General features: G+C 45.3%; 53 protein-coding genes and 5 tRNA genes (2 of these 58 running past the window's edge). 39 read left to right on the forward strand and 19 right to left on the reverse strand.

The window, feature by feature from the left end; genetic code table 11:
• Positions 1-244: the 3' portion of a DNA polymerase III subunit psi gene (locus ICN20_RS09200; protein WP_216239767.1), read on the forward strand. The gene continues 281 nt to the left of window position 1, outside the view; 244 of the gene's 525 nt are visible here — the last part of the coding sequence; the start codon falls outside the window, past its left edge; the stop codon is at positions 242-244.
• Positions 245-275: 31 nt separating this feature from the next.
• On the opposite strand, the gene lplT is transcribed toward ICN20_RS09200, so the two are convergent.
• On the reverse strand, positions 276-1595 hold the full coding sequence (lplT, locus tag ICN20_RS09205; RefSeq protein WP_216239769.1) for a lysophospholipid transporter LplT: 1320 nt from the start codon (positions 1593-1595) through the stop codon (positions 276-278).
• Positions 1596-1669: 74 nt separating this feature from the next.
• Here lplT and alr point away from each other — a divergent pair, with 74 nt between their 5' ends.
• Positions 1670-2761 carry an alanine racemase gene (gene alr / locus ICN20_RS09210; protein ID WP_216240409.1) on the forward strand — a complete coding sequence of 364 codons (1092 nt, stop codon included), beginning with the start codon at positions 1670-1672 and terminating at the stop codon, positions 2759-2761.
• Positions 2762-2842: 81 nt separating this feature from the next.
• On the opposite strand, the gene ICN20_RS09215 is transcribed toward alr, so the two are convergent.
• Positions 2843-3730, reverse strand: coding sequence for an outer membrane protein assembly factor BamD (locus tag ICN20_RS09215; protein WP_216239771.1), 888 nt, complete (start codon positions 3728-3730; stop codon positions 2843-2845).
• 20 nt (positions 3731-3750) lie between these two features.
• Here ICN20_RS09215 and ICN20_RS09220 point away from each other — a divergent pair, with 20 nt between their 5' ends.
• From ICN20_RS09220 to ICN20_RS09250, 7 genes are all read left to right on the forward strand, one after another.
• Complete coding sequence (locus ICN20_RS09220) at positions 3751-4791, forward strand: RluA family pseudouridine synthase (protein ID WP_216239773.1); 1041 nt, start codon at positions 3751-3753, stop codon at positions 4789-4791.
• Positions 4788-5549: a peptidoglycan editing factor PgeF gene (pgeF, locus tag ICN20_RS09225; RefSeq protein ID WP_216239775.1), complete on the forward strand. Its 762-nt coding sequence runs from the start codon at positions 4788-4790 to the stop codon at positions 5547-5549. Before ICN20_RS09220 ends, pgeF begins: the two co-directional genes overlap by 4 nt.
• Positions 5550-5664: 115 nt before the next feature.
• Positions 5665-7299, forward strand: a complete 1635-nt coding sequence (phaC, locus tag ICN20_RS09230) for a class I poly(R)-hydroxyalkanoic acid synthase (RefSeq protein WP_216239777.1) — start codon at positions 5665-5667, stop codon at positions 7297-7299.
• Between the two features lie 32 nt (positions 7300-7331).
• On the forward strand, positions 7332-8072 hold the full coding sequence (locus tag ICN20_RS09235) for a 3-ketoacyl-ACP reductase (protein WP_215360233.1): 741 nt from the start codon (positions 7332-7334) through the stop codon (positions 8070-8072).
• Between the two features lie 119 nt (positions 8073-8191).
• On the forward strand, positions 8192-8752 hold the full coding sequence (gene phaR / locus ICN20_RS09240) for a polyhydroxyalkanoate synthesis repressor PhaR (RefSeq protein WP_216239784.1): 561 nt from the start codon (positions 8192-8194) through the stop codon (positions 8750-8752).
• Positions 8753-8754: 2 nt separating this feature from the next.
• Positions 8755-10113 (forward strand): 30S ribosomal protein S12 methylthiotransferase RimO, encoded by a 1359-nt coding sequence (rimO, locus tag ICN20_RS09245; protein WP_216239785.1) that lies wholly within the window; start codon positions 8755-8757, stop codon positions 10111-10113.
• A 103-nt stretch (positions 10114-10216) separates the two neighbouring features.
• Positions 10217-11401: an acetyl-CoA C-acyltransferase family protein gene (locus tag ICN20_RS09250; RefSeq protein ID WP_216239787.1), complete on the forward strand. Its 1185-nt coding sequence runs from the start codon at positions 10217-10219 to the stop codon at positions 11399-11401.
• 48 nt (positions 11402-11449) lie between these two features.
• Here the strand turns inward: ICN20_RS09250 and serB are convergent, their stop codons facing one another.
• Both serB and mfd read right to left on the reverse strand, forming a co-directional pair.
• A complete protein-coding gene (serB, locus tag ICN20_RS09255) occupies positions 11450-12340 on the reverse strand; it encodes a phosphoserine phosphatase SerB (RefSeq protein WP_216239789.1) in 891 nt (296 codons plus the stop codon).
• Between the two features lie 21 nt (positions 12341-12361).
• Positions 12362-15904, reverse strand: a complete 3543-nt coding sequence (mfd, locus tag ICN20_RS09260; RefSeq protein ID WP_216239791.1) for a transcription-repair coupling factor — start codon at positions 15902-15904, stop codon at positions 12362-12364.
• A 23-nt stretch (positions 15905-15927) separates the two neighbouring features.
• Here mfd and ispD point away from each other — a divergent pair, with 23 nt between their 5' ends.
• The 9 genes from ispD (at position 15928) to ICN20_RS09305 (ending at position 25187) form a co-directional block, all read left to right on the forward strand.
• Positions 15928-16677: a 2-C-methyl-D-erythritol 4-phosphate cytidylyltransferase gene (gene ispD / locus ICN20_RS09265; RefSeq protein ID WP_216239800.1), complete on the forward strand. Its 750-nt coding sequence runs from the start codon at positions 15928-15930 to the stop codon at positions 16675-16677.
• 13 nt (positions 16678-16690) lie between these two features.
• Positions 16691-17194, forward strand: a complete 504-nt coding sequence (gene ispF, locus ICN20_RS09270) for a 2-C-methyl-D-erythritol 2,4-cyclodiphosphate synthase (protein ID WP_216152799.1) — start codon at positions 16691-16693, stop codon at positions 17192-17194.
• A 78-nt stretch (positions 17195-17272) separates the two neighbouring features.
• Positions 17273-17359 (forward strand) — tRNA-Leu (locus ICN20_RS09275).
• A gap of 57 nt (positions 17360-17416) precedes the next feature.
• Positions 17417-18754 carry a trigger factor gene (gene tig, locus ICN20_RS09280; protein ID WP_216239802.1) on the forward strand — a complete coding sequence of 446 codons (1338 nt, stop codon included), beginning with the start codon at positions 17417-17419 and terminating at the stop codon, positions 18752-18754.
• 42 nt (positions 18755-18796) lie between these two features.
• A complete protein-coding gene (gene clpP / locus ICN20_RS09285) occupies positions 18797-19426 on the forward strand; it encodes an ATP-dependent Clp endopeptidase proteolytic subunit ClpP (RefSeq protein WP_068322825.1) in 630 nt (209 codons plus the stop codon).
• Positions 19427-19454: 28 nt separating this feature from the next.
• Positions 19455-20816: an ATP-dependent Clp protease ATP-binding subunit ClpX gene (clpX, locus tag ICN20_RS09290; RefSeq protein WP_216239803.1), complete on the forward strand. Its 1362-nt coding sequence runs from the start codon at positions 19455-19457 to the stop codon at positions 20814-20816.
• 189 nt (positions 20817-21005) lie between these two features.
• Positions 21006-23438: an endopeptidase La gene (gene lon, locus ICN20_RS09295; RefSeq protein WP_216239805.1), complete on the forward strand. Its 2433-nt coding sequence runs from the start codon at positions 21006-21008 to the stop codon at positions 23436-23438.
• A gap of 106 nt (positions 23439-23544) precedes the next feature.
• Positions 23545-23620: transfer RNA gene (locus ICN20_RS09300), tRNA-Val, on the forward strand.
• A gap of 103 nt (positions 23621-23723) precedes the next feature.
• Positions 23724-25187 (forward strand): peptidylprolyl isomerase, encoded by a 1464-nt coding sequence (locus ICN20_RS09305; RefSeq protein ID WP_216239807.1) that lies wholly within the window; start codon positions 23724-23726, stop codon positions 25185-25187.
• A 9-nt stretch (positions 25188-25196) separates the two neighbouring features.
• Here the strand turns inward: ICN20_RS09305 and ICN20_RS09310 are convergent, their stop codons facing one another.
• On the reverse strand, positions 25197-25868 hold the full coding sequence (locus ICN20_RS09310) for an arylesterase (RefSeq protein WP_255534701.1): 672 nt from the start codon (positions 25866-25868) through the stop codon (positions 25197-25199).
• Positions 25869-25870: 2 nt separating this feature from the next.
• On the opposite strand from ICN20_RS09310, the gene ICN20_RS09315 reads away from it, so the two are divergent.
• The 3 genes from ICN20_RS09315 to ICN20_RS09325 are packed head-to-tail and all read left to right on the forward strand — an operon-like array spanning position 25871 to position 31379.
• Positions 25871-26545, forward strand: coding sequence for an ABC transporter ATP-binding protein (locus ICN20_RS09315; RefSeq protein WP_216239809.1), 675 nt, complete (start codon positions 25871-25873; stop codon positions 26543-26545).
• Between the two features lie 21 nt (positions 26546-26566).
• On the forward strand, positions 26567-30604 hold the full coding sequence (purL, locus tag ICN20_RS09320; protein WP_216239812.1) for a phosphoribosylformylglycinamidine synthase: 4038 nt from the start codon (positions 26567-26569) through the stop codon (positions 30602-30604).
• A 1-nt stretch (position 30605) separates the two neighbouring features.
• Positions 30606-31379, forward strand: a complete 774-nt coding sequence (locus tag ICN20_RS09325) for a spermidine synthase (RefSeq protein WP_255534702.1) — start codon at positions 30606-30608, stop codon at positions 31377-31379.
• Between the two features lie 90 nt (positions 31380-31469).
• Here the strand turns inward: ICN20_RS09325 and ICN20_RS09330 are convergent, their stop codons facing one another.
• Both ICN20_RS09330 and ICN20_RS09335 read right to left on the reverse strand, forming a co-directional pair.
• Positions 31470-34055, reverse strand: a complete 2586-nt coding sequence (locus ICN20_RS09330) for a bifunctional aconitate hydratase 2/2-methylisocitrate dehydratase (protein WP_216239814.1) — start codon at positions 34053-34055, stop codon at positions 31470-31472.
• Positions 34056-34249: 194 nt separating this feature from the next.
• On the reverse strand, positions 34250-34438 hold the full coding sequence (locus ICN20_RS09335; protein WP_216239815.1) for a superinfection immunity protein: 189 nt from the start codon (positions 34436-34438) through the stop codon (positions 34250-34252).
• Positions 34439-34550: 112 nt separating this feature from the next.
• Between ICN20_RS09335 and ICN20_RS09340 the strand changes: the two genes are divergently transcribed.
• From ICN20_RS09340 to ftsB, 4 genes are read left to right on the forward strand one after another with little or no spacing between them, the layout of a single operon-like run.
• On the forward strand, positions 34551-36212 hold the full coding sequence (locus tag ICN20_RS09340) for a CTP synthase (RefSeq protein ID WP_216239817.1): 1662 nt from the start codon (positions 34551-34553) through the stop codon (positions 36210-36212).
• 9 nt (positions 36213-36221) lie between these two features.
• Entirely contained in the window at positions 36222-37085 is an 864-nt protein-coding gene (gene kdsA / locus ICN20_RS09345; RefSeq protein WP_216239819.1) for a 3-deoxy-8-phosphooctulonate synthase, read from the forward strand.
• Between the two features lie 51 nt (positions 37086-37136).
• A complete protein-coding gene (gene eno / locus ICN20_RS09350; protein WP_216239821.1) occupies positions 37137-38423 on the forward strand; it encodes a phosphopyruvate hydratase in 1287 nt (428 codons plus the stop codon).
• Between the two features lie 34 nt (positions 38424-38457).
• Positions 38458-38763, forward strand: a complete 306-nt coding sequence (gene ftsB, locus ICN20_RS09355; protein WP_216239823.1) for a cell division protein FtsB — start codon at positions 38458-38460, stop codon at positions 38761-38763.
• A gap of 4 nt (positions 38764-38767) precedes the next feature.
• Here ftsB and ICN20_RS09360 read toward each other — a convergent pair whose 3' ends face one another.
• Complete coding sequence (locus tag ICN20_RS09360) at positions 38768-39733, reverse strand: Hsp33 family molecular chaperone HslO (protein ID WP_216239824.1); 966 nt, start codon at positions 39731-39733, stop codon at positions 38768-38770.
• Between the two features lie 56 nt (positions 39734-39789).
• Between ICN20_RS09360 and gltX the strand changes: the two genes are divergently transcribed.
• From gltX to ICN20_RS09380, 4 genes are all read left to right on the forward strand, one after another.
• Complete coding sequence (gltX, locus tag ICN20_RS09365; RefSeq protein WP_216239826.1) at positions 39790-41196, forward strand: glutamate--tRNA ligase; 1407 nt, start codon at positions 39790-39792, stop codon at positions 41194-41196.
• A gap of 78 nt (positions 41197-41274) precedes the next feature.
• Positions 41275-41350: transfer RNA gene (locus tag ICN20_RS09370), tRNA-Ala, on the forward strand.
• A gap of 31 nt (positions 41351-41381) precedes the next feature.
• Positions 41382-41457: transfer RNA gene (locus tag ICN20_RS09375), tRNA-Glu, on the forward strand.
• A 52-nt stretch (positions 41458-41509) separates the two neighbouring features.
• Positions 41510-41586 (forward strand) — tRNA-Asp (locus ICN20_RS09380).
• Between the two features lie 87 nt (positions 41587-41673).
• Here the strand turns inward: ICN20_RS09380 and ICN20_RS09385 are convergent.
• From ICN20_RS09385 to ICN20_RS09395, 3 genes are read right to left on the reverse strand one after another with little or no spacing between them, the layout of a single operon-like run.
• Positions 41674-42204 carry a hypothetical protein gene (locus ICN20_RS09385; protein ID WP_216239827.1) on the reverse strand — a complete coding sequence of 177 codons (531 nt, stop codon included), beginning with the start codon at positions 42202-42204 and terminating at the stop codon, positions 41674-41676.
• Between the two features lie 7 nt (positions 42205-42211).
• Positions 42212-43441, reverse strand: coding sequence for a TolC family protein (locus tag ICN20_RS09390; RefSeq protein ID WP_216239829.1), 1230 nt, complete (start codon positions 43439-43441; stop codon positions 42212-42214).
• 3 nt (positions 43442-43444) lie between these two features.
• Positions 43445-44323: a carboxylesterase gene (locus ICN20_RS09395; protein WP_216239831.1), complete on the reverse strand. Its 879-nt coding sequence runs from the start codon at positions 44321-44323 to the stop codon at positions 43445-43447.
• Between the two features lie 44 nt (positions 44324-44367).
• On the opposite strand from ICN20_RS09395, the gene ICN20_RS09400 reads away from it, so the two are divergent.
• Together ICN20_RS09400 and ICN20_RS09405 are read left to right on the forward strand one after the other, a co-directional pair.
• The gene (locus ICN20_RS09400) at positions 44368-44829 is read left to right on the forward strand and encodes a DUF4118 domain-containing protein (RefSeq protein WP_216239833.1); all 462 of its coding nucleotides are present in this window, start codon (positions 44368-44370) and stop codon (positions 44827-44829) included.
• A gap of 69 nt (positions 44830-44898) precedes the next feature.
• Positions 44899-45129, forward strand: a complete 231-nt coding sequence (locus ICN20_RS09405; protein ID WP_216239835.1) for a hypothetical protein — start codon at positions 44899-44901, stop codon at positions 45127-45129.
• A 58-nt stretch (positions 45130-45187) separates the two neighbouring features.
• Here the strand turns inward: ICN20_RS09405 and ICN20_RS09410 are convergent, their stop codons facing one another.
• The gene (locus ICN20_RS09410) at positions 45188-45796 is read right to left on the reverse strand and encodes a hypothetical protein (protein WP_216239837.1); all 609 of its coding nucleotides are present in this window, start codon (positions 45794-45796) and stop codon (positions 45188-45190) included.
• A 161-nt stretch (positions 45797-45957) separates the two neighbouring features.
• Between ICN20_RS09410 and hyi the strand changes: the two genes are divergently transcribed.
• From hyi to ICN20_RS09435, 5 genes are all read left to right on the forward strand, one after another.
• On the forward strand, positions 45958-46734 hold the full coding sequence (gene hyi / locus ICN20_RS09415; protein ID WP_216240416.1) for a hydroxypyruvate isomerase: 777 nt from the start codon (positions 45958-45960) through the stop codon (positions 46732-46734).
• 20 nt (positions 46735-46754) lie between these two features.
• The gene (gene glxR / locus ICN20_RS09420) at positions 46755-47654 is read left to right on the forward strand and encodes a 2-hydroxy-3-oxopropionate reductase (protein ID WP_216860205.1); all 900 of its coding nucleotides are present in this window, start codon (positions 46755-46757) and stop codon (positions 47652-47654) included.
• 9 nt (positions 47655-47663) lie between these two features.
• Positions 47664-48251, forward strand: a complete 588-nt coding sequence (locus ICN20_RS09425; protein ID WP_216239839.1) for a YqiA/YcfP family alpha/beta fold hydrolase — start codon at positions 47664-47666, stop codon at positions 48249-48251.
• A 79-nt stretch (positions 48252-48330) separates the two neighbouring features.
• Positions 48331-48900 carry an HNH endonuclease gene (locus ICN20_RS09430; RefSeq protein ID WP_216239840.1) on the forward strand — a complete coding sequence of 190 codons (570 nt, stop codon included), beginning with the start codon at positions 48331-48333 and terminating at the stop codon, positions 48898-48900.
• A gap of 95 nt (positions 48901-48995) precedes the next feature.
• Positions 48996-49901, forward strand: coding sequence for a DUF3108 domain-containing protein (locus tag ICN20_RS09435; RefSeq protein WP_255534703.1), 906 nt, complete (start codon positions 48996-48998; stop codon positions 49899-49901).
• Between the two features lie 2 nt (positions 49902-49903).
• On the opposite strand, the gene ICN20_RS09440 is transcribed toward ICN20_RS09435, so the two are convergent.
• The 6 genes from ICN20_RS09440 to mltG form a co-directional block, all read right to left on the reverse strand.
• Complete coding sequence (locus tag ICN20_RS09440; RefSeq protein WP_216239842.1) at positions 49904-50431, reverse strand: ion channel; 528 nt, start codon at positions 50429-50431, stop codon at positions 49904-49906.
• A gap of 73 nt (positions 50432-50504) precedes the next feature.
• A complete protein-coding gene (locus tag ICN20_RS09445; RefSeq protein WP_216239844.1) occupies positions 50505-51212 on the reverse strand; it encodes an ankyrin repeat domain-containing protein in 708 nt (235 codons plus the stop codon).
• Positions 51209-52000 carry a TatD family hydrolase gene (locus ICN20_RS09450; RefSeq protein ID WP_216239846.1) on the reverse strand — a complete coding sequence of 264 codons (792 nt, stop codon included), beginning with the start codon at positions 51998-52000 and terminating at the stop codon, positions 51209-51211. Before ICN20_RS09450 ends, ICN20_RS09445 begins: the two co-directional genes overlap by 4 nt.
• A gap of 31 nt (positions 52001-52031) precedes the next feature.
• On the reverse strand, positions 52032-53153 hold the full coding sequence (locus ICN20_RS09455) for a DNA polymerase III subunit delta' (protein ID WP_216239848.1): 1122 nt from the start codon (positions 53151-53153) through the stop codon (positions 52032-52034).
• On the reverse strand, positions 53154-53792 hold the full coding sequence (gene tmk, locus ICN20_RS09460; protein WP_216239850.1) for a dTMP kinase: 639 nt from the start codon (positions 53790-53792) through the stop codon (positions 53154-53156).
• Positions 53793-53804: 12 nt separating this feature from the next.
• Complete coding sequence (gene mltG / locus ICN20_RS09465; protein WP_216239852.1) at positions 53805-54878, reverse strand: endolytic transglycosylase MltG; 1074 nt, start codon at positions 54876-54878, stop codon at positions 53805-53807.
• Positions 54879-54898: 20 nt separating this feature from the next.
• Here mltG and ICN20_RS09470 point away from each other — a divergent pair, with 20 nt between their 5' ends.
• Positions 54899-55906, forward strand: coding sequence for a folate-binding protein YgfZ (locus ICN20_RS09470; RefSeq protein WP_216239854.1), 1008 nt, complete (start codon positions 54899-54901; stop codon positions 55904-55906).
• Between the two features lie 9 nt (positions 55907-55915).
• A complete protein-coding gene (locus ICN20_RS09475; protein WP_216239861.1) occupies positions 55916-56773 on the forward strand; it encodes an NRDE family protein in 858 nt (285 codons plus the stop codon).
• Positions 56774-56775: 2 nt separating this feature from the next.
• Here the strand turns inward: ICN20_RS09475 and ICN20_RS09480 are convergent, their stop codons facing one another.
• Complete coding sequence (locus ICN20_RS09480; protein WP_216239863.1) at positions 56776-57258, reverse strand: PaaI family thioesterase; 483 nt, start codon at positions 57256-57258, stop codon at positions 56776-56778.
• 55 nt (positions 57259-57313) lie between these two features.
• Here ICN20_RS09480 and ICN20_RS09485 point away from each other — a divergent pair, with 55 nt between their 5' ends.
• Positions 57314-57671, forward strand: the 5' portion of a protein-coding gene (locus ICN20_RS09485; RefSeq protein WP_216239865.1) for a YdiU family protein. It continues 1109 nt past the right edge of the window; 358 of the gene's 1467 nt are visible here — the first part of the coding sequence; it begins with the start codon at positions 57314-57316; its stop codon lies off the right edge, out of view.

The raw sequence follows: 57671 nt of genomic DNA on the forward strand, positions 1-57671 counted from the left end.
ATCCAGCCCTGAATCACCAGTGGTGGTAGTTGCTTTTGGTGGACCTACTGCCCAGAAAATTACTGGTGAAAGAGATCCATTACCCCAGCTTCGCGAAACAGTACTGGCCTTGAATACGGGCAATGAAGAAGAGATTCCAGTAATTGCTTCATTTGAGCTAAATCAAGTGCTCGTCAATCCAAAAGAGAAGGCCTTACTCTGGCAGGATTTGTTGCTTGCTAAATCCGTCCTGCAAAATAGCTAAAGACTAGGTCTTGATTTAGTGGTGACCAAGCTTAGTGCTTGTGTTCACCAATCAAATGCATGGAGTCATATTCTGCTTGGTTTCTAGCGTGACGCTTAATCACTAGCCACATGATGAGACTCACGGCCACACCAAAACCAATAATGACAATTTGAACTGGTATATCTAACCAGATCAGCAGCGAATAGATTAGTAGCATCATCAAAACAGAAATATTTTCATTAAAGTTCTGAACGGCAATGGAATGGCCTGCAGACATCAGTACGTGACCACGATGTTGTAGCAAGGCATTCATTGGCACTACAAAATAACCAGCCAACCATCCCACTAAGATTAATAAGAAATAAGCGGGCAATAAATTTAGAGTGACCTGCAATTTTCCGATAGAGAAAATGCTGGTATTCGGGAGCATGTCAGAGTTGTAGACCGCCATGACGCAGACAACCAGACCCATGGCAATGCCATAGGGTAGAACGTTCAAAGATTTACGAAGTGGAATCCGCCAAGCGGCATAGACTGCGCCACCGGCAACGCCAACTGCTGAGATTGCCTGCAGAATTGCGCCTTGCGATAGATTCATGTGCAGAGCTACTTGCGCCCACTTAATCACAATAAATTGAAGGGTGGCGCCAGCACCCCAAAACAAAGTAGTTACTGCCAAGGAGATCTGACCAAGGCGATCATTCCAAAGCGTCTTAAAGCAAATGGCAAAGTCTTTAACCAACTCTATTGGATTGGTTTTTTGAGAAACGTAACGAGCACCGGTATCTGGAATCTTGAGATTAATCAGTGCGGCAACAACGTAAATCATCATGATGATGAGGATGGCCGATTCTGCTGGAGTATCAATGCCAGTCTCAAATGTCGGCATATCCAATGCCAAAAGACTTTGAGATACGGTGCTGCTGATGAGAACGCCGCCCAAGACTGTGCCCAGAATGATCGAGCCAACTGTAAGGCCTTCAATCCAACCATTTGCGGCTACTAATTTTTCAGGAGGAAGCAGTTCAGTCAGAATGCCGTACTTTGCGGGAGAGTAGGCTGCAGCGCCAAGACCAACGATGGCATAAGACATCAATGGATGGCTACCGAATAACATGGCCACGCACCCAACAAACTTAATGGTATTGGTAATAAACATGACATTGCCCTTGGGCCGGGAGTCTGCAAAGGCCCCCACAAAGGCTGCTAAGAGAACATAGGACAATACAAAGAACAATTTGAGCAAAGGCGTCATCCAGGCCGGCGCGTGGAGCTGGGCCAAGAGGGCAATAGCTGCAATTAGGAGAGCATTATCAGCAAGCGACGAAAAAAATTGCGCCGCCATAATGATGTAAAAGCTACGGTTCATTCGTACAATCTAGTCATTAATACAATTAAAACATGAAAGGAGGGGTAAATATGGGTGAATCAGCTAATGACCTGATTAATAGGCCAATTTTGGCATCTATTCATACAGCTGCCTTTCAGCATAATTTAAACCGAGTTCGAGAATTGGCGCCAGAGTCCAAGATTTGGGCGGTGATCAAAGCCCGTGCTTACGGCCACTGTTTTGGTGCAGCACTCAAAGGATTGGCCTCCACTGATGGATTTGCCTTGCTGGATATTCAGGAGGCCGCCTGGTTAAGAGAACACGGCTGGCAAGGGCGTATCCTGCTTTTAGAGGGGTTTTTTCATGAAAATGAGCTAGCCAGGGCGGATGATTTGGCCTGCGACCTAGTGGTTCACTGTGATGCCCAGGTGGAGTGGCTGGAGCGCTTTAAGAGCAGTAACCATAAACCTTTTAATGTCTTTCTCAAAATGAATACCGGCATGAACCGTCTCGGATTTAAGCCAGAGGCTTATCGACTTGCCTTTCATCGCTTACATGCTGCTGGCTATCACATGCATCACATGACCCATTTTGCAAATGCTGATCAAGTTGATCGCTTACCGTCGGTTGGGTCGCAACAGGAATTATTTAACGAGACCATCAATGGTCTAGAGGGCCCTACATCCTTAGCAAACTCAGCTGCCATCTTATGGCATCGCAATGCCTTGGGTGATTGGGTGCGCCCTGGAATCATGCTGTATGGAGCTTCACCGACCGGGCAGCATGCCGATATAGAGCACGCCAACCTTCGGGCGGTCATGCATCTTCATAGTGAAATTATCGATATTCAGGAACTGCAAAAGGGTGATCGCATTGGTTATGGCGGACGCTTTGAAGCGCCTCATGCAATGCGCATCGGTATTGTTGCTTGTGGGTATGCTGACGGATATCCTCGTCACGCAAAAGATGGCACTCCAGTTTGGGTAAGCTCTGGTGACCATGGTGTTATTTGTCCATTGGTAGGCAGAGTTTCTATGGATATGTTGGCAATTGATTTGCATAACGCCCCTAACGCAGGGGTTGGTAGTGTTGTGCAGCTCTGGGGCGATAAGGTGCCAGTTGATGTTGTGGCACAAATGAGCGATACGATTGGTTATGAATTGCTTTGTGCTGTGGCGCCTAGGGTGCCGGTAGAAATCAAATAAAACATCCACACTGCGTATCGATACAAAAAATCCTCCAGTTCGGAGGATTTTTTATTGGATTGGATTTGAAGCTAAATCAGATTACTTATTCCAGAACTGCCACCATTTGCGTTCTTTTTTAACCCGCTCACCAGTAAGCAACATTTCGCTATCAGGGAAGTTCAATTTAAAGACACGCGCAGAATCATTGCTTAATTGAACCATGCCCAGCTTTTCATAAGACTTGGTCAGAATATAGAGCGCCTCTTCGACAGCAGGTGCACGGTCATAGTCGCGGATTACGAGCTGCGCACGATTGGCTGCTGCCAAGTAGGCACCACGCTGATAATAAAAGCGTGCAACGATGACATCAGCCTCTGCAAGGGAGTTCACGATATAGCGCATACGATCTAAAGCATCAGGAGCGTATTTACTATTTGGGAAGCGCTCTACAACTACCTTGAAGGATTCAAAAGCTTCTTTAGCAGCTTTAGGGTCACGTTCACTCAAATCTTGGCCGGTAAATTTACCCAACCAACCCAAGTCATCATTAAAAGTAATGAGGCCTTTTAAGTAGTAGGCGTAATCTAAGCTTGGACTTCCTTGGTGCAATTTAATAAAGCGATCAATGGCAACGAGAGCTTGAGTTTGTTCTTGGGCTTTCCAATAACAATAGGCAGCATTGATTTGAGCTTGTTGCGAGTAAGGGCTAAACGGAAAGCGCGCCTCTAACTTCTCAAAGTATTTGCCGCATTTAGCAAAATCAGCATCATTGAGTTTGTCAGTCGCCTCTGAGTAGAGTTTTGCCTCAGACCAAATATCGGTGTCATCTTTGCTGCCGTCACTACCTGCGCATCCACTTAAAAGCATTAATGCAAAGATCAGTGCAAAAAGTAGGGCGAACGGAGCGCTATAAAAGCGGCTGCTCTTTTTTTGTGGGGAAGAATTCCCAGCAAGCCTTAAACTGGCGTCTGATATTACGTCGGACATAACTGAAAGGCTCTCTAAGCGTGGCATTGCCGCAAACTCCTGAATCGAATCCCATTGATTATATCGATGATGAGGATTTCATCTCTTTGGATATCCCTTTGGAGATGGCTGGCGAGCGCTTGGACAAGGTGCTGGCAGGGTCTTTGCCTGATTATTCACGCAATCGCCTGAAGGCTTGGGTTGAGGCGGGGGCGGTTATGGTCGATGGAAAAGTAACGAAAGCCCGTTATTTGCTGCATGGCGGCGAGAGTATCAAGGTATTTCCGCAAGAAATGCCCGAACAATTTGCCTTTAGTCCTGAGGATATCCCCCTAGATGTGGTTTATGAGGATGATGACATCATCGTCATCAATAAGCCGCCTGGCTTAGTGGTTCACCCTGCTGCTGGCAATTGGTCGGGAACCCTATTAAATGGACTCTTATTTCGCTATCCCGAGCTCAAACTACTTCCCAGGGCTGGAATTGTTCATAGGCTAGATAAAGATACGTCCGGATTAATGGTTGTGGCAAGAACATCTCAGGCTCAGACCTCTTTGGTTCGCCAGCTTCAAGAACGAACGGTAGGGCGTCGTTACCTTGCATGGGTATGGGGCGATGCCCCAAGTCAGGGCAAAGTGATTGCATCAGTCGGGCGAGATCAACGAGATCGTCTGAAGATGGCAGCTGGTAGCCCCCAAGGAAAACCTGCCGCCACCTTGTTCCGTCGTCTAGGCAAAGGTTTGGTTGGGGAAGCGGCCGTTGCCCTTTTGGAATGTCGCCTGGAGACAGGGCGCACCCATCAAATCCGCGTTCATTTAGAGTCACTTGGCTTTCCCTTGGTTGGCGATCCGGTTTATCGCAAAAAAGCACCGGGTGCCGCCAAAAATCTTTCTTTTAACCGCCAAGCCTTACATGCTTTTGCTCTGAGTCTTCAGCATCCAGTGAAACAGGAGTTGATGACTTGGTTCCGTTTACCTCCACAAGACTTATTGGATTTATTGCCGCAGCTTGGCATGGATGAATCCATTCTTCCTAAAGAAGCGGTGGTACTAGCTTCAATTGAAAACGAATTGCGTGCATGAGTTTTATTACCCCTCAATGGCCGGCACCAAGATCCGTTCATGGGTTGGTAAGCACGCGTTCGGGAGGCGTCAGTAGGGCCCCCTTTGATTCTCTCAATCTAGGGGATCATGTTGGTGATGAAGACAAAGATGTTTCGCAGAACAGAGCCATCTTTTCTAAAGCGCTGCCATCAGAGCCCATTTGGCTGAAACAAATCCATGGCACTGTAGTTAGCACCCCGCAAAACCGACTCACAAATCCAAATGACTATATTGAGGCAGATGCTTCGGTGACCAATGTTCCAGGAGAGGTATTGGCCATCATGACGGCCGACTGTTTGCCAGTGCTATTCGCCAATACCGGTGGTACTGCAGTTGGCGCTGCTCATGCTGGATGGAGAGGGCTTTGCGCTGGTGTTTTAGAAAATACGATTGCAGAAATGCTGCAAATTTCTGAGGATAAAGATCCGAGTCACTTGATTGCTTGGTTTGGTCCGGCAATTGGCCCTGATTCATTTGAGGTTGGGGAGGATGTAGTCATCGCTTTTAAGGATTCTGGCTTACCTATTCCTTTGAATGCATTTAAGACTATGCCCCATAAGCCTGGAAAGTTTCTTGCGGATATCTACCAGTTGGCCAGAGCGCGTTTAAAGGCCTCCGGTTTGCAGATGATTTTTGGTGGTCAATATTGCACCGTCAAAGACCAAGATCAGTTTTTTTCTTATCGCCGCGATGGTGAAACCGGAAGATTTGCATCAGCCATCTGGATTGAAAAATAGATTTGTTAAGAAATATACGGGTTAGTACTAGCTTATCCTTTGGGCTAGGGTATTTGCGTATAACTCTATAGTGCTTAAGGGCGGAGAATGTCCTTAACCAATTGAAGAGACTAATATGTTTGCAGGCATGAATACCGGTGCAACGCCATCTTTGGCAGCGCACCATATGGCACTAATTCCGCCAGAGCGTTTATCTGAAATTCAAAAAGAATATTTCACAGAATTAGCGCATATTGCCACCAATCCTGAAGCGATTGAGGTTAAAGACCGACGTTTCGCAGGCCAAGCATGGCACTCTTCCTGGAGCAAAGTCATTGCCGCCACCTATCTACTCAATTCCAAGCATTTAATGGAATTGGCAAAAGCAGTTGAGACGGATGAAAAGTCAAAGCAAAAGATTTTATTTACAACCGAGCAGATGATTGATGCGCTTTCGCCATCAAACTTTATTGCCACCAATCCAGAAGTACTAGAAAGCATTATTAGCTCCCAAGGGCAATCCATTCAAAAGGGGATTGTGAATTTGTTGGGGGACATGAAAAAAGGCAAGGTCTCGCAAACAGATGAGTCCGCCTTTGAGGTCGGTAAAAATATTGCCACTACTGAAGGTCATGTCGTATTTCGTAACGAATTGTTTGAATTAATTCAATACACACCACTAACTGAGCAAGTGTTTGAGCGCCCCTATTTGATGGTGCCACCTTGCATCAATAAATATTACATTCTGGATTTACAGCCCGACAACTCAGTAGTGCGCCACATGGTAAGCCAGGGTCATACTGTGTTTTTAGTTTCCTGGAAAAACCCAGATACTTCTATGGCTCAAGTGAGTTGGGATGATTATGTAGGCAAGGGCGTAATCAAAGCGATTGATGTCGTTAAAGAGATCGGGGATACCAAGCAAATCAATATCTTGGGATTCTGCGTTGGCGGTACCTTAACCAGTTCAGCGTTGGCGGTACTGGCAGCAAGAGATGAACATCCTGCCGCAAGCTTGACGCTGTTGACGACACTGTTGGACTTTACTGATACCGGTATTTTGGACGTGTTTATCGACGAAGGTATGGTCGAGATGCGCGAGAGCTCTATTGGCGGCAAGGGTGGCAAGTACGGCATGATGTCGGGCTTGGATTTAGGGAATACCTTTTCATTCCTTCGTCCCAATGACTTAGTCTGGAACTACGTTGTGGAGAACTACCTTAAAGGTAATTCACCACCTCCATTTGATTTGTTGTATTGGAATGGTGATTCCACCAATCTGCCTGGAGCAATGTACTGCTGGTATCTGCGTCACACCTATCTGCAAAATGATTTAGTCAAGCCTGGCAAAGTCAAAATTTGTGGCGAGAAGATTGATCTCGGGAAAATTAAATGCCCCACCTATTTATATGCTTCCCAGGAGGACCATATCGTTCCTTGGAAGTCTGCCTACGAATCCACTCATCTTCTCAAAGGAAAAAATCGCTTTGTTCTGGGGGCATCTGGTCATATTGCAGGTGTTATTAATCCACCCGCTAAAAATAAGCGCTATTACTTTGAAAACAACAAGATTGCACCAACAGCTCAAGAGTGGCTAGATGATGCAAAACAAATTCAAGGTAGCTGGTGGCCTGACTACACCAAGTGGCTAGAGCAATTTGGTGGTGAGAAGAGGCAGGCAAGCGCTACCTTTGGTAATGCTAAGTACAAAAAAATGGAAGCCGCACCTGGTGTCTACGTAAAAGAAAAAGCAACGCCGGAAATTAAATAACAATTAACGAAGGTTTTTAAAAGGGGAATTCAATGTCTCAAAAAGTCGCATATGTAACTGGTGGTATGGGTGGTATTGGTACCGCTATTTGTCAACGTCTTGCTAAGGACGGTTTTAAGGTGATCGCTGGTTGCGGCCCGAATTCACCACGAAAAGATCGCTGGATCGGCGAGCAAAAAGCACTCGGCTATGACTTTATTGCTTCTGAGGGTAATGTTTCAGATTGGGATAGCACTGTGGCCGCCTTTGAAAAGGTGAAGGCAGAGGTAGGGCGTGTTGATGTTTTGGTAAACAATGCAGGTATTACCCGTGACAGCGTTTTCCGCAAAATGACGCCAGATGCCTGGAAGGCTGTGATTGATACCAACCTGAACTCCTTATTTAACGTTACCAAACAAGTAATTGATGGCATGGTTGAAAACAACTGGGGTCGAATCATCAATATCTCTTCTGTAAATGGTCAAAAGGGTCAGTTTGGCCAAGCTAACTATTCCACCGCTAAGGCAGGCTTACACGGGTTTACGATGGCTCTAGCCCAAGAAGTTGCCACCAAGGGCGTCACGGTAAATACGGTGTCTCCAGGCTATATCGGTACTGATATGGTTAAAGCGATCCGAGAGGATGTCCTGGAGAAGATTGTTTCTGGTATTCCAGTTAAACGCTTAGGTACCCCTGAAGAGATTGCTTCAATCTGCTGCTGGATTGCATCCGATGATGGTGGTTATGCCACTGGTGCAGACTTCTCATTAAACGGTGGTATTCACACTGGTTAATATTGCGCTGCAGCATTTATTGCAGTTCTTGTATCACGCAACTCGGCGTATTTACCTTTTGGTCAACTTAAGGCTAAACTACGCTGATGTTGCGATGCAGTAAAGAGTAAGGAAAATAAATGGTTACCCGCGCTAAACGAGCTGGCGAAGATCGGCTCATTAAGAAGTACCCTAATCGTCGTCTATACGATACGCAGACAAGTACGTATGTCACTTTGTCAGATATCAAGAACTTGGTCATGGCCAGCGAAGTCTTTAAGGTTGTTGATGCTAAAACCGAAGAAGATTTAACGCGCAATATCTTGCTGCAAATTATTCTTGAAGAAGAGGCTGGTGGCGCTCCAGTGTTCTCTACACAAATGCTCTCGCAAATCATTCGCTTCTATGGCAACTCCATGCAAGGTTTGATGGGCAACTATCTTGAGAAGACCATGCAGTCTTTTGTGGACATCCACAACAAGCTTGGTGATCAAACCAAAGGGTTGGGTGCGGGCAGCACTCCAGAAGCCTGGTCTCAGATGATGAATCTGCAAAATCCCCTCATGCAAGGTTTGATGGGTAATTACATGGAACAGAGCAAAGATCTTTTCATTAAAATGCAAGAGCAAGTACAAGGCTCGCAAAATATCTTTGGGAACTTTCCATTTTCACCACAGCCCAATAAAACTGAAAAAGAATAGTTGTGGCTGGAAAAATTGGATTTGTATCCTTAGGTTGCCCTAAGGCGCTTGTAGACTCTGAGCTAATCCTGACGCAACTGAGTGCAGAGGGATACGAGACAGCCAAAGATTATTCTGGCGCTGATCTTGTAGTAGTCAATACTTGTGGTTTTATCGATTCAGCAGTTGAGGAAAGTCTCTCGGCTATTGGTGAAGCCTTGTCTGAAAACGGCAAGGTGATTGTGACTGGCTGCCTAGGTGCCAGAAAAAATGCGGATGGCAGCGATCTCATTACTAGCATCCACCCTAAGGTGCTTGCTGTTACAGGTCCGCATGCCACCGCCGAGGTGATGCAAGCAATTCATTTGCATCTTCCTAAGCCGCATGATCCATTCATAGATTTAGTTCCTCCAGCTGGAGTGAAGCTCACACCAAAACATTACGCTTATCTCAAAATTAGTGAGGGATGCAATCATCGCTGTACTTTTTGCATCATCCCCAATATGCGTGGTGATTTAGTTTCGCGACCGATTGGTGAAGTGCTGCTTGAGGCCAAGCGCTTATTTGAATCGGGTGTAAAAGAGTTGCTAGTAGTTTCGCAGGACACGAGTGCCTATGGGGTTGATATTCAATACCGCACCGGTTTTTGGGATGGCAAACCAGTCAAAACCAAAATGTTTGATTTGGTAAATGCTTTAAATCAAATTGCGCGTGAACACCAGGCCTGGGTGAGACTTCACTATGTCTATCCTTATCCGCATGTGGATGATGTCTTGCCCTTAATGGCTGAGTTCTCAGAACATGGCTATGGTGTCCTGCCGTATTTGGATATTCCACTGCAACATGCTCATCCAGATGTTCTAAAGCGGATGAAGCGACCGGCTAGTGGCGAAAAGAATTTAGAGCGCATCTTGGCTTGGCGTGAAGCTTGTCCTGATCTAGTGATTCGCAGCACCTTTATTGCAGGCTTCCCTGGAGAGACTGAGGAAGAGTTTGAGTATCTCCTGAACTTCCTGGATGAGGCTCAAATCGATAGGGCCGGTTGCTTTGCCTACTCGCCTGTCGAGGGGGCTACCGCCAATCAATTAGATAATCCAGTGCCAAGTGAGCTGCGAGAAGATCGCCGCGCCAGATTTATGGCTAAGGCGGAAGATATTTCCATTAATCGACTTGCTAAAAAAATAGGCAAACGAATTCAGGTCATTATTGATCGAGTAGACGATTCTGGTGGAATTGGCAGAACCATTGGGGATGCCCCAGAAATTGATGGTCTGGTAAGGGTTCTGCCCGCAAGTAAGCCTTCTAAACGCTATCGCGCCGGCGATATCATCAAGGCCACTGTCATTAGCTCCCAAGGGCATGACCTAATAGCCGAAACTTGACGAATCGAATAAAACTGATAGTTGGAATATTCATTTAGTACTTATCTAGTGCTTATTTAGTGCAGTGTCAGCCCAATATTAGGGCTAAGTAAAGGGGATTGATATGAGTCGTGATGTCGTTGTCTTAAGTGCAGTTCGTTCCGCAATTGGCACCTTTAATGGCGCTCTCAGTAGCTTTGAACCATCTGAGCTCGGCGGTATCGTGATGAAAGAGGCGGTTGCACGTTCAGGTGTAGATCCTGCGCTCATTAATTACATTACTGTAGGCAACACTATTCCTACAGATAGTCGCTATGGTTATGTTGCACGTGTGGCATCAATCCAAGCTGGTTTGCCAATGGAATCAGTGGCCATGGCATTAAATCGTTTGTGCAGCTCGGGCTTACAAGCGATCGTAACAACAGCGCAGCAAATTATGTTGGGCGATTGTGATTACGGTATCGGCGGTGGCGTGGAAGTCATGTCTCGCGGCATGTATGGTTCCCCAGCGATGCGCAGTGGTGCTCGTATGGGCGATACCAAAATGATTGACTTGATGGTTGGTATTTTGACTGACCCGTTTGGTGTTGGCCACATGGGTGTTACAGCTGAAAATCTCGTTGAAAAATGGAAGCTAACACGCGATGAACAAGATGCCCTAGCGGTGGAATCTCATCGCCGTGCAGCACACGCCATTAAAGAAGGCCGTTTTAAATCTCAGATCGTGCCAATCACTATTAAAACTCGCAAGGGTGATGTAGTGTTTGATACCGATGAGCATGTCAAGCCTGAAACCACTATGGAAACACTTGCCAAGATGAAGGCTGTGTTCAAAAAAGAGGGCGGATCTGTGACTGCTGGTAATGCTTCTGGCATTAATGATGGCGCCGCGTTCTTTGTATTGGCTGATGCTGAAACTGCCAAGAAAGCTGGCCATAAGCCGATCGCTCGTTTGGTGTCTTATGCAGTAGCTGGTGTGCCAAACCACATTATGGGTGAAGGTCCAATTCCTGCAACCAAGATTGCTCTTGAGCGTGCCGGCCTCAAATTAGATCAAATGGATGTGATCGAATCTAACGAGGCTTTTGCTGCGCAAGCGTTAGCCGTTACTAAAGGTTTGGGATTAGATCCAGCCAAAACCAACGTGAATGGTGGTGCAATTGCCTTGGGACACCCAATTGGTTGTTCAGGTGCGGCGATTGCAACTAAAGCCATTCATGAATTACACCGCGTTCAAGGTAAATATGCTTTGGTAACGATGTGTATTGGTGGTGGCCAAGGTATTGCGACTATTTTTGAGCGTCTATAAGTCTTTATATAAACGCGTAATGATTACCTCGAACTCTTGGGTAAAAACTTAAGAGATCAGTAGTAAGGCAGCATCTAAGCCGACTCGGTCAAAAGCCGCGTCGGCTTTTTCTTTGACAACGGGTTTGGCTTGATAAGCAACGCTAATGCCTGAGCCGTTCATCATGATGAGGTCGTTTGCACCATCACCCATTGTGATCGCATTGGCCTTAGTGCATCCAAGGCGGGCACAAGCCTCATCTAGGTGAGCAGCTTTCGCTGCGCCATCGACAATATCGCCCAGCACTTGGCCAGTGAGCTTCCCATCAATGATTTCTAAGGTATTGGCTTGAGTTTGCTTAAAGCCCAATTGATGACGTAGTTTTTCGGTAAAGAAAGTAAATCCACCAGAGACAAGAAGCGTATAAATCCCTCGCTCATTAGCCCCAGCTAAAAGCTCTGCTGCACCAGGATTGAGGCGAAGGCGTTCGCGATAAACCGATTCCAAAGCGTCGGCATGAACGCCTTCAAGAAGGGCGACACGTCTTCTTAAGCTCTCTTTAAAGTCTTTAATCTCGCCGCGCATAGTGGCTTCGGTAATTTCTGCTACGGCGGATTTCTTTCCTGTGAAATCAGCGATCTCATCTATGCATTCGATATTAATGAGTGTGGAATCCATGTCCATGGCCAATACACGAATATCTTGCGGCAACAGATCGGGCTTTAGAAAGCAAAGGTCTGCATTGGCGCTAGCGGCTATAACTCGCAATTGTTCACGTTGGTTGATGTCTAAGTGAGAGTTAGATTCAAAGCGCTCGGCATAATAACTTCCATTGCTAGTTTGCCCGCCGACAGAATGCAAGGAGGTGCCAAATTTCAGGGCATGATCTTTTAATGAAAAGACTAGCTTCTCCACGATCGGTTCTCTAGATATTGCTACAAGGACTTGGTGTTTGGCCATGACTTAATCATAATCGGATTATTAACTTACTTTTGCAGTGCTTAGCACTGCAGAATCATTGAGTCGACGCAAGATATTTCGGATAGCGTCAAGACGTTGCTCTAGTTTCTCGAATTCACGGTCTTTCTGGGGCAATACTTTGAGCTTATCTTGACCATTGAGTTGGATAAATTTTGATGACTGAATAAGCTGAATGATCTTCATGGGATCAATTGGCGGATTTGGGATAAATTGAATTTGTATCGAAGCAGGAGTTGCGTCAATTTTCTTAATGCCAAACCCAGTCATTTCCAATCTCAGGCGATGAGTCTCATAAAAAGACTTGGCTTGATCAGGTAGATCACCAAAACGATCTACCAGCTCTTCGCGTAATCCCATGAGCTCTGAGAAATCATTTGTTCCAGCAAAGCGTTTATAAAGAGATAAGCGCTCATGAACATCAGGGCAATAATCCTCAGGAAATAAAGCGGGTACTCCCAGGTTAACGTCAGTGGTTGCTTGGAGTGGAGAAAGTAAATCTGGCTCTTTGCCGCTACGAAGCGATTTGACTGCGCGATTGAGCATCTCGGTATAAAGTTGAAAACCAATCTCATGGATTTCACCAGATTGTTTATCACCTAGCACTTCACCAGCGCCACGGATCTCTAAATCATGCATGGCCAAATAGAAGCCGGAACCAAGCTCTTCCATGGCTTGAATGGCATTAAGACGCAGCTGCGCTTGCTTGCTGAGCGCCTCAGGATCGGGAACCATTAAATAGGCATACGCCTGATGATGTGAACGACCAACTCGACCACGCAATTGATGTAGTTGGGCTAAACCAAATTTATCGGCGCGATGCATGATGATGGTGTTAGCTGTTGGTACGTCAATACCAGTTTCAATAATGGTGGTGCAGAGCAAAATATTAGTGCGTTGAGTAACAAACTCACGCATGACAGATTCCAGCTCGCGCTCATGCATTTGCCCGTGGGCAACGCTAATTCGAGCCTCAGGAATGAGTTCTTGTAGAGCGTGTTTACGATTTTGAATAGTTTCTACTTCGTTGTGTAAAAAGTAGACCTGACCGCCACGTTTAATCTCACGTAAGACGGCTTCACGAATAACCCCATCACCTTCTCGACGTACAAAGGTCTTAATGGCCAATCGTTTCTGTGGTGCGGTAGCAATGATCGATAGCTCCCGAAGGCCCTCCATGGCCATACCTAGTGTTCTTGGGATAGGGGTGGCTGTTAGCGTCAGGATATCGACTTCTGCACGCAATGCTTTCAGAGCATCTTTTTGTCTAACACCAAAGCGATGCTCTTCATCAACAATCACCAGGCCAAGATTGGCAAACTGAGTTTCTTTGGAAAGTAATTTATGCGTACCAATAATAATGTCTGCATCGCCTTTGGCAATGGCCTCTAGCGCGATATTAATTTCTTTGGTAGTTTTGAAACGCGAGAGTTCAACAATCCGTACTGGCCAATCTGCAAAGCGATCTTTCCAGGTGGCTACGTGCTGTTCTGCAAGCAGGGTGGTCGGAGCCAAAATAGCAACTTGCTTACCGCCCATTACTGCAACAAAACTTGCGCGCAATGCCACCTCTGTTTTTCCAAAACCAACATCACCACAAACCAGGCGATCCATCGGCGTGCCGCTAGTCATATCGCCAATGACAGCTGCAATCGCGTTGGCTTGATCTGGGGTTTCTTCGAAGCCAAAGCTTTCGGCAAAAGCAGCATAGTCATGAGCTGAAAATTCAAAAGCATGGCCCTTACGAATAGCTCTAGCCGCATACAGGCTCAATAGTTCTGCAGCCGTATCGCGAATTTGCTGGGCTGCTTTACGTTTCGCTTTATCCCACTGACCTGAGCCGAGTTGATGCAATGGCGCTGAATCAGGGTCAGAGCCTGCATAGCGGGTGACCATCTGTAGCTGTTGAACAGGAACATATAAGGTTGCTTCACCCGCATATTGCAGATGAAGAAACTCTTCAAAAATAGGAGCCTCTTTTGGAGGGGCTAGATTTAGTAGCACCAAGCCTTGGTATCGTCCAATACCATGTTCTGCATGTACTACAGGGTCACCGATCTTAAGTTCAGAAAGATCCTTAAACAACATGTCAGGATCAGCACTTTCATTGGCTTTACCTTTGCGCCTCTGCCTTGCTGTTGTGGTGAACAGCTCAGCTTCCGTGATGACGAGCAGATTTTCTGCTGTCCATGAAAATCCATTGAAGAGCGGGGCGGTTACTAAGCCAAATAAAGAATCGCTCTTTATAAACTCCGCAATACTTTCAAAGCCTTCTGGTTTGAGGGGGTAGAGTGGTTTGCCATCCTGCCCAGCAACCGAATTACTCTCATCAAAGAGTTGACGAATCGATTCTTTACGTCCGGCGCTATCACTGCAAACTAATATGCGAATCTTTTCAGAAGCGACTACTTTGCGAAGGAGGCTGATTGGGTCGGCATCTCGACGATGAACTGCAATATCGGGAACTGCATGAAACTGACTCTTCTCTGCGGCATCTTTTTCAAGGGTTAGTCGCGCATATGATTTAGAGGTAGTAAAAAATTCATCAACGTCTAGGAATAGTTCTTTTGGCGGAAGAATGGGTCGATCAAGATCGTGCTTGAGAAATTCATAACGAGAGAGCGTGTCTTTCCAGAAGCCTTTGATGGTTTCTTCTACATCGCCAATAGATACTAGCCAAACAGGGTCACCTGAGCGAGGAAAGTAATCAAAGAGATTGGATTGCTCTTCAAAAAAGAGGGGTAGGTAGGATTCAATACCTGCACTAGGTATTCCTAAATTAGCGTCTTTATAAATTGAGCATCGAGTGGGATCTCCCTCAAAGACCTCTCGCCATCGACCCCTAAAGGCAGTGCGCGATGCATCATCAAAAGGAAACTCATGTCCCGGGAGTAGACGCACTTCCTTTACAGGGTAGAGGCTGCGCTGGGTATCAGGATCAAATGCCCGAATTTGTTCAATTTCATCGCCAAACAAATCAAGGCGGTAAGGCAGGCTGGATCCCATAGGAAATAAATCAAACAGGCCACCACGAATACTGTATTCACCTGGGCGCATCACGGCACTCACAGGGTCATAGCCTGCTTGTTGGAGCTGCAGCTTTAATGCAGCCTCGTTCAGCTTGTCACCTTGTCTAAAGAAAAAGGTATGCCCGGATAAAAAGTTTGGAGGCCCTAATCTTTGCAAGGCAGTAGTAACTGGCACTAAAACAATGTCGCAACTGCCATTGAGTAACTCATAAAGTGTCGCAAGTCGCTCCGAGACTAAATCCTGATGAGGTGAAAAATGGTCATAAGGGAGAATCTCCCAATCAGGGAGTAATCTTGTTTTGAGTTGCGGGGCAAAAGCGGGAATTTCTTCTAGTAATCGCTGGGCTTCCTGGGCTTGAGCGCAGAAAATGACCATGACCGAAAACTGATTGCGGTAGCGTAAGGCGGTTTGGGCGATTAAAGCGGCATCTGCTGAGCCGATTAGCCCTGAAAAGGTAAAGCGCTGCCCAGCCCGGGGTGCGGGTATGGGGGGTACTAGATTTAATGCGTCAGACATCTTCGCTCATTATAGAATCAGGCATGGGTTCTGGAAAACATTCGAATAGAAAATGTCACACGCTTTTGCCAACGGCTGGCACAGGTTCACGCCTTGGCGGGGACTTGCCTAAGCAGTTTCAGCAACTAGCTGGAATGCCCATGGTTTCTTATGCGCTTGAAGCCTTTAAGGCGTCTGCCCAGATTCAATCTATTTGGATAGGCGTGAGCCCTAGTTTTATTGAAAACCCAATTTTACGAAGCATCGCTAATATCGGTGCAGATATCCATGTTGTACCAACTGGCGGCCCAACCCGACAGGAGACGGTCCGAAATACCTTAGCTGCAATGATGCAGTCCGGCATTCCTGAGGATGATTGGATATTGGTTCATGATGCAGCTCGGCCAGGAATCACGCCCACATTAATTAATAAGTTAATCGATGCAGTAAAAGAATCTCATGTTGGTGGGATATTGGCTGTGCCTTTAGCTGACACCCTAAAGCAGGCGGATCTAGACTCAGTTGTTGCCGGAAATATTCCGCACTCAGAGAGAACCATTCCACGCGAACATCTCTGGCAAGCACAAACACCGCAAATGTTTGGATTAAAGCAATTGCATGATGCGCTTGAAAATGCAATTCGTCTTGAGGCGGATGTGACGGATGAGGCTAGTGCCATAGAGTTGACCGGTGCTAAGCCTTTATTGATTGAAGGGGCTGCGCGCAATTTCAAGGTGACCCATCCTGCAGATTGGGAATTAATGCAGTTGCTTTTAACTTCAAGCGTTAATTAATCAGAGATCCAAAATGACTCAAAGCAATCCTCATATTCCACAGTTTCGTATTGGCCAGGGCTACGATGTTCACGCTTTAGTCGCCGATAGAAAACTTATTTTGGGCGGTGTTCATGTGCCTTTTGATAAAGGCCTTTTAGGGCATTCAGATGCTGATGCTCTCCTGCATGCCTTAACCGATGCCTTGCTTGGCGCTGCTGGATTGAATGATATTGGGCAGTTATTTCCGGATACAGACCCCCAATTTAAGGGTATGGATAGTCGAATTTTGCTCAGAGCTGCCCTACAGAAGGTCCAGGCGGCAGGTTTTCAGATCGGCAATGTGGATGCCACCATTATTTGTCAGAAGCCTAAATTGGCGGATTTTTTGCCGGAAATGGTCCGCAATATTGCCGCTGATTTGGCTGTAACCCCCAGCCACGTCAATCTCAAGGCTAAGACCAATGAATCCTTGGGTCATTTAGGTAGAGGCGAGGGCATTGCCGTCCATGCGGTAGCTTTGCTCTACAAGGCCTAAAAGATTCTCTAAAACCCTAGGCATTGTAGAATTACGGTCTTTAGAGTGAAGTCTAGGCTTGGCAGTTTGCGGAAATTCGCGAGGATGGCGAAATTGGTAGACGCACCAGGTTTAGGTCCTGACGCCAGAAATGGTGTGGGGGTTCGAGTCCCCCTCCTCGCACCACAAGATTGCTACTTGGCTTGGACTTCACATTTCCAGATCTTCAATTAAGAGACGAGAATGGCTGTGCAGATAGAAAATTTAGGTTCACTAGACCGCAAAATGACTTTGGAATTCGCTCGTGCCGATTTGGCAAAAGCGCGTGAAGCCCGTTTGGCTAAAGTTGGTAAGACCATGAAAATGGCTGGCTTCCGCCCAGGCAAGGTACCAAAGAACCTCGTTGAAAAACAACATGGCATGCAAGTGGACTTTGAACTCCAATTTGATAAGGCTGCCGAACTCTTTTATGAGCAAGCTCAAAAAGAAGGTGTTGCATTGGCTGGACAACCGCGTCTTGAGCCAAAGAGTGAAATTGATGCAGACAAAATCGTATTTGATGCTTTCTTTGAAGTATTGCCAGAAGTAAAGATTGGCGACTTTAGCAAAGCTGAAGTAACTAAGTACGCAACTGATATCGGCGAAGCAGAAATTGATCGCGCCTTAGATGTGTTGCGTAAGCAGCAGGTTCATTACCACCCACGTGGTGAGGCTGGCGCCCATGGCGATGGCGGCTCTAATACTGCAGCGCAAAACGGCGATCAAGTGGTTATTGATTTTGTTGGCAAGATTGATGGCGTTGAATTTGCTGGTGGCAAGGCAGAAAACTTTGAATATGTATTGGGTGAAGGTCGTATGCTTCCTGAGTTCGAGGCGGCCACTTTAGGTCTCAAAGCAGGTGAGAGCAAATCATTCCCATTAAGCTTCCCAGCGGATTACCACGGTAAAGATGTTGCAGGCAAAACAGCTGAGTTCACTATCACAGTGAAGTCTGTAAATTGGGCGCATTTGCCAGTAGTAGATGATGCATTTGCTTTATCTTTGGGTGTAGCTGAAGGTGGCGTTGCCAAAATGCGCGCTGAAGTGAAAGAGAATTTAGATCGCGAAGTGAAGCGTCGCATCACATCATTGATGAAAAATGAAGTGATGGATAAGCTCAATGATTTATGTGAACTGGATGTTCCTAAATCACTGGTTGCTTCAGAGCAAGAGCGTTTGGTTGAAACTGCTCGTCAAGATTTGATGCAGCGCGGTGTTCCAAACGCTAAAGATGCGCCAATTCCTGCTGAAATTTTTGTAGAACAAGCTACTAAGCGCGTACGCCTTGGTCTAATCTTGAGCGAGTTAGTAAAGAAGCAGAATTTGGCTGCTACTGCCGATCAAATCAAAGCTGAAATCGATGAGCAGGCTGCTACTTACGAAGATCCAAAAGAAGTAGTGCGCTGGTTCTACAGCAACCCAAGCCGCTTGAAAGACATCGAAAATGTTGTACTTGAAGACAATGTGATTAAGTATTTCACGTCACAGGCTAAGGTGAGCGATAAGGCGGTTACCTTCGAAGAGCTCAGCAAGCTAAACTAAGTTAATAACTAAGTCATCCATTTACCCATAAAAGGTTTCAAAATGATCCACAACCATTCTCAGTCTGAAAATTTAGAACCAAAAGGCTTGGGCTTAGTACCAATGGTGATTGAAACCTCTGGTAGAGGTGAGCGCGCTTACGATATCTACTCAAGATTGTTGCGTGAGCGCGTTGTGTTCTTGGTTGGCGAAGTAAATGATCAAACTGCTAACTTGGTTATTGCACAATTGCTATTTCTTGAGAGCGAGAATCCAGATAAAGAAATTTCTCTGTATATCAACTCACCAGGCGGTTCTGTTTCAGCTGGCCTAGCTATTTACGACACCATGCAATTTATCAAACCACATGTCAGCACATTGTGTATGGGTATGGCGGCAAGCATGGGTGCATTTTTATTATGTGCAGGCGAGAAAGGTAAGCGTTATGCCTTGCCAAACTCACGGGTGATGATTCATCAACCATTGGGTGGTGCTCGCGGTCAAGCATCTGATATTGAGATACAAGCTCGCGAGATTCTGTACTTGCGTGAACGCCTCAACAAAATTTTGGCTGATCGTACTGGTCAATCAATTGAAACCATTGCTAAAGATACCGATCGCGACAATTTCATGTCTGCAGATCAGGCGCGCGATTATGGCTTAATCGACAAGGTTATTGAGAAGCGTCCTTAAATCGTCATAGACATATATTGAGCATATTTTGAGCGATACCAATACTTCTAATTCAACAGATAAAGTTCTGCATTGCTCCTTTTGTGGCAAGAGCCAGCATGAAGTTAAAAAACTCATTGCTGGACCATCTGTATTTATTTGTGATGAGTGTATTGATCTCTGTACTGACATTATTCAAGAAGAAATTGCTAAGCTTCCTAAGGAAGAGGGCGATGACTCCTTGCCAACACCCCATCAAATTCGTGAGAACCTTGACCAATATGTGATTGGTCAGGATCACGCTAAGAAAACTCTAGCAGTTGCTGTTTATAACCATTACAAGCGCTTGCAGTATCTGCCTAAGCCTAAAAAAGAGAAGTTAGATAAAGAGGGCAAGCCAGTTGAGGCGGCGGATAAGAAAGAATCTAAGCTTCCGGCCAAGGCTATGGTTGATGGCGTAGAGCTTGCAAAGAGCAATATTCTATTAATCGGACCTACGGGTTCGGGTAAAACTTTGCTGGCTCAAACATTGGCTCGTATGTTGGATGTGCCATTTGTAATGGCTGACGCAACTACTCTCACTGAAGCTGGTTACGTCGGTGAGGATGTTGAAAATATTATTCAAAAGTTATTGCAAGCATGCGACTACAACGTAGAAAAAGCGCAACGCGGTATCGTTTATATTGATGAAATCGATAAGATTTCACGTAAGTCTGATAACCCATCCATTACTCGTGATGTATCGGGTGAGGGCGTTCAGCAAGCATTGCTAAAGCTGGTTGAAGGTACGATGGCTTCTGTGCCTCCACAAGGCGGTCGCAAGCATCCCAATCAAGATTTCTTGCAAGTGGATACAACTAATATTTTATTTATCTGTGGTGGAGCATTTGATGGCCTAGAAAAAGTCATTCAACAGCGCACTGCTAAAACAGGCATTGGTTTTAATGCAACCGTTCCTGGTAAAGATGATCGCGGTGTAAGTGACCTATTAATTGAAGTAGAGCCAGAGGACTTAATCAAGTTTGGTTTGATTCCGGAGTTGATAGGCCGCTTGCCAGTTGTGGCTACTTTGGCCCAACTGGATGAAGAGGCTTTAATACAGATTCTGACAGAGCCAAAAAATGCTCTAGTTAAACAGTATCAAGCACTGCTAAAGATGGAGGGCTCTGAGCTCGAAGTCCGCCGTGAAGCACTTTCAGCCATAGCTAAAAAAGCGATTGCCCGTAAAACCGGTGCTCGCGGACTCAGATCTATTCTTGAAGGTTCGCTGATGGACGTGATGTATGACTTGCCATCGCTTCAGAATGTCCAAAAAGTCGTTATCGACGAGACCAGCATTGCTGAGGGTGGAAAACCACTTTTGGTCTACAAGCAAGACGCCGAACAGGCTGATTTGAGCAAAAAAGCCTAAATTCCTAAGGTTTTTGCTGTTTTAGGGGCTTTTTTGCCCCTTTTTTGTCTTTATACCCCTTGTTTTTCTCTAATGCCTACCCATATAGGTAGTATGCTACTCATGAATAATGTCTGTATTTAGTGGCTAAAGATTTGATTGCCACTAAAAAGGATTTTTGAGGTTTGATTACTTTGGAGGATTTGCCCCATGCCTGGCCACTTATTACTACCCTCTGAACCCATTCAACTACCTTTGCTCCCATTGCGGGACGTAGTTGTATTTCCTCATATGGTGATCCCGTTGTTCGTGGGTCGCCCAAAATCGATTAAAGCCCTAGAGGCTGCTATGGAAACTGGCAAGAACGTCCTTTTGGTGGCCCAAAAAACAGCCGCTAAGGATGAGCCTGTCATAGAGGACCTCTATGAGGTCGGATGTATCGCCAATATCTTGCAGATGCTCAAATTGCCAGATGGTACTGTCAAAGTGCTTGTTGAAGGTGTGCAGCGCGCAGAAGTCAGTCAAATTGAAGATAGTCTTGGTTACTTCAATTGTGAAGCAACACCGACAGCTATCAATGCAATTGATGCACATGAAACTGAAGCCTTACGTCGCGCGATCATGGCCCAGTTTGATCAATACGTAAAGCTCAATAAAAAAGTTCCGCAGGAAATCTTGTCTTCCCTGGGTGGTATTGATGACCCAAGCCGCTTAGCCGATACTATTTGCGCACACTTGCCTGTGAAGCTTGAACAGAAACAACGTTTACTCGAAATGATGGACGTGGTTCAGCGCTTGGAGAGTTTGCTTGCCGACCTCGAAAGTGAGATCGATATTCTGCAAGTGGAGAAGCGTATTCGTGGACGTGTTAAGCGTCAAATGGAAAAGAGTCAACGTGAGTACTATCTGAACGAACAGGTAAAAGCAATTCAGAAAGAATTGGGTGAGGGCGAAGAGGGTGCGGATCTAGAAGAGCTAGAGAAGCGCATCAAAGCTGCACGCATGCCTAAAGAGGCTTTAAAGAAAGCCGAATCTGAGCTCAAGAAACTGAAATTGATGTCGCCTATGTCTGCAGAGGCTACGGTTATCCGAAACTTTATAGATACATTGGTGAATCTTCCTTGGAAGAAGAAAACCAAGATTAACAACGACCTTACCAACGCAGAAAAAGTATTGGATGAGGATCACTATGGCTTAGACAAAGTCAAAGAACGCATCTTGGAGTACCTCGCTGTTCAACAACGTGTTGATCGTGTAAAAGCTCCAATCCTTTGTTTAGTTGGCCCTCCCGGTGTTGGTAAGACCTCTTTAGGTCAATCCATTGCCCGCGCTACGAACAGAAAGTTTGTGCGCATGGCCTTAGGTGGTGTGCGAGATGAGTCTGAGATTCGCGGTCACCGTCGTACCTATATCGGTTCTATGCCTGGAAAGATTTTGAGCAGCCTCACTAAAGTGGGTGTCCGCAATCCTTTATTCCTCTTGGACGAAGTAGACAAGATGGGTATGGATTTCCGTGGAGATCCAGCTAGTGCCTTGTTGGAAGTTTTAGATCCAGAACAAAACCATACTTTCCAAGATCACTATGTTGAAGTGGACTTCGATCTTTCAGATGTGATGTTTGTGGCCACCTCGAATTCCTTGAATATTCCTGGCCCACTACTAGATCGTCTTGAGATTATTCGCTTGGCTGGTTACACAGAAGATGAAAAGACCAGTATTGCTGTGAATTATTTGATTCCAAAACAAATCAAAAATAATGGTCTGAAAAAAGACGAGCTCAAGATTGAAGACAGTGCTGTGCGAAATATGATTCGTTATTACACGCGTGAGGCTGGTGTCCGTTCTTTAGAGCGTGAAATTAGCAAGATCTGCCGTAAGGTAGTCAAGCTTTTGCTCTTGAAGAAAGAGGCTGCCCCTGTAGTTGTAAATGCAGATAACTTGGAGAAATTCCTTTCAGTGCGCATGTACGATTTTGGTTTGGCTGGTAAGGAAAACCAAGTTGGCCAAGTAACTGGTTTAGCGTGGACAGAGGTAGGCGGAGATCTGCTTACTATTGAAGCGGCAGTGATGCCAGGTAAGGGTGTGATAACTCGCACAGGCTCTATTGGTGATGTGATGAAGGAGTCGGTAGAGGCTGCGCGCACTGTTGTTCGCTCAAGATCCAAGCGACTTGGAATTACCGATGAAGCTTTTGAGAAGAAGGATATTCATATTCACTTCCCTGATGGTGCAACCCCTAAAGATGGCCCATCAGCTGGCATTGCAATCACAACAGCCCTGGTATCTGTTTTCACAGGCATACCAATTCGCTCAGATGTTGCTATGACTGGTGAAATTACTTTGCGTGGGGAAGTTCTTCCAATCGGGGGATTAAAAGAAAAGCTTTTAGCGGCCCATCGCGGCGGCATTAAGTTGGCCTTGATTCCGGAAGAGAACGTCAAGGATTTGATCGATATTCCAGATAACGTCAAAAATGCTATTGAGATCATCCCGGTTCGCTGGATTGATAAAGTTCTTGAATTGGCATTAGAGCGCATGCCGGAAGCATTGCCTGATCCAACCCCTGAAGAGCTTGCTAAAAAGGCCGCAGAAGCCAGCAAGGCAAACGAAAAGGGCGCAGCAGCAGACGTTCTTAAGCACTGAAAATAGGGTGATTTTCCGCTAAATGAGCCTCGTCTATTGAGCTCGGTTTAGCGGAAAATCCACCTGATATCCATGCTTAGGTTACAATCTCACCTGTAATAATTTGGGGCGCTTAGCTCAGTTGGTAGAGCGTCTGCCTTACACGCAGAATGTCGGGAGTTCGAGCCTCTCAGCGCCCACCAAACTATTACTCACCTTCCTAAGCCTACTCAGGCATTTCAATACCTTTTCGCTTCAGCCCTAGTAAACTCCTGGTATTGCCATTTTTTACTAGCGACCTTTTACATGTTTGATACCGTCCGTAAGCACCAACGAATTTTGCAGCTTGCACTAATGCTGTTGATTGTTCCGTCTTTTGCATTTTTTGGAATCTCAAGCTATTCCAGCTTTTTAGATAAAGAGACTGATCTCGTCAAAATTAATGGGAAACCTATTACCGCTCAAGAAGTTGACTCTGCTGCGAAACGTCAAGCAGAGCGTGTTGGTGGAAATGCTCAGATTGCGCAAAGTCTTCAATTTAGACAGGCCATCCTGAATGAGTTATTACAACAACGCATCCTAGGATTTGCTGTAAGCAATCTCCGATTGCAGGTTGGCAAAGAAGCTCTGATTAAAAGCTTGCAAAATATTCCGCAAATTCGTGCTCTGTATAAACAAGATGGCAGTTTTGATGACGCACGATTTAAACAGTTGTTAGCTAGCAATGGACTGAATGAAGAGCAGTTTTATGCAAGTCAGGCATTTGATTTAAAGATAGGTCAGCTTGTTAACTCTGTTGCTCGTACCGAAATTGGCAGTCCAAAATTATCCGAAATCGTATCAACCCTTTATGAAACTGAGCGTCAGGTTCAGGCGCTATCATTTGATGCGAAAGATTACTTAGCTAAGGTAAACCCATCACAAGAAGAGCTTCAAGCCTTTTATAACGCTAATGCCAAACTCTTCGAAAGTCCTGAGTACGTTGACGTTGAGTACATCGTTCTCAAAGCCGATCCAAAGGATGACGCTAAGGTATTTGGTGAAAAAGCCGATCAATTTGCCAATATGACATATGACCAGTCAGACAGTCTGAAGCCGGCTGCAGATAAATTAAAGCTCAATGTCCAAACCCAGAAGGGTGTTACTCGCTCTGGCGCAACAGGCGTTACAAAAGATCATCCATTAGCTAATCCTAAGGTGGTCCAGTCTTTATTTGGTGATGAAGCTGTTAAGAACAAACGTAATATTGAAGCAGTGCAAACATCCCCTGGTGTTTTTGTTTCAGCACGTGTTATCACTTTCCACCCAGCGCAAACTTTGCCATATAAAGATGTAGCAGCAGAAGTTAAACGTCAAGTGAGTCAGCGGATGGCCGAAAAGCTTGCTGTAAGCGCTGCTGCCGATCGTTATGCTGCATTAGGGAAGGATCCAAAAAGCGCATCTGGATTTGCTAGTCCAATTTGGGTTTCTCGCAATAAGCCTGGAAATTTAGTAGGCCCGGCACTGGATGATGTGATGTCTATTAACCCCGATAAGTTACCTGCACTTGTTTCTGTGCAAAACCCTGGTGTTGGTGCGATCTTGTATCGGGTTGATCAAGTACGCCAACCTAGTGGTGTTGATGCAAAGGTGCATAAAGCTCAAGCTCAACAGATTCAAGCCTTAGCTGCTCAGTCCGAATTTGCTGGTTTTATGGCTTATTGGCGTGATGTAGCAGGCGTTAAAGTGATTAATCCCCTGAAGCCACCATCTACTGGTGCAGGTAGTTAACTTAGATACCTAGTTATTCTTCAGCAGCATTTGATATGGGGCCATAGCGCCCCATACGTTTTTATAGAGAATCATTTGCGCCTTTTCATTAGGATGCATACGATCCGCTTGAAACAGTTTTGGGTCAGAGGCTATGCCCTCAAGAAAGAATGGTAGTAGCTGAATCTGCTCCTGACGAGCAAGCTTTGGAAATAAATCCTGAAATTGTTTGGTGTAATCCTGCCCATAGTTTGGTGGTATCTGCATACCAAACAAGAGTACTTTTGCCCCAGATTTTTTACTCAACTGAATCATCTTACGTAAATTATTCTCTGACTCTTGAATAGATAGTCCGCGCAATGCATCATTTGCGCCAAGCTCCAAAAGAACAATGCCCGGCCTCTTTTGATCTAACAATTTTGGCAATCTAGATAGTCCGCCTGAACTTGTTTCACCGCTAATGCTGGCATTAAAAATGACCCAAGGACTAGCTTCTTTACGTAGCTGATCCTCCAAAAGCCTTACCCAGCCGGTCCCACGTGTTAAGCCATACTCTGCCGACAGACTATCACCCATCACCAAAATGGTGTTGTTTGTCTGAGCCTGTGTGGCAATAGGAATAAACAGGCAAAATAGGGTGAATGCCATAAATATGGCCGACATTTTTTTACTCAAGAAGTTCAACCAAATCATTTGATTCATTTATGAGTATTCCAGCAAAGCTTCTTAGTGCGATTAACCTAGGTAAACAAGTTTTATCCAGTGATGGATCTTTAACCATTTTGCACGACATTAGCTTTGATGTCTGCGAAGGCGAAAGTGTTGCCATAACTGGTGCATCTGGATCAGGGAAAAGCACCTTGCTAGGACTCTTGGCAGGATTGGATACTCCGTCTAGTGGGCATGTTGAATTAGCAGGCCAAAATCTGAACCAGCTTGATGAGGATGGCCGTGCCAAGTTAAGAGGTCAAAAAGTAGGGTTTGTTTTTCAATCCTTTCAATTGCTTCCCCATCTAACAGCGCTTGAAAATATCATGCTTCCAGCCGAGCTAAATGGTCTAAAGTTGGCCAAAGAAAACGCCCTAACTTGCCTTGATCAAGTGGGCCTGAGCGCACGGGCCAATCATTTCCCCAAAACCCTATCTGGTGGGGAGCAACAACGAGTGGCGCTGGCCAGGGCTTTCATCATGAAACCAGCCGTGCTATTTGCGGATGAGCCTACTGGCAGCCTAGATGAGGTAAGCGGAAATCGCGTTATTGAGCTCCTTTTTGAGCTAAATCGGGCTAATCATTCGACCCTGGTTTTGGTGACCCATGACCAAGCCTTGGCTGATCGATGTCAGAGGCAGTTACATCTGCAAGGCGGTAGATTGCTGTAGGCAAAACCTTATAATCTAGGGATGTCTTTTTTCCACTTTTTGCCTGGCGCAGATGCGCTTTCCCCCTTCCGCCAACAGCGACTTTTAGCTACTTTGGCAGCCCAAGGGGTTGATCTCGAGTCTATTGAGGCTCAATACCTTCATTTCATTTGGTCCGAAAAAGAGCTTAGCTCTCAAAACCAAGAAATATTGGCTAGCCTATTAACTTATGGGCAAGCTTTTAGCTCCAAAATCAACCCAGGTAAATCTTGGTTTGGAAAAGATAAATCAGAAGGTCAGGGCGCTATTGTTATTCCCCGACTGGGAACGGTTTCTCCATGGGCAAGTAAGGCAACAGATATTGCCCGTCAATGCGGTTTAGATATTTTGCGACTTGAGCGCGGCGTTCAATTTGCTTGGAAGAGTAAAAAGGTGCTCACTACCGAGCAAAAGCAACTGGTTATCGCAGCGGTGCATGATCGAATGACTGAGGCCGTAATTGAATCAATCGATGCTGCAAATGCTCTGTATCAAACATTAGATGACAGACCATTGGCGCGCATTCCGGTAATGACAGAGGGCAGAGCTGCGCTAGACAAGGCTAATCAAGAATTAGGACTGGCTTTGTCTGATGATGAAGTGGCTTATCTTGCAGAAAACTTTACACGCCTGCAGCGCAATCCATCCGATGTTGAACTGATTATGTTTGCCCAGGCTAATAGCGAACATTGCCGCCACAAGATTTTTAATTCAAGCTGGACCATTGATGGCGACGACCAAGAACGTTCTTTGTTCGCCATGATTCGCAATACTCACCAATTGCAGCCGGCTGGCACGATTGTTGCTTACTCTGATAATTCAGCCGTGATGGTTGGCTGGGAAGCAGAAACTTGGGTACCCCAGGGCAGTAATCATCGCTATGAAAAAGATACTCGCTTAGTTCACACCTTGATGAAGGTGGAAACCCATAATCACCCAACTGCGATTGCTCCGTTTCCTGGCGCATCTACGGGCGCTGGTGGCGAGATTCGTGATGAGGGTGCAACTGGTATAGGTGGACGCCCTAAGGCAGGTCTTACTGGTTTCTCTGTGTCCAATCTCAATATTCCGGGCACTGATCTTCCTTGGGAGAGTGAGAGATACGGTAAGCCTGATCGCATAGCTACTCCGTTGCAGATCATGATTGATGGTCCGCTGGGAGGAGCTGCATTTAATAATGAATTTGGCCGTCCGATCTTGGGTGGATATTTCCGGGTCTTTGAGCAAACCTTGGATGGTACGCGCCGTGGTTATCACAAGCCGATCATGATTGCTGGTGGTATCGGGAGTATTGATGCGATCCACACTGAGAAAAAAGCCATTCAAGATGGGCATCTATTGATTCAACTTGGCGGCCCTGGAATGCGTATTGGAATGGGTGGTGCCACTGGTAGCTCCGTTGCTACCGGTACAAATACCGCCGACCTTGATTTTGACTCTGTTCAACGCGGCAATCCAGAAATGGAAAGACGCGCACAAGAAGTGATTAATGCCTGTCGCGCCTTAGGTGAAAACAACCCAATCGTCTCTATTCATGATGTCGGAGCAGGTGGTTTATCAAACGCATTCCCGGAGCTAGCTGATGGGGCAGGTTTAGGTGCTGCTTTTAAATTACGTAGCGTACCGCTTGAAGAAAGTGGTATGAGTCCTGCAGAAATTTGGTGCAATGAATCTCAAGAGCGCTATGTATTGGCAATCGATAAAAAAGATTTGGATCTCTTTAAATCCTTCTGCGAGCGTGAACGTTGCCCTTATGCTGTAGTGGGTGAAGCTACTGCAGAACGTCAATTGCAATTAAGCGATTCCAAGCAAGCTCCTAATGCTGATGCAGCATTACCAATCAATATGCCTATGGAAGTATTGTTAGGCAAACCTCCGAAGATGCACCGTAATGTCACCAGAGTGGCTCAAGAGTTTAAAGAGCTAGATGTTACCGATGCTGATCTTGCGCAATCCGTTGCTTGGGTATTACAGCAGCCAACCGTGGCAAGCAAATCATTCCTAATTACGATTGGTGATAGAACTGTTGGGGGGCTTAATGCTCGGGATCAGTTTGTTGGCCCATGGCAGGTGCCTGTAGCAGACTGTGCTGTCACCATGATGGATTACAAGGGTTATTGCGGTGAAGCGATGTCTATGGGCGAAAGAACCCCATTAGCCGTAATAGATGCGCCTGCGGCTGCACGAATGGCTGTTGGTGAAGCCATTACCAATCTTTTGGCTGCAGATATTTTGAGCCTGGAAAGCGTAAAACTTTCTGCAAACTGGATGGCAGCCTGTGGAGCCCCCGGTGAAGATGCAAAATTGTATGACTCTGTAAAAGCTATCGGCATGGAACTATGCCCAGCACTAGGCATCTCAATTCCGGTTGGAAAAGATTCATTATCGATGTCTACTTCTTGGCAAGATGGCTCTGAATCGAAGAAAGTGGTTGCGCCAGTTTCTTTAATTATTTCAGCTTTTGCAGCAATTCAAGATGCTCGAAAAACGCTGACACCTCTGCTTCAGCTAAAAGATAAGAATGGATCCACACAAGAGACTGAGCTAATCTTGATTGACTTAGGTCGTGGTAAGAACCGCATGGCTGGCAGTATTTTGGCTCAAGTGCTTGACCAATCTGGCAAAGAAGCGCCGGATGTCGATCACCCTGAAGATCTTAAATCTTTAGCTGCTGCAATTATTGAGTTGCGTAATGCAAATAAATTATTGGCATACCATGATCGTTCAGATGGTGGCTTGTTGGCCTGTGTAGCTGAAATGGCCTTTGCTTCTCATTGCGGCATTTCCCTGAATGTCGATATGATCGCTATGGATGCCGGTCAGGAACCAGATTACGGCGATGCGAAAAATTGGGCACAACAAATCTCCGGCCGTCGCCATGAGCAAACTATGCGCGCACTCTTCAATGAAGAGCTTGGAGCTGTTGTCCAAGTTCGCAAAGAAGATCGTGACGCTGTATTTGCCGTATTAAGAAAGCTAGGATTAAGTGCTTATAGCCATGTGATTGGCAAACCCAATACAAATGGTCGTATTGAAATATGGCGTGATGCAAAAAATATCTTTGCTGAGCCACGCGAAGTACTGCAGAAGATATGGACCAATACAAGTTATCAGATTGCTCGTCTACGCGATAATCCAGCTTGTGCCGATAGCGAGTTCGGACTCCTGGATAACATCTCTGATGCAGGTATGAGCCCCAAGCTCACCTTTGATGCTTCTGATGATATTGCTGCCCCTTTCATTTCAAAAAATATAAGACCCAAAGTGGCTATTTTGCGAGAGCAGGGCGTTAACTCACATGTTGAAATGGCCTATTCTGTAAATTGGGCAGGCTTTGACAGTTATGACGTTCATATGTCTGATTTACTTAGCGGTAAAGCTAAGCTTGAAGACTTTAGGGGTTTAATTGCCTGTGGTGGATTTAGTTACGGTGACGTTTTGGGTGCTGGAGAAGGTTGGGCTAAGACAATCTTGTTTAACCAACAATTGCGTGACCAGTTCTCAACATTTTTTAATCGTCAAGATAGCTTTGCATTAGGTGTCTGCAATGGTTGCCAAATGATGAGCAATCTTTCTGGGATTATTCCGGGTGCGGAAGCTTGGCCTAAATTTACACGTAATCAATCAGAGCAATACGAAGCTCGCTTGGTAATGGCCGAGGTAATGGCTTCACCATCCATATTCACACAAGGCATGGAAGGGAGTCAGATTCCGATTGCCATTGCCCACGGCGAAGGATTTGCCAACTTTAGTCAACAAGGTAATTTAGAGCAGATTCAAAAGCAGGGCTTAGCTTCGTTCCGATTTGTCGATCACCAAGGTAACCCCACCGAAACTTATCCCATGAATCCAAATGGATCACCTGACGGTTTGACTGGCGTTACAACGACAGATGGTCGCTTTATGGTCATGATGCCCCATCCAGAACGGGTATTCAGGGCTGCACAGATGAGCTGGTGTCCACCAGAATGGTTGGAAACTCCGGATGGTGCTAGCCCATGGTTAAGACTCTTCCGAAACGCGCGTCGTTGGGCGAACTAAGTTGTCATCTGAACACCTAATGGAGCCAGTCACTTTTTCAGAAAGTGGTGGTGTGCGCTACTTGCATTTTGGAACTGAATCTATTCAGGGGGCAATGCGCTTACGCGACCCCGATGAGATTTATCTTGAGTACAACCAGCAAATGATGGCTTGGTTACTTTTTCTCGAGACAAAGCCTGGTATGCGTATTGCGCAGCTAGGGTTAGGAACTGGTGCACTAACCAAATTTCAGCACCGCTATTGTCCAGCGGTTAAAACCACGGTTGTAGAGTTCAATCCCGCGGTAATTGTTTCTGCAAGATCGATGTTTTTTACGCCCAATGATGATCGCAGGCTTGAGACCTTACAAGCTGATGCCAAACTTTTTGTTCAAGACAAAAAAAATATGGGTCGGTTTGATGCAGTGCAGGTGGATTTGTATGATGCAATCTGTGACGGCCCCTCTGTAAGCTCCTTGGATTTCTACAAAGGGTGCCACAGTATCCTCAAGGGCCCAGGAGTGATGACGGTCAATCTTTTTTCAAGACATAAAAGTTTTGATATAAATCTTAAGAATATCTGCGAGGCTTTTGACAATAGAGTGCTCTTATTCCCGGAATCTCACGATTGCAATGTTGTGGCGATTGCATTTAAGGGCCCCAAGCTCGAGGCCGAATGGAGTGATGTAACAAAGCGTGCGAAGCTTATTCTTGAGAAGACCGGCCTGCCAACCAACAAGTGGGCATCAGGCATCAGTCGGGAGAATGCTAGGCAAGAGAGCAAGCTTTCAATCTAAGTTAAGTTGAAGGTTAGATAAAGAAAAAGGCGATCAATTGATCGCCTTTTTAATTTCCCAGTCCTGAAAAGGGCTGGGGTTAATGGTCAATTAAACCGTTACGGTGTCTGCAACATCACTAAATGACTTGAGCTTATCAAAACTCATGTATTTATAAACGTCACCAGCTTTAGCATCGAGCGCCTTTACTTGCTCTAAATACTCAGCAGGCGTAGGCAGTCGACCTAGAAGGGCTGCTACAGAAGCCAATTCAGCGGAAGCCAAATAAACGCGAGTATCAATACCAAGACGGTTAGGGAAGTTCCGCGTAGAGGTTGAAACAGCAGTTGAACCCTTGCGGATCTGAGCTTGGTTGCCCATACATAGTGAGCAGCCCGGGCTTTCCATACGGGCACCAGCAGCGCCCAACATGCCGTAGTAGCCTTCTTCCATCAAAACCATGGCGTCCATCTTGGTCGGAGGCGCTACCCATAAACGGGTTGGCATATCTTTTTTGCCTTGCAATACCTGACCAGCCGCACGGAAGTGGCCGATATTGGTCATGCATGAACCAATAAACACTTCATCAATCTTATCGCCAGCTACTTCGGACAATATTTTGACGTCATCTGGATCGTTGGGGCATGCAAGGATTGGTTCTTTGATTTCATCGATGTTGATTTCGATGATCTCTGCATAGTCAGCATTCGCATCCGCTTTTAGAAGTTGTGGATTAGCAATCCAAGCTTCCATGGCTTTAATACGGCGGCCAAGAGTGCGCTTATCGTCATAACCATTGGCAATCATCCACTTCATCAAAGTGATGTTTGACGTCATGTATTCAATAATTGGCTCTTTATTTAGGTGAACGGTACAGCCACCAGCAGAGCGCTCAGCAGAAGCATCTGATAATTCAAATGCTTGCTCAACCTTTAGATCAGGTAGACCTTCGATTTCTAGAATGCGGCCAGAGAAAATATTTTTCTTGCCCTGTTTCTCAACAGTCAACAATCCTTTTTTGATTGCATATAAAGGAATTGCATTGACTAGATCACGTAAAGTGATGCCAGGTTGCATCTTGCCCTTAAAGCGCACCAATACAGACTCCGGCATATCCAATGGCATCACACCAGTAGCTGCTGCGAAAGCAACTAAGCCGGAACCTGCAGGGAAGGAGATGCCGATTGGGAAGCGTGTATGACTGTCTCCACCAGTTCCACAGGTATCTGGAAGTAGCAGGCGGTTCAGCCAGCTGTGGATAACGCCATCACCTGGACGCAGTGCAACTCCACCACGATTAGTCATAAATGGCGGCAACTCATGTTGAGTGCGAATGTCTACAGGTTTTGGATAAGCAGATGTGTGGCAGAAAGACTGCATTACGAGATCAGAAGAGAAGCCTAGGCAAGCTAAGTCTTTCAGTTCATCACGAGTCATAGGTCCAGTAGTGTCTTGTGACCCAACTGTAGTCATATGTGGCTCACAGTAAGTTCCAGGGCGAACACCTTGGCCTTCTGCTAAGCCGCATGCGCGACCAACCATTTTCTGTGCCAAGCTAAAGCCTTTTTTACTATCGACTGGATTTACTGGTAAACGGAACTCAGTAGAAGCAGGTAATCCAAGGGCAGCACGCGCTTTAGCGGTTAATCCACGTCCAATGATCAAAGGAATGCGACCACCCGCACGTACCTCGTCCAAAATCACAGGCGACTTTAATGAGAAGCTCGTAATCTCAGCACCATTTTTAAATACTTTGCCTTCGTATGGGCGAAGCTCAATCTCATCACCCATATTCATTTGAGAAACATCTAATTCGATTGGTAGTGCACCTGAATCTTCCATTGTGTTGAAGAAGATTGGGGCAATATTAGTGCCTAAGCACACACCACCAAAACGCTTGTTAGGTACAAAAGGAATATCTTGACCTGTCCACCAAAGAACGGAGTTCGTAGCAGATTTACGTGAAGAGCCTGTACCAACTACGTCACCAACGTAAGCAATTTGATTGCCTTTTTTCTGGAGGGCGGCAATTTGTTTCATTGGGCCACGAACGCCAGTCTCATCAGGCTCAATACCTGGACGTGGATTCTTTAACATGATCGTTGCATGCAGTGGAATATCCGGGCGACTCCATGCGTCTGGAGCTGGGGAGAGATCATCAGTATTGGTTTCACCAGTAACCTTGAAAACTGTGAGCTTCATGCTTTCTGGCACTGCAGGACGGCTAGTAAACCACTCAGCATTGGCCCAGCTTTGCATAACCGCTTTAGCGTTTGCATTACCTTTTTCTGCAAGCTCTTGCACGTCATTAAAGTAATCAAACATCAAGAGTGTTTTCTTGAGAGCTTCAGCTGCTGCTGCGCCACATTCTGTGTCGGAAAGCAATTCAACTAAAGGCTTAATGTTGTAACCACCCAGCATCGTGCCCAAAAGTTCAGTGGCACGTACACGGGAAATTAATGGAGATTTTTCTGTGCCTTTGGCAATGGCATCTAAAAATTCAGCTTTTACTTTTGCTGCTTCATCAACGCCAGCGGGAACGCGGTTAGTGATTAATTCAACTAGTTCGGCTTCAGCACCAGCGGGTGGATTTTTCAGCAATTTCACCAAATCAGCAGTTTGGTCTTTGGTCAGGGGTAGAGCTGGAATTCCAAGGGCTGCACGTTCGGCAACTTGGGCGTTATAGGCTTCTAACATTGTGTTTCCTATGAGGTAAAAGTGGTCAATAGAAAGGCCAAAAGGGAATTTTCTCCCGATTGGACCAATTATAGTTGCTTATTTAAGTCTTATATAAGAGTTTAAAGCCCTAATTTCACTCAAAAATGGGCTATTCAGCAAAATATTAGGGTTTTTACGCAATATTTCATATAGAAAAGGTGAGCCAGACAGCCTTACAGAGCCTGTTCATCCTTCATTGCCCAAACAAGGGCCACAACCCAACCTATAAGAGACCAGCCTAAAAAGAGATTTAGGGCAAAAATGGCCCCAGAATTAACCCTTTTCTTGTTAAAAGCAATCGCAAATGGCAGGAAATAGAAGAGGGAAAGAAGCGTAAGAAGAATGGCAAATACTAGGCGCATATGGTCTGAATTAGGTCAATTGAATGGATGTCCCTGTCATATTACCCAATTTGAAATTAATTGTTTACGCCCCTGTGTCGTTATAATTACTTTTTCCAACAGAGCTTAAGCGATGACCAAATACGTTTTTGTCACTGGTGGTGTGGTTTCTTCTTTAGGGAAAGGAATCGCAGCTGCCTCGCTTGCCGCGATTCTCGAATCCCGCGGCCTGAAAGTCACCCTCCTAAAATTAGACCCTTATATCAACGTTGACCCGGGCACTATGAGTCCGCTACAGCACGGTGAGGTTTTTGTAACCGAAGATGGTGCCGAAACTGATCTGGACTTAGGTCACTACGAGCGCTTCGTTTCCGCGAAGATGCGTAAAAGCAATAACTTCACTACTGGTCAGATTTACGAATCTGTAATCAGTAAAGAGCGTCGCGGTGAATACCTGGGTAAAACGGTTCAAGTTATCCCGCACATTACAAATGAAATACAGGCTTTTGTAGAGCGGGGCGCTAAAGCAAGTCATGATGGCAAAGCTGATGTTGCCATTTGCGAAATTGGTGGCACAGTAGGTGACATCGAATCACTTCCATTTCTAGAGGCTGCAAGGCAGATGAGCTTGCGCCTTCCTTTGCACGATTGCGCTTTTGTTCACCTGACTCTGGTGCCATATATCAACAGTGCTGGCGAGTTAAAAACTAAACCTACTCAGCACTCAGTACAAAAGCTTCGCGAGATTGGCATCATGCCAACCGTACTACTCTGTCGTGCTGACCGACCCATTCCAGAGGATGAGCGCGCAAAGATTTCTCTCTTCTCAAACGTCCGTGAAGAAGCAGTTATTTCCGTGTGGGATGTAGACACAATTTATAAGATTCCTGAAATGCTGCATGCACAGGGCATGGATGATTTGATTTGCCGTGAACTAGACCTTAAAGCTAAACCAGCAGATTTATCTGTATGGGCTAATCTAGTTTATGAAATGGCAAATCCACAACATGAAGTGACCATTGGCATGGTCGGAAAATATGTTGAGTTAACCGAGTCCTACAAGTCACTTATTGAGGCATTGCGTCACGCCGGCATTCATACGCATACTCGCGTCAATATTAATTACATTGATTCCGAAGTCATTGAAAAAGATGGTGTTGATTGCTTGCATAAATTAGATGCTATTTTGGTCCCAGGCGGCTTTGGTAAGCGTGGTACGGAGGGCAAGATTGCCGCAATTCGCTATGCCCGCGAGAACAATGTGCCTTACTTGGGTATTTGCTTGGGTATGCAATTGGCTGTTATTGAATTTGCTCGTCACGTCGCCAATCTTTCAAAAGCTAATAGCACTGAGTTTGATCCACAAGGTGAACAACCTGTAGTGGCCTTAATTACCGAGTGGCTAGATAGAGAAGGTAACGTAGAGAAGCGCTCAAATGACTCTGATTTGGGTGGAACAATGCGTCTTGGCTCACAACGCTGCCCAGTAAAGGCCGGCACCTTAGCCCATCGCATTTACGGCCCCGAAGTTAACGAGCGCCATCGGCACCGCTATGAAGTAAATAATACTTATGTGCCTCAATTGGAGAAGTCTGGCTTAATTATTTCTGCCCGAACCCCAAATGAAGAATTGCCAGAGATGATGGAGTTGCCCGCATCGATGCATCCTTGGTTCTTTGGTGTGCAATTTCACCCAGAATTTACTTCAACACCACGTGATGGCCACCCCTTGTTCTCCGCATTTATTAGCGCCGCACTTGAGCATCAACATGCTGCTGAGAAGCAGGCTGCTTAAAGGAAGAACATGAGTACATTCAAATTATGTGGTTTTGATGTTGGTTTAGATCACCGCTTTTTTTTGATTGCTGGCCCTTGCGTTATTGAATCAGAGCAGTCTGCTATTGATATCGCTGGCCAGTTAAAAGAAATCACTGCTGCTTTAAAGATACCCTTTATCTACAAGTCTTCCTTTGATAAAGCGAATCGTTCTTCAGGCACATCTTTTCGTGGCCTAGGAATGGATAAGGGCTTAGAGATTTTGGCTAAAGTCAAAAAGCAAGTTGATGTTTCCGTGCTAACCGATGTTCACGACATAAGTGAAATCACTGCTGTCGCTAGCGTTGTAGATGTATTGCAGACCCCGGCATTTTTATGCCGGCAAACTGATTTTATAAGAGCCTGCGCACAAAGTGGCAAGCCCGTGAATTTCAAAAAAGGTCAGTTTCTTTCTCCGCATGAAATGCTTAACGTGATTGAAAAAGCACGCGCTGCTGCTACTGAAAAAGGTTTCGCCGATCAATTTATGGTTTGCGAGCGCGGAGCATCATTTGGTTATAACAATCTAGTTTCAGATATGCGCAGTTTGGCAATTTTGCGCGAGTCAAAAGCACCCGTAGTTTTTGATGCAACTCATTCTGTTCAGTTGCCAGGCGGCCAAGGCAGCTCTAGTGGCGGTCAACGCGAATTTGTTCCTGTTTTAGCGCGTGCAGCTGTAGCGGTAGGAATTAGCGGACTCTTTATGGAAACCCATCCAGACCCAGCTAAAGCGCTATCAGATGGGCCAAATGCTGTTCCATTGGATCGTATGAAGCAGCTGCTCGAGTCATTGTTGGCAATAGATAGCGTTGTTAAGTCTACGGACTCATTTTTAGAAGACAGTTTTAAGTAACTTTAAGCAAACCAGTTAAACCCATTTCATATTGTTTTAAGGAGAAGGTGCATGAGCGCCATTGTTGACATCATCGGTAGAGAAGTTCTGGATTCACGAGGCAACCCAACAGTTGAATGTGACGTTTTGCTTGAGTCAGGGGTTATGGGTCGCGCAGCCGTGCCATCTGGAGCATCTACAGGGTCGCGTGAAGCGATTGAATTACGTGATGGCGACAAGTCCCGCTATCTTGGTAAAGGGGTCCTGAAAGCTGTTCAAAACATCAATATTGAAATTGCAGAATCTATTCTAGGATTAGATGCCAGCGAACAGGCCTTCTTAGATCGCACTCTGATTGAATTAGATGGCACGCACAACAAAGCACGTTTAGGAGCGAATGCTACCTTAGCGGTGTCAATGGCAGTTGCTAGGGCGGCAGCCGAAGAAGCCGGTTTGCCTTTGTATCGTTACTTTGGAGGCTCAGGCGGTATGCAGCTACCAGTGCCAATGATGAATATCGTTAATGGTGGCGCGCACGCTAATAACAGCTTAGATATACAAGAGTTCATGGTGATGCCTGTAGGTGCAGAAAACTTCCGCGATGCATTGCGTTGCGGCGCTGAAATTTTTCATGAACTAAAGAAGATTTTGGGTGCCCAAGGTATGCCAACGACTGTTGGTGATGAAGGTGGCTTTGCTCCTAACTTTAAGAGCAATCACGAGTGCTTGCAGACCATTATGAAAGCTATTGAAGGCGCCGGCTATCAGGCTGGTGAAGACGTAGTGCTGGCTTTAGATTGTGCTGCTAGCGAGTTCTATAAAGACGGTAAATACCACTTATCAGGCGAAGGCCTGCAACTAAGCTCAAGTGAGTTTTCTGATTACCTTGGTAATTTAGCGGACCAGTTCCCAATCGTTTCAATTGAGGATGGCATGCATGAAGGTGATTGGGATGGTTGGGCTGATATCACTAAAAAACTTGGTAAGAACATTCAGTTAGTTGGGGATGATTTATTTGTTACCAATACTCGCATCCTTAAAGAAGGAATTGATAAGGGAATTGCTAACTCAATTTTGATTAAGATTAACCAGATTGGTACCTTGACGGAAACGTTTGCTGCTATTGAGATGGCTAAACGAGCAAATTACACTGCGGTGATCTCACATCGTTCCGGCGAAACAGAAGACAGCACTATTGCTGATATTGCCGTTGGGACAAATGCAGGTCAAATCAAGACTGGTTCCTTATCTCGCTCTGACCGTATTGCTAAGTACAACCAACTCTTGCGCATTGAAGAAGATTTAGGCGATGTTGCTACGTACCCAGGCAAGTCTGTTTTTTATAATCTCAAGCGCTAATTCTAAGTTGCTACTGAGTTATATTTAATAGCATATGCGGATCGTCATCTACTCTATGTTGGTATTGCTAATAGCAATCCAGTACCCACTTTGGCTGGGCAAGGGTGGATGGCTCAAGGTTTATGAGATGGAGCGTCAAGTGGAGCTCCAAGAGGCTAAGAATAGTCTCCTAGCTCTGCGTAATGCCAAGCTCTCTGGAGATGTAAAAGACCTAAAAGACGGCACGCGAGCAATCGAGGAGAGAGCCCGGGTTGAGCACGGTTTAATTAAAGAGGGCGAGTTTTTTGTTCAAATCCTGCCTGTGGATAAATCATCCGACACACAAGCTACAAAGCAATGATTTTCTAATGGCCGCTGGATGGTGGTCTTGTGGCATCGATTAACAAATCCGTCTTGAACACTTGCAGGCAATCAACCGCATCAAAGCGATAGGGCTTTGCACAGAAATCACAAACAGTCTCAACGGCACCTTGTTCTGCCAATATGCTTTGCACCTCTTCCTCGCCAAGCATTCGTAAAATATCAGCGACCTTAGTGCGAGAACAGCGGCATGCAAAGCGAATAGGTCTGGCAGGGAAGCTCCTCACCCCATTCTCGGTGGACTCCTCTAAAAAAAGCCTTCTTAAGATGATTTCTGGAGGGAGGGTAAGCAATTCCTCATTCGTAATTGTTTCTCCTAGCGTTTGAATGCGTGACCAACCTTCAGCTGCAATCTGAGGGTCTAAATGAGCGTGTCCACCTGAATTTGGTAGGCGCTGTAACAATAAGCCACCAACATGAGTGTCGCTTGAGGCAAGCCATATGCGCGTATCTAGTTGCTCAGAATTTTGCATATAGAGTGCTATTGCTTCAGCAGCACTAGTAACAGGCTTTATTACAGACCCTTGGTGGTCCTGAAGGGCAACGATTCCTTGGTAGGGTGCTTGACCTGGTTCACGATCAGCGGGATCTAGGGTGATAACCAATCTCCCGCTATTGCTCACATCCAATAGGTCAGCTAGAGTTGCGTCGGTTTCTATTTCTGCGGGGTCAACTGAAAGCTTAACGGTCGCACGCATGGATAAATCCGACTTACATTCCACCACGAGCAGTTGAATTGGGCCCTTGCTTTGGGCCTGAATAATCAGAGTCCCATCAAATTTCAGGCTCGCGCTCAAAAGGGTGGCTGCTCCCACAAAGTCACCCAGAATGCGGCGTATGGCAGGGGGGTCATTACGACGTTCCAAAACGGCCTGCCAAGCGCTGCCGATTGACACAATTTCACCGCGCACCGGGGCGCCATCGCACATAAAGACTAGTAATTCGTTCATAGGTCAAAGTATCCACTTTTTTTCAGTTTTAGTCCCATCATTCCCGACCTGAGATAATGTTATTTATGCATATTCGTACACGATTCGCCCCTAGTCCCACGGGCTTTATTCATCTGGGAAACCTACGCAGCGCCCTCTACCCATGGGCATTTGCTCGCCATAATAAAGGTGACTTTATTCTGCGAATCGAGGATACCGATCTAGAGAGATCTACCCAAGAGGCTGTTGATGTCATCATCGAAGGTATGGCGTGGCTTGGACTTGATTTAGATGAGGGTCCTATCTATCAAATGCAACGCATTGATAGATATCGTGAAGTCGTAAAACAAATGCTCGATGCTGGATTGGCCTATCCCTGTTACATGAGTGAAGAAGAGCTTAATCAGTTGCGCGATCAACAGATGGCCAATAAAGAAAAGCCTCGCTATAACGGCTTATGGAGACCGGAGCCAGGCAAAACATTGCCTCCGATTCCCGAGGGAGTGAATCCGGTGATTCGCTTTAAGAATCCTATTGGTGGATCAGTCATCTGGAATGACGCAGTCAAAGGTCAAATAGAAATCAGCAATGATGAGCTTGATGACCTGGTGATTGCCAGACCAGATGGAACGCCTACCTATAACTTCTGCGTTGTGATAGATGACATGGATATGAATATTACCCATGTCATTCGGGGTGATGATCACGTGAACAATACGCCTAGGCAAATCAATATCATGAAGGCGCTTGGTGGAACACCGCCTGTATATGCCCATTTGCCAACAGTGCTAAATGATTCTGGCGAAAAGATGAGTAAGCGTAATGGTGCAATGAGTGTGCGTGATTATCAAAAGGCAGGATACCTACCTGAGGCTATTCTCAATTATCTGGCACGCCTCGGTTGGTCTCATGGTGATGCTGAAGTATTTACCAAAGAACAATTTGTGGATTGGTTTGATCTAGAAAGTTTAGGGCGCTCACCAGCGCAACACAATCCAGAAAAGTTACTCTGGCTTAACCATCAATATATACAAAATGCAGATCCGGTTAAATTAGCTGCTGCTACAAGACCATTTGCGCATGAGCTTGGCATCGATACTGAAACTGGCCCAGACTTTGTGCAGGTAGTTGAATTGCTAAAAGACCGCGCTAATACATTGATTGAAATTGCAGAGGGGGCGAAGTTATTTTATTTACCCGCACCCAATTTGAGTGCCGAACAAATCAAAGACAATATCGCTGAGGCTGTGACTCCCGCACTAAGGGATTTAGCGGAGGCAATCTCCACAGCCGAGCCTACTAAAGAGGCATATGCTGCGGTTTTCAAGCAAGTGCTAGCGAAATATCAAATTAAAATGCCTGCTTTGGCAATGCCTGTCAGATACGCATTATTTGCCACCACACAGACTCCAGCCATTGATTCTGTATTGGTTGTTTTGGGTAAGGAAGAGGCTGTAAAGAGGCTCTCTAAGGTGATCCAGTAAGGAATTTGCGCACCTGCACAAAAATAGGATAAAATCTTGGATTGTTTTGAGTGTCTTGTAGTTTTATCGCGAGATTTCGGGGGTATAGCTCAGCTGGGAGAGCGCTTGCATGGCATGCAAGAGGTCAGCGGTTCGATCCCGCTTATCTCCACCAAGCATTTAAAATAGATGTTTTAGTAGTCCAGGTCCCCATCGTCTAGAGGCCTAGGACATCACCCTTTCACGGTGAGTACGGGGGTTCGAATCCCCCTGGGGACGCCAGATTCTTCTGGTAGCAGTAAAGATGTATGATGTTGCGTTACGCGATGTATTTGGAGCGGTAGTTCAGTTGGTTAGAATATCGGCCTGTCACGCCGAGGGTCGCGGGTTCGAGTCCCGTCCGTTCCGCCAAGACAATTAAAAAGCCCCCTTAATAGGGGGCTTTTTTTTATTCTTTCTTCATCGAAGAAGCATCCCGGATGCCTTCTAAATAGATGATTATTTTGAGGCGGTAGGGGCTGGCGTAAGGTAATTGCTACTTAAATCGCTTGGGCCACCAAAGTTAGCGCCAGAACCAACGGAGCTATTGCTCGAAGGATAAGTAGGGGTGACCTGCATTGACTTTGATGCTGGGTTAGAAGAGCTGTTGGCTATGCTACTTCCACTAGAGCCAGTGTTATTGGTTGAGGTAGATTGTGTTGAAGTCTTTGTGCTTGAAGTAGCCATAGCGTTTGTAGGCTTCGCAGCAGCAGTACTTGTAGAGCTTACTGAAGCTGTTTTACTTAGCGTTACTGGCATAGTTTTTGCTACAGCAGTAGAAGTGGCTGACTTTTGTGCAGCGGCAGCAGCAGCCTTTTGTGCAGCAGCAGCCTTTTGTGCAGCAGCAGCCTTTTGTGCAGCAGCGGCAGCAGCGATATTCTGAGCGGCAATATCAGTGGTAGTTGTGTTTGTTGCAGCTGAAGCAGGAATGGGCGAGAGACCGCATAAATAACCCGCAGTCATGAGTGATAACAATCTGTAATATTTCATGGCAATTTCAATTCAGGTTGGGTATATCAAAATGACCGCTAAGGCGTTTTAAAAGTATAAGTGTTTTTGCATGTACTGTGCGCGCATCAAAAAGCTCATATTCTGCCTCTCTGAGCTCTAAAACAGACTTTAGGCCAACACTCTTAGAAGTTTTAGCCATGCTATAGGCGATATTGGCTTTTTCTAGACGTTCTTTTGCGGCTTCATATTGCAAATAGGTTTGATTTATCTCAGTAATCACTTTGGTTTTAGTGGCTACTAAGTTCACCTCTTGCTCTGCAATCGAATTTGATCCTGCGATGACATCAGAGTCGATCATGAATCCATTGCCTATTGGTATGGACAACAAAAAACTAAATGATTTTTGCGCACCATAATCTAGCCCGCTTGTAGAGTAAGCGGGCGTTTCTGTGTAGTAGATGCCAGGCATAAGATCGATGCCCTTATTGGCTTTAATAGCTTCTAAATTAGCAGTAGCCGATTCTATCGAGGCTTTTCCTTGGTGGATATCTATTCTTTTTTCTAACCCCTCGGAAATTAGCATTTTCACATTAAAATTTTCAGGTGGAATGTTAAGTGTGCCCAAAGGTAATGGAAGCTCCTTTTCGGTATCGCCGACAAAACTTACCAATGTGTATGAATAAAATTTAAGGTCATTACTGAGAACGCCTTGAGCAGCTTTAAACTCCGCATTATTTCTTATGGCTTCATCGGATGCAAAAGGCTTGAGACGATCAATTGCAGCTTGATACGACTGCCATAGTAATTTGGTACGCAAGGCATCAATGTAGGCAAAAATAGCCTGGGTTTCAACTGATTTAGCTTCTGTTAAGGCTTCAGCCATTTGACGATTCAGGTCTGCTTGGGCTTGGGCTTGTCTGGCTGAGCGTTTACCCCATCCCTCGACCGTAATTGAGGCGCCATAAGTATTTGAAGAGGGATTTGCATAGCCGACATACGGTGTTTGCGTATACATACTTCCGCGCACATAGGTCAGGATTGGGCTTAAATATGGGCGACCGGCTTGTTTTGCAGCTGAGGAAGCAGAATCAGTCCCAAGTTTTTTTACTTTGATAGTTGGATTATCTAAATTCACTTCGCCAATATAAGTGGAGAGCGAAATTGGCCTATATTTTGTATTGCTCGAAGTGAAGGCAGGAAGTGTCTGCGCAAGACATTGCGAGCTTGATAGTAGCGCTAGGAAAAAAGAGGTAAATAATTTTGAGGAAATTTGCATTGCTTAACTCTCATTACGGTTTCTAATAATTAAGCTAGATGTATTGAGATTTGACTCCCTTAATATTTCTTGTTTTTTGATGGATTGCATTATGAAGTTAACGGTTTCATTGGCTACTATCTCGCGCTCGTTATCAACGGTAATGATGTGATATGAGTTTCCAAGCCAAATCGTGCGTCTAGTCTCAGAAGAGACGGAGTCAAGAATTAAATCCGGATTCTTTGGGGATGCCGTCTCATCATCAATAGCATGAATTATTAAAATATCTGTATTAACCGAAGGCAGCTCTTTTTTGGTTTCTTCGATTAATTTTAAAGACTCAATTAAGTGTCTTGCAGGTAAATGAGCAGCTCCAAGCTCGCTAACGCTGTTACTTTCTACCGCCTTCTTGATGCGTTTTCTCATCTCTAAGTTTTTAACGCCAAAGGGTGCCGTTTCTTTGTGGTGCCAATTGCGAAATCCAAGCAGATAGATCGCTTTAAGCAGGGGTTGGTACCAGGGAACGGACCAGCCATCAAAAATAAGCACTGGTGAAAGCACGCTCAAACTTTGGATCTTTGCATTGCGAGCCGCAACTGCCAATGACAAAGTTGCCCCCATACTGAGACCTACAAGTGATATTGATGAATGAGTTTGCATTAAATCAATAACAAACTGCTCCACATCATCGATCCAGTTTTTGTAGGATGTAATTCCTGTATGAGCAGAGTAGCCCTTAATCCGAGGAATTGCGTAGCTGAAACCAGACTGTTTTAGCAGTCTGGGGATGACGCCCATTTCCAGCTCGGATCCACATAGACCGGGGAGCAGAATGACAGCATGATCATTGATTCCCTGGTGAAATACAAGGCAGTGCTCTGAATTTAGTATTGCGTCAGACATTTGACAATATTCTTTTTTAATAAATTGTTGTTATATTATTAACTATGAAAATTAATAACGCTAAGCGCTGGTCAAAGTCCGGTCTTGAAGGCTATTTTGCTGCTTTTTGCGGTGTTTGTATTGCTTTTGCAATCAGGTTTACCCTGCATCCTTTTTTGCTAGGCAATTTGCCCATGACGTTTTTCATTCTCAACACTATTATTATTGCCCTGTTTTATGGCTACCGCGCTAGCGTTTTCACCATTCTTATATCTATCCCGCTTGCATTCTTTTTCTTTGTTCCGCCGTTTGATTCCTTTGATACTCCAACTGCACAAGATTCATTTGTATTTGGCTCCTATATTCTTATCGCTTTTATAGCCGTAGGGGTTGTTGAATGGCTCCAACGAGAGCGGTATAGGGCCGTCCTCATTTCCAGGGTAAGCAATAGTAATTTTCAAATGCTCAGCCAGGCCAGCGCTTATCTCAAAAAGGAGCGCGAATCCACCCAAAAACCTGCCTCCTAGCTGTCTTTTATAGGGGTGGGTGGGCGCCCCTGACCATAAATCGCTAATTTGTGTGACAATCCTAGATGGATGTATATCAAATTATTAATCTCTCTTTTGGGTCTCGCCCTTTCTTTCACTGCATCTGGTGCGGGGTTGGGATTTAACCCCTTTCAAAAGCCAACATCACCAACTTCTCCAGGCGGAACAAGTCAGAAGCCTCCCCCTGTGACCGCTCCAGTACCTACTTCTCAACCTAGTAAGTCGACTGCACCTGTTTTGGCCCCTGCTTCTAAACCAGAGAAGCAATCAAAAAAATAACTTTGCATTTCACGTCTGATTTAGATTGTTGTGAAATGCATCTAGTTAGTGAGAAAAACTACTTCTTTGCTGGGGTGGTAATTGATGCAGCCATTGCATCAAAGTAAATCACCTTCACTTGCTCCCCCACATTGATATCAGCTAAGAGGGCGGGGTTCTTAACGGTCACGGTTGTGATCTTGCCGCTGGGACCTTTAACGGAAACCAGTTTTTTCTCGCGATTCACCTCAACAATGTCTGCAACGATAGCGGTCTTGTTCGTAATTGTTTCAGAGGGCTTTTCATCTGCCTTAGACTTCGTTACGGTATTAGTTTCGACTTTGCTGCGAACGCCATCACTTTTAGTTTTGATCAATTCAATGGCAACAGCCAATTCATAACTTACATTAACGCGGTCGCCTTTTTTAATCTGTGCAAAGTTGGTGATCTCAGGACCGGCAACAAATTTAGTTTCACCTTCTTTGTTTTTAAAAGTAATGGTGCGCGTCTTTTTATCAATCTTTACTACTTCGCCCTCGTATAGCTGATAGCGGTTGTCAGTTACAGCGGCATCGATCACAACAGGCTTAGCTGATCCTGTTGCCGGAATAGATTGGGCATTTGCCAATGATGCGCCTGCAAGAGCTACTGTAAGCGCTAGAGCGATAGGGCTATATTTGATATTCATTATTTTCCTTATATATAAAATCCACTAAATTCAATCTTAGCCTATTTTTATTGCCAAAAATGGCCTATTACCGTGATATTTCATTACAAGGCTTAAATAGACAACTTTTGTTAAGATCTGCAATCCCATTAGATTTACTTGCCTTCTTAAAAGGATTTGAAATGCCAAAGTTTGCAGCTAACCTCACTATGCTCTTTAATGAGCATCCATTTATGGAGCGTTTTGAAAGAGCTGCAAAAGCTGGGTTTCAGGCCGTTGAATTTCTTTTCCCTTACCCATTTTCAGCAAATGATATTCGTCACGAACTAGACAGGCATCAGCTTCAACTGGTGCTTCATAATTTGCCAGCAGGAGACTGGGACGCTGGAGAGCGTGGAATTGCTTGTTTACCCGATCGTATTGAAGAGTTCCGGGCGGGCGTTAGCAAGGCAATCGAATATGCAAAAGTGCTGGGCGTAAATCAGATTAATTGCCTGGCAGGAAAAGCTCCTAGTGGAGTGGCACCAGATTTATTGCATAAAACCTTTGTCGATAATTTACGTTATGCAGCTTCTGAGCTGAAAAAAGTTAACATCAAGCTGCTCATCGAACCAATCAATACTTTTGATATCCCTGGATTTTATTTATCTAAAACTGAGCAGGCTCTTAATATTTTGAATGAGGTTGGCTCAGATAATTTGTTTATTCAATACGACATTTACCATGCGCAACGTATGGAAGGTGAGCTTAGTAAAAATTTAGAAGCTAACCTTTCAAAAATTGCTCACATTCAATTGGCTGATAATCCTGGTCGCAACGAACCAGGAACTGGTGAAATTAATTACGCTCACCTTTTTAAATTCATTGATAGCATTGGCTATACAGGTTGGATTGGTTGCGAATATAAACCCGCTGCTGGTACTGAAGTCGGCTTGGGCTGGATTAAATCATTAAATTAAAAAATAGATACGGAGACATAATGAGTAAGCAATTAAAGTTGGGTTTTATCGGTCTAGGCATCATGGGTGCCCCAATGGCAGGGCATCTAGTGAATGCAGGTCATGAGGTTTTTATTAATACTCGCAGCAAGGTTCCAGAGAGCTTGGCTTCTACCTCTGCGGTGCAATGTAATTCACCCCAAGAAGTGGCTAATAAGGCCGACATTATTTTCATCATGGTTCCAGATACGCCTGATGTAGAGAAAGTGCTTTTTGACGACAAAGGAATTGCTTCGGGCTTATCTAAGGGCAAAGTCGTTGTAGATATGAGCTCTATATCTCCTATTGCTACAAAAGAATTTGCTCTAAAAATTAACGCTTTGGGCTGTGACTATCTTGATGCACCAGTATCTGGCGGAGAGGTTGGGGCTAAGAATGCAACGCTTTCTATTATGGTTGGCGGCGATGATCAAGTCTTTGAAAAGGTCAAGCCCATCTTTGAGTTAATGGGTAAAAATATTAATCTTGTTGGTGCTAATGGTGATGGTCAGACAGCAAAGGTTGCCAACCAAATTATTGTTGCCTTAAATATTGAGGCGGTTGCTGAAGCACTCTTATTCGCTTCTAAAGCTGGTGCGGATCCTGCAAAGGTACGTCAGGCTTTAATGGGTGGATTTGCAGGCTCTAAAATTTTAGAGGTTCACGGCGAGAGAATGGTTAAGAGAACGTTTGATCCCGGCTTTAGGATTGAATTACACCAAAAAGACTTAAATCTAGCTCTAAATAGTGCAAGAGCCCTTGGTGTTTCGCTTCCAAATACTGCTACTGCTCAGGAGTTATTTAACTCATGTGCTGCTCACGGCGGCAAAGCCTGGGATCACTCAGCCATGGTGCGTGCGCTTGAGAAGTTAGCAAACTTTGAAATTGGCCAGAAGGCTTAAGTACCCTCTATGCCCACAACCTTGGTCGTCTATCTTCACGGTTTTCGCTCCTCACCCCGGTCAAGTAAAGCAGTCATGACAGGGGAAGCTATTAATGCACTGTCTACTCAGGAAAATCCGATCGAATGGTATTGCCCACAATTATTGGCTTCTCCAAAAGAAAGTATGGGCATGGTAGAAAAGCATATTGAAGATTCAAAACACGATCGCCTGGTTTTGATTGGATCCTCTTTGGGTGGTTACTATGCAAATTACCTTACCGAGAAGTATGGCTGCAAAGGGGTGGCGCTAAATCCTGCAGTGAGGGCCCCAAGAGAATTAGCTTCTCACGTAGGCATGTTGACTTCTTACGATACCGACGAGCCATATGATTTTCGGTCAGAATATATTGACCAATTGAGAGATCTTCAAGTCGAGGCTATTAGCAACCCTTCTCGCTATTTTTTAATGGCGGCAAAAGGGGATGAGCTGCTTGACTGGCATGAAATGGTTGAGTTCTATAAAGGCTCAGAGCAGTTAGTTCTTGAGGGTAGCGACCATGGGATTTCAGAGTATTCTGATTACTTACCCAAGGTCATGCGATTCATCTTTGGCTAGGTGATTGATTGCCACCATCTTCTTCTGTAAGATGGTCCTAGCGATGTTCCTAGGTTAGGACGTCTAGAAAGGAGAGATTGTGCTTAGCATCTTGAAATTAGACGCAGGTGGAATTCCCCAGGGCTGGGTTAACGCTGAAGAGGCCACTAAACAGTATGCCGACAGTAGTGTGTTGTGGACTTTAGGCGACCCTATTTTCCAGATGCGTGGTGGCATCTCTCGCTCCACAGGCAAACAATCTCTCATCGAGCTTCACTCCATCATCGCAGTGAAGGGTAGCGCCAAGATTAATCTTTTTGATGTGGTCCCTATCATTACGAAACATAAACTCTATAAGCGCGACAGAGGTCTTTGCGCTTATTGTGGCGATGCAATTTATGAAAACCAAGCAGAAGCAGAGCACATCATTCCCAATAGTCGTGGCGGCAAATATAGCTGGATGAATCTGGTGATTTCATGCAGGCCTTGCAACCAACGCAAAGGTAATCGGACGCCAGAGCAGGCCGGCATGGGCTTGTTGTACGCCCCTTATTTGCCAAGTCTTTATGAGGATATGATTCTGAAGGGGCGCAACATCTTATCTGACCAGATGGATTTTCTAGCTGCAAATCTTCCCAAGAACAGCCGTCTTTTAGAGGCTTTACCCTGAGCCAGAAAATAGGGCGGGAACATTCATTTCAACTGCCTAAAGTAAATTCCCTGAGAATTATTCTTGCTGCTTTGTGCCTATCAGTAGCAGGGCATTTGTTTTTATTTTTTGGCATCCCGTTTATTTCATATGCTGATGCTCCACCCATTGCAGATGATTTAATCATTAGAACTGAGTTAAAAACGGAGCCGCCAAAAAAAATTCAGATGGCGAAATCTCCAAACAAGACACCTAAGAAAACATCATTAAGCAATCTTTCTGAAGATCTTAAGTCTAATATTGCTGGGGAGCAGGGCGGATCCAATAATCAATCTGGGGCTCCATTTAAACTTCCGCAGTCAGGAATCATTTATTACGATGCATATCTTGACGGACAAAAGCTCCAAACCGGCGAGATTGATTGGATTGCTGAGGGTAATAACTATCGTCTCTACGTCAATATCCCTTATGCATTTGTAGGTCCGTTTGTTTTTGAATCGCGCGGAACGGTTGATTCCTATGGAATTGCGCCCAGCATTTATTGGACGCAGCGCGGTACAAAGCCACCCCGTTATTCACGTTTTGATCGAAATGAAAAAGGAGAAGGGCAGATGTTTTTCTCTGAGAAGCCTGAATTCACACCCGCATTACTTCCAGGAACCCAAGACCGTTTTAGCCTGATGTTCCAATTGGCGTCTTTATTGAACGGCGATAGCAAAATGGATGATGCCGGAAGTATCCGAGCCATTCCGGTGGTTGACTACAACACCCTAGAAATGTGGAACTTTAAGAGTTACGGCGAGACAGTCTCGGAGGATATTCCTAGTCTCGGCAGAACATTAAATCGACACTACGCATTAATGCAGCGTGAAAACGACCCTTATAAGCGTCAAGTCGATATCTGGCTAGCAAAAGACCTGGAATGGCTCCCAGGCCGGATTCGGTCCCTGGAGGCGAATGGTAGGGTGCTTGAGCTGATTTTTAAGCAGAAGAACCCTTTACCAGCTGGATTAAAGCCCTAGATTTAAAATCCAGAGCCTGATTTAGGGTTCTGATTTTGATTGTTATGCCCCAAAAGCGCACCCATCATGGTGTAAAGGGCTGCGCCAGACATTGACACGGCAAAAATTCCTGAAAAAGAGATGATGATGGGAAGAATTCGCCATTGTTCTGAAAGTTTGTAATCGCCGTATCCAACGGTTGTATACATTTCACCTGCAAAGTAGAAGGTCTGTGGATTTGTTGGGAAAACCTTCAGGGCCACACAGATGTATGCCCAAATAACTATTTCCGTTAAATGTATTGCGATCACTAAAAGTATGGCAATAAAGTACGAGAGAAAGCTTGCACCAAATATTCGCTTCCTAGTCATGACGTCATCGATGGCATGAAATGCGCCGGCAATACCCAAAACGACTACGGCATGGACTGCTAGCATGAGGCACGCAGATACAACCATTATCCAGATCTGACCGTTACCCATATCTGTATTGATCTCACTAAAGAGGGTTGCAAAGCTAGGTAGGTCTGTATTGTGAAATAGGCTAAACATGGTCTGGGTTATATGAGTAGGATTACAGAAATATCTTATTTGACATAATAATGATTATACGCAGATAGGTATGTCAGGATTTAGATTGGCCAAGACCTTTAGGACCTACGTATGGCTTCTTATAAAGCTTTAACCAACGAGCACTAAGGCCTTCTGCAATCCATGGTTTCTCATAAATATAGGCTATATCAATGGCAGTGAGTCCAAGCGAGTTACGCAATTGAAGATCAGCGCCTTTGTCCAAAAGGAGCTTAACGAGTTGTTCATTACCAGATTGAACTGCCATCATTAAGGGTGTCGTATTGCTTGGGCTTACTGAATCAATAATTGCGCCGTTGGTGATTAAGTATTGAGCAATCTCTAAATTGCCCTTAGCGCAGGCGTAATGCAATGGCGTCCATCCTATGTGGTCTATCTTGGCTTTCCTGCCTTGAACTAAGGCCTTCACGACGGGTAAATTCCCGTCAATGGATGCAATCATGAGCGGTGTTTCGCCAAATTTATTGGAGATATCAACGTCAGTAGCATTATTTGTCAGCAAAAACAAAATAACGTCATTGGACTTATCTCTAATTGCTAAATTGAGCATTAATTCGCCCTTTTGATCCGTAATATTCGGATTTACGCCCTTAGCAACAAGCGCTTTAACGGTTGAAACGTCATTAAATTTGGCTGCTTTTGCAAAATCTGCAATCTGCTCATCAGACTGAGCCAGTATTGGGCCCGAGAAGCCTGATGAGATAGCCATTATCAATACAAATTGATTAAATACTTTTCTCATGAGTATTGTCTATCTATATGAAAACATTCATAAAAGTTATTTGAAGTCTGGTTTGCAAGAGTCTCAATTGATACCCCTTTTAGATCAGCTACAAATTCAGCTACCTTTGAAACCCAAGCCGGCTCATTTGTCTTGCCGCGATAAGGAATTGGAGCCAAGTAAGGCGAATCGGTCTCAATCAGCATTCGATCCAAGGGCACCTGCCTGCAAGTTTCCTGCAGGTCTTTGGCGCTCTTAAAGGTCACTATTCCTGAAAATGAGATGAAAAACCCTAATTCCATGGCTGCCTTGGCAACTTCGTATGATTCGGTAAAGCAATGCATTACCCCACCAATTTGCTGCGCGCCCTCCTCTTTAAGGATTTTGATCGTATCCTCAGAGGCTGAGCGGGTGTGAATGATTAAGGGCTTCTTGGATGCAATAGAGGCTCGTATATGGGTTCTAAAACGCTCTCGTTGCCACTCCATGGACTCGTAACTACGGTCGCCCATTCTGTAGTAATCCAGGCCTGTTTCCCCTATAGCAACAATTTTGGGGTGTTTTAAGGCAGTTTCTACTAGAAACTCAAGCGTTGGCTCTGGAGTATCTTCGTAATCGGGATGGACGCCCACAGATGCGTATAGATTTGGATGATCTTGGGCTAGTTTCAATACATTTGGAAAGTCAGGTAAGTCCACTGACACGCACAAAGCGTGGCTCACTTTGGCGGAGTGCATATTGCCCAATATCTCTGGTAGGCGAGATTGAAATTCAGGGAAGTCGAGATGGCAATGGGAGTCTATGAACATGACTCGCTATTTTAGACTGCCTATGTGAGTTTTATGCTCCAAAAATCTGCTGATACTGAGAAAGCAATGCCTCCAACTGGATTCTGTTGGCTAAAGGGTGATTTTCGTGACGACGGGCCTGAATAAGCGACTTCCAAAACTGGAGCAATCTTTGAAGATTGGCCATTTTGGATAAGTCCCGAAGGGTTGATGAGTGCTTGGGGTAATAACGGGGATTGCCGCCTTGAGTTACTGATTGCAAATCCGAAATCCAACGCTGCATACTGGCCAATAAAAATGCGTATTGCGCTTTATGGGTTTTCTCAGCCGTTTCGAGCCAATTAATTCTGACGCCCTGCGCCATAGATTGAAGTAAATAGCGTGAAGCTTGGATTGATAGGGTCAACTCATCCTTATCATCCTTGTTATGTCTAGCAACCAGAGAATCGAGAACTGAAAAAGGAGCCCCGCCCTGCTCATCGTAGATAGTCTCAATATCAGCATCACTCGCTTTTAGTCCGCTAACTTTATTCAATTGATCCTTCAACCAAGTTAATCCTTGGTCGCGATCTGGGCGAGGGGCAGTCAATAGGCGGCAGCGTGACCGTATTGTTGGCAATACACGATCCACTCGATCAGCCAACAAAATAAAGATAGTATTTGCGGGGGGTTCTTCAAGGGACTTTAATAATGTATTGGCAGAGTCTGAGCGAAGCATTTCTAATGGGTAAATCAGAATGACGCGATTACCACCGCGATGCGAACCAATGGAGAGATTTTCTATTGCGTGGCGAGTTTCTTCAATCGAGATATTTTTCTTCTCTTTTTTTTCGCTTGATTCACCATCATCGTCGCGCGCAGATTTTCCTTTTTTAGGTGAGTCGTCACTCTCATAGTCTGCATGAGGCAACAGTTTGCGATGTGTTTCTGGCACTAGAGATATAAAGTCAGGATGGTTGCCGGTATCAAACCAGTGGCAGGCCTCACAGTGCTTACATGGCTTTATCTCATTGCTAGCATTTTCACAGAGCAGAGCCTTAGCAAGCTCTACGGAAAAGGCAAACTTCCCAATTCCGGACTGTCCATGCAACAAGATAGCGTTTGGGAAGTTAGCAAAGTCCAACCCCTTCCATAAGGGCTCAAGCCATGGAGCTATCTGGTTGTCCTGTTTCACTTAAAGCGCAATCTGAATCAATTTCAAGCCATTCCATATGGCCTCAGGGGTCTGCGTAGCATCGACCAGATGAAAACGTTCAGAGTCAGCTCTTGCTCGACGCAAGTATTCTTGACGAACCCTTTCAAAAAAGTCTAAATCCATCTTTTCAAATTTATCCGGAGCGCGAACCTTTGAGCGTCGTGCCTCTGCAATCTCTCCCGGCAAGTCGAATAATATCGTTAAGTTAGGTTGTAAAAGTGAGCCATCGGGTCGCCCCTGCACCCAGCGCTCTAAGTCATTCAATTTATCCAAGCTCAAGCCGCTACCACCACCTTGATAGGCAAAGCTTGCATCTGTAAAGCGATCAGAAATCACAATTTTTCCCGCTGCAAGTGCTGGCTCGATAACCTGGGCAATGTGCTCACGACGCGTGGCAAACATTAATAACGCCTCTGTTTCTAAATTCATGGGCGCCTCTAAAAGTAGATTGCGCAATTGTTCGCCAAGAGCAGTGCCACCAGGCTCTCGAGTCATGACGACTTCTTTATCTGGGTAACGATCTTGTATCAGGTTACGAAATGCATCTACATGCGTACTTTTGCCAGCACCATCGATACCTTCGAAGCTAATGAAATAACCGGTTTTATTTGATGTCATATTCAAATGAATTTAGTTTGCGCTATTTTTAGGCGCGATTTTGCGTTGATATCGATCCACTGCTGTTTCATGTTCTTTTAGGCTTTGAGAAAAATGGCTACTACCATCACCTTTAGCAACAAAGAATAAAGCATTGCTTTTGGCAGGATGAGCGGCTGCCAAAATGGATTCCTTACTGGGCATAGCTATTGGGCTGGGGGGCAAACCTTTATGCATATAGGTATTGTAGGGAGTGTCCTTGCGCAAATCCGCTTTCCGCAAATTACCGTCAAATTTAGGCCCAATTCCATAAATAACCGTAGGATCGGTTTGAAGAGGCATCCCCCTATCAAGACGATTAGCAAATACGGCTGCCACCATGTCTCGATCACTTGCACGCCCAGTTTCTTTTTCTACGATAGAGGCCAATATTAATAATTCATAAGGTGTTTTGAGGGGGAGCCCCCCTCCCCTTTGACCCCATACTTGGGAAAGCTGTTTTTGCATGCCTTGCGCTGCCTTACGATAAATATTGATATCGGGTTCATCTGGATCAAATACGTAGGTATCGGGTAGAAAAATTCCCTCATCACTGGGATAGCTCAGATTTAGACTCCGCAACAATTCTTTATTGCTCATACCTTTAGTTTGATGAATGAGTGCCGAATGAGAATCAACAATTCCTCGAAGCTGCCAAATAGTCATTCCCGGAATGATGGCGATACTTTCCCTCACTCGATCACCGCGTGCAATTTGCAGGAGAATCTTCCCAAGACTCCCGCCACTAGGAAGCAAATAAGTCCCCGGTTTTAACTTTGAACCAACAAATAAGGCTCGGGCCCCTAAATGCAAGAAAAAGGAATTGATTGCTACACCTTGGTTGCTTAATTGATTAGCAATGCTGGATAAGCTCGATTGCGGATTAATTTTCACCTTGTATAGGGCGGCATTGTCAATATTGGACTGATTAGGAACTACTGGTATTAAAAAAATACCTCCATAAATAAGACCCAGAAACACTGACAAAAGCGATAGCCAATACTTCAGACCTTGATCCTTAGGCTTCTTCCTAGTAAATAGCGACCTGCTCTGAATTTTTCTGCTCATCAGGCTATGATAAAAGGGTGATGACAAATACTCCGCAAATTCAGCAAAACTGGCTGAATAACCCCACATCCCTGTCTTGCGATTTACCGCAATGGGGCTTAATCCTGGTTGAGGGTCCCGATGCTGCTAGCTTTTTACAGAATCAATTAACGAATTCTGTTCTAGGGCTTAATCGTGTATTGCCGGGAAGCATTGCCCAAGGTAGCAATGGGGTTCGTTTGGTCGGTTATTGCAATCCCAAGGGTAGGTTATTGGCAAGTGCTTGGGCCGGACTATTTCCTTTAAGTGCAGAGGCTGAAGAGCGCTATGCCTTATTCATATCCAAGGATATAGCTGCCAGCACTGCCAAGCGTTTGTCGATGTATGTATTGCGCTCAAAAGTAAAGGTAATCGATCTTTCTTCGGACTGGAACATTGCTGGGCTATTTGGAGCAAGTAATCAAATTTCAGATTTCAAATTTAGCGATAGATGCATTGCTTTAAAGATGCCGGATGTTTTTGTGGAGAGTCAATCTGTTGCTCGCCTACTTGTAGCCAGCCCAAAAGATTGTTCCCTGAACTCACTCAGCGCCAATGAAACTTTAGAAGCCTGGAATTCGCTAGAAGTCTTCAGTGCAATACCCAGAATCGTTCAGGCTACCCAGGAACAGTTTGTCCCACAAATGATTAATTTCGAATCCGTTGCTGGCGTTGATTTTAAAAAAGGTTGTTACCCCGGCCAGGAAATCGTTGCTCGCAGCCAATACCGAGGCGCTATTAAGCGACGACTGCAGCTGGCCCATCTCGTTACCAATAAACTAGTCGACAGTCTTGTTCTGCCTGGTGCGGAACTCTTCAACTCAAAAGATCCTAACCAGCCAGCAGGAATGGTAGTTCTATCAGCAAAAAATCTAAGCGAGCCAGACCGAATTGATTTACAAATTGAATGCAAGCTAGAAGCGCTTGAGGACGGAGAAATTCATGTTGGTAGCGCCCAGGGACCTGTGTTAAAAATAGATTTATTACCCTACCCTTTAATCGAAATTTAAGCGCCTCTTATGTGCCTCATCCTTTTCGCATGGAACTCTCACCCAGACTATTCGCTGGTGGTGGCCGCGAATCGCGACGAGTTTTACGAGCGTAATACCGAGGGTGTTGCTTGGTGGCCAGAACATCCTCACGTATTAGCGGGAAGAGATCGAGCTGATGTCTTGGGCAGCCCTGGTACATGGCTTGGTTTTACAAAGACTGGAAAATTTGCGGCCTTAACAAATGTTCGCGCACCCAGTGAAAAAAATCCTGATTCCAGAACCCGGGGCGAGCTATCTTTAATGTACCTGACCGGCAAAGACAGGCCCACTGATTTCATTCAAGATAACGCAAAACGTTTTCAGCAATACAACGGATTCAATCTTTTAATGGCCGATCTAAGTAATCCAGAAAATGCTGAAATGCATTGGGTTAGCAATCGCATGATGATGGGACAAAGCGTTCGTCCGCGTAAGGTTTTCCCGCAGCAAGCACTAGAACCTGGAGTGTATGGCTTATCAAATGCAATGCTAGACACCCCATGGCCCAAAGTAAATCATCGCGTTGCTGCTTTTGCCCAAGTATTAGCCATGGATCAGGGCCAACTTAAGAATGCCGATCAGTACTTAAAGTTGTTGTCCGATAGTCATCATGCCAGTGATAATGAACTTCCTAGCACCGGCGTGAGTAAAGAATGGGAAAAGGCTCTCTCCCCTGCTTTTGTAAAAACAGCCGCCTATGGAACGCGTTCAAGTACTGTTTTGAGGGTTCGCAAAGATGGTCAATTTGAGCTAGTGGAGCGTAGGTTTGATGCATCAGGCACGGTTGGTCACGATGTTGTGACTGGAGCCCTTAGTTCAGCTTCTGGCTCTAACTTATCTGTTTAGGATTAGACGGTACGCCCGTCATCATTGACTACGCGTTCGCCATCAGCATTGCGAGTTGCTATTCGCTTCAGATATTTGAAGGTACCTGTAGCCATACAACAAACTTCACCTTGATCGTTGTATAGCTTAGCCTCACAAAAAGCCATTGTTGCCGTTCTTCGCACAGTATCCGCCTTAACCCTCAGCACTCCGGTTGCAGCTTGCATGAAATTATTCTTCATTTCGATCGTGACAACGCTACGGTCACTAGGATCACCAGATCGAGCAGCAACAGCCATAGCCACATCCATAAGCGTTAATAAAACACCACCATGTGCAACCTCCCAGGTGTTGTTGTGCTCAGGTTTGAGGGCTAGCAAAATTTCACCCTTTCCCATTTCCGCGCTTAAGCAGCGAACACCTAAAAGCTTTAAAAAAGGAACATTTAATTCCTCGCCTAAATTGGCTAGTTGGGTCTGTGGATTAATTTGGACTTGTTTTTTCATGGGTTAATTTTAGGGGCATGCACGCAATTTGGGAAATCCTCCTAGAATAGCCCTCATGGCCTTTACTTTAAGCGGCGATGACGTCTGTCAAGCAACCCTACCAACTCCTGTACCAGACCCCTATTGGGTTGCATTTTCAACCTCGTCTGCAAAACTAGCGGGTATCCCCCTTGATGACAACAACCTGCCCGCTGATAAAGCCTGGTTAGAGGTCTTGTCAGGAAATCAATTAGATGCTGGCGACCATCATTTCTCTAACCCCATTGCAACTGTCTATAGCGGTCATCAATTTGGGGCATGGGCTGGACAATTGGGCGATGGCCGTGCAATTTTGCTCGGAGATATTGCTGGCCAAGAGTTACAACTTAAAGGCGCGGGAAAGACACGCTTCTCTCGTATGGGTGATGGACGAG

It is taken from the genome of Polynucleobacter sp. JS-Polo-80-F4, assembly GCF_018881965.1.
In the GTDB taxonomy this organism is placed as follows: Bacteria; Pseudomonadota; Gammaproteobacteria; order Burkholderiales; family Burkholderiaceae; genus Polynucleobacter.

What these genes read in the sequence shown, in the direction of transcription:
- lplT (WP_216239769.1), bottom strand. Translation starts at nt 1,595, where the DNA reads ATGAACCGTAGCTTTTACATCATTATGGCGGCGCAATTTTTTTCGTCG.
- ICN20_RS09215 (WP_216239771.1), bottom strand. Translation starts at nt 3,730, where the DNA reads ATGTCCGACGTAATATCAGACGCCAGTTTAAGGCTTGCTGGGAATTCT.
- pgeF (WP_216239775.1), top strand. Translation starts at nt 4,788, where the DNA reads ATGAGTTTTATTACCCCTCAATGGCCGGCACCAAGATCCGTTCATGGG.
- phaC (WP_216239777.1), top strand. Translation starts at nt 5,665, where the DNA reads ATGTTTGCAGGCATGAATACCGGTGCAACGCCATCTTTGGCAGCGCAC.
- ICN20_RS09235 (WP_215360233.1), top strand. Translation starts at nt 7,332, where the DNA reads ATGTCTCAAAAAGTCGCATATGTAACTGGTGGTATGGGTGGTATTGGT.
- phaR (WP_216239784.1), top strand. Translation starts at nt 8,192, where the DNA reads ATGGTTACCCGCGCTAAACGAGCTGGCGAAGATCGGCTCATTAAGAAG.
- ICN20_RS09250 (WP_216239787.1), top strand. Translation starts at nt 10,217, where the DNA reads ATGAGTCGTGATGTCGTTGTCTTAAGTGCAGTTCGTTCCGCAATTGGC.
- serB (WP_216239789.1), bottom strand. Translation starts at nt 12,340, where the DNA reads ATGGCCAAACACCAAGTCCTTGTAGCAATATCTAGAGAACCGATCGTG.
- mfd (WP_216239791.1), bottom strand. Translation starts at nt 15,904, where the DNA reads ATGTCTGACGCATTAAATCTAGTACCCCCCATACCCGCACCCCGGGCT.
- ispD (WP_216239800.1), top strand. Translation starts at nt 15,928, where the DNA reads ATGGGTTCTGGAAAACATTCGAATAGAAAATGTCACACGCTTTTGCCA.
- ispF (WP_216152799.1), top strand. Translation starts at nt 16,691, where the DNA reads ATGACTCAAAGCAATCCTCATATTCCACAGTTTCGTATTGGCCAGGGC.
- tig (WP_216239802.1), top strand. Translation starts at nt 17,417, where the DNA reads ATGGCTGTGCAGATAGAAAATTTAGGTTCACTAGACCGCAAAATGACT.
- clpP (WP_068322825.1), top strand. Translation starts at nt 18,797, where the DNA reads ATGATCCACAACCATTCTCAGTCTGAAAATTTAGAACCAAAAGGCTTG.
- lon (WP_216239805.1), top strand. Translation starts at nt 21,006, where the DNA reads ATGCCTGGCCACTTATTACTACCCTCTGAACCCATTCAACTACCTTTG.
- ICN20_RS09305 (WP_216239807.1), top strand. Translation starts at nt 23,724, where the DNA reads ATGTTTGATACCGTCCGTAAGCACCAACGAATTTTGCAGCTTGCACTA.
- ICN20_RS09310 (WP_255534701.1), bottom strand. Translation starts at nt 25,868, where the DNA reads ATGAATCAAATGATTTGGTTGAACTTCTTGAGTAAAAAAATGTCGGCC.
- ICN20_RS09315 (WP_216239809.1), top strand. Translation starts at nt 25,871, where the DNA reads ATGAGTATTCCAGCAAAGCTTCTTAGTGCGATTAACCTAGGTAAACAA.
- purL (WP_216239812.1), top strand. Translation starts at nt 26,567, where the DNA reads ATGTCTTTTTTCCACTTTTTGCCTGGCGCAGATGCGCTTTCCCCCTTC.
- ICN20_RS09330 (WP_216239814.1), bottom strand. Translation starts at nt 34,055, where the DNA reads ATGTTAGAAGCCTATAACGCCCAAGTTGCCGAACGTGCAGCCCTTGGA.
- ICN20_RS09335 (WP_216239815.1), bottom strand. Translation starts at nt 34,438, where the DNA reads ATGCGCCTAGTATTTGCCATTCTTCTTACGCTTCTTTCCCTCTTCTAT.
- ICN20_RS09340 (WP_216239817.1), top strand. Translation starts at nt 34,551, where the DNA reads ATGACCAAATACGTTTTTGTCACTGGTGGTGTGGTTTCTTCTTTAGGG.
- kdsA (WP_216239819.1), top strand. Translation starts at nt 36,222, where the DNA reads ATGAGTACATTCAAATTATGTGGTTTTGATGTTGGTTTAGATCACCGC.
- eno (WP_216239821.1), top strand. Translation starts at nt 37,137, where the DNA reads ATGAGCGCCATTGTTGACATCATCGGTAGAGAAGTTCTGGATTCACGA.
- ftsB (WP_216239823.1), top strand. Translation starts at nt 38,458, where the DNA reads ATGCGGATCGTCATCTACTCTATGTTGGTATTGCTAATAGCAATCCAG.
- ICN20_RS09360 (WP_216239824.1), bottom strand. Translation starts at nt 39,733, where the DNA reads ATGAACGAATTACTAGTCTTTATGTGCGATGGCGCCCCGGTGCGCGGT.
- gltX (WP_216239826.1), top strand. Translation starts at nt 39,790, where the DNA reads ATGTTATTTATGCATATTCGTACACGATTCGCCCCTAGTCCCACGGGC.
- ICN20_RS09385 (WP_216239827.1), bottom strand. Translation starts at nt 42,204, where the DNA reads ATGAAATATTACAGATTGTTATCACTCATGACTGCGGGTTATTTATGC.
- ICN20_RS09390 (WP_216239829.1), bottom strand. Translation starts at nt 43,441, where the DNA reads ATGCAAATTTCCTCAAAATTATTTACCTCTTTTTTCCTAGCGCTACTA.
- ICN20_RS09395 (WP_216239831.1), bottom strand. Translation starts at nt 44,323, where the DNA reads ATGTCTGACGCAATACTAAATTCAGAGCACTGCCTTGTATTTCACCAG.
- ICN20_RS09400 (WP_216239833.1), top strand. Translation starts at nt 44,368, where the DNA reads ATGAAAATTAATAACGCTAAGCGCTGGTCAAAGTCCGGTCTTGAAGGC.
- ICN20_RS09405 (WP_216239835.1), top strand. Translation starts at nt 44,899, where the DNA reads ATGTATATCAAATTATTAATCTCTCTTTTGGGTCTCGCCCTTTCTTTC.
- ICN20_RS09410 (WP_216239837.1), bottom strand. Translation starts at nt 45,796, where the DNA reads ATGAATATCAAATATAGCCCTATCGCTCTAGCGCTTACAGTAGCTCTT.
- hyi (WP_216240416.1), top strand. Translation starts at nt 45,958, where the DNA reads ATGCCAAAGTTTGCAGCTAACCTCACTATGCTCTTTAATGAGCATCCA.
- glxR (WP_216860205.1), top strand. Translation starts at nt 46,755, where the DNA reads ATGAGTAAGCAATTAAAGTTGGGTTTTATCGGTCTAGGCATCATGGGT.
- ICN20_RS09425 (WP_216239839.1), top strand. Translation starts at nt 47,664, where the DNA reads ATGCCCACAACCTTGGTCGTCTATCTTCACGGTTTTCGCTCCTCACCC.
- ICN20_RS09440 (WP_216239842.1), bottom strand. Translation starts at nt 50,431, where the DNA reads ATGTTTAGCCTATTTCACAATACAGACCTACCTAGCTTTGCAACCCTC.
- ICN20_RS09445 (WP_216239844.1), bottom strand. Translation starts at nt 51,212, where the DNA reads ATGAGAAAAGTATTTAATCAATTTGTATTGATAATGGCTATCTCATCA.
- ICN20_RS09450 (WP_216239846.1), bottom strand. Translation starts at nt 52,000, where the DNA reads ATGTTCATAGACTCCCATTGCCATCTCGACTTCCCTGAATTTCAATCT.
- tmk (WP_216239850.1), bottom strand. Translation starts at nt 53,792, where the DNA reads ATGACATCAAATAAAACCGGTTATTTCATTAGCTTCGAAGGTATCGAT.
- mltG (WP_216239852.1), bottom strand. Translation starts at nt 54,878, where the DNA reads ATGAGCAGAAAAATTCAGAGCAGGTCGCTATTTACTAGGAAGAAGCCT.
- ICN20_RS09470 (WP_216239854.1), top strand. Translation starts at nt 54,899, where the DNA reads ATGACAAATACTCCGCAAATTCAGCAAAACTGGCTGAATAACCCCACA.
- ICN20_RS09475 (WP_216239861.1), top strand. Translation starts at nt 55,916, where the DNA reads ATGTGCCTCATCCTTTTCGCATGGAACTCTCACCCAGACTATTCGCTG.
- ICN20_RS09480 (WP_216239863.1), bottom strand. Translation starts at nt 57,258, where the DNA reads ATGAAAAAACAAGTCCAAATTAATCCACAGACCCAACTAGCCAATTTA.